This is a genomic window from Halomonas sp. (assembly GCF_029263665.1).
Lineage (GTDB): Bacteria > Pseudomonadota > Gammaproteobacteria > Pseudomonadales > Halomonadaceae > Halomonas.
The window spans coordinates 1-57671 of the sequence record NZ_JAJUFQ010000003.1 but is presented as its reverse complement, the minus strand read 5'-3'; the positions used below and the strand labels follow the sequence as shown (position 1 = coordinate 57671).

The 57671-nt window shown below is 58.9% G+C and carries 53 protein-coding genes and 1 tRNA gene (1 of these 54 running past the window's edge); 25 read left to right on the top strand and 29 right to left on the bottom strand.

The genetic code is table 11. The features are described from left to right. On the bottom strand, positions 1-933 hold the 5' portion of the coding sequence (locus Q1K07_RS03615; protein ID WP_300307984.1) for a DMT family transporter. It extends 9 nt beyond the left edge of the window; only the first 933 of its 942 coding nucleotides appear in the window; it begins with the start codon at positions 931-933; its stop codon lies beyond the left edge, outside the window. Positions 934-1110: 177 nt separating this feature from the next. On the opposite strand from Q1K07_RS03615, the gene Q1K07_RS03610 reads away from it, so the two are divergent. Then, on the top strand, positions 1111-2070 hold the full coding sequence (locus Q1K07_RS03610) for a LysR family transcriptional regulator (RefSeq protein ID WP_300307981.1): 960 nt from the start codon (positions 1111-1113) through the stop codon (positions 2068-2070). On the opposite strand, the gene Q1K07_RS03605 is transcribed toward Q1K07_RS03610, so the two are convergent. After that, positions 2067-3788, bottom strand: coding sequence for a bifunctional protein-serine/threonine kinase/phosphatase (locus tag Q1K07_RS03605; protein ID WP_300307978.1), 1722 nt, complete (start codon positions 3786-3788; stop codon positions 2067-2069). The two genes, Q1K07_RS03610 and Q1K07_RS03605, sit on opposite strands and share 4 nt — an antisense overlap. Before the next feature lie 449 nt (positions 3789-4237). Here Q1K07_RS03605 and ppa point away from each other — a divergent pair, with 449 nt between their 5' ends. Next, positions 4238-4765, top strand: a complete 528-nt coding sequence (ppa, locus tag Q1K07_RS03600) for an inorganic diphosphatase (RefSeq protein ID WP_149284492.1) — start codon at positions 4238-4240, stop codon at positions 4763-4765. A 101-nt stretch (positions 4766-4866) separates the two neighbouring features. Here ppa and Q1K07_RS03595 read toward each other — a convergent pair whose 3' ends face one another. Continuing rightward, entirely contained in the window at positions 4867-6207 is a 1341-nt protein-coding gene (locus Q1K07_RS03595) for a DUF2333 family protein (RefSeq protein ID WP_300307973.1), read from the bottom strand. 315 nt (positions 6208-6522) lie between these two features. Between Q1K07_RS03595 and dsbD the strand changes: the two genes are divergently transcribed. From dsbD to purH, 7 genes are all read left to right on the top strand, one after another. Beyond that, a complete protein-coding gene (dsbD, locus tag Q1K07_RS03590) occupies positions 6523-8508 on the top strand; it encodes a protein-disulfide reductase DsbD (RefSeq protein WP_300307970.1) in 1986 nt (661 codons plus the stop codon). A gap of 216 nt (positions 8509-8724) precedes the next feature. Continuing rightward, positions 8725-9192: an acetyl-CoA carboxylase biotin carboxyl carrier protein gene (accB, locus tag Q1K07_RS03585; protein WP_300307968.1), complete on the top strand. Its 468-nt coding sequence runs from the start codon at positions 8725-8727 to the stop codon at positions 9190-9192. A gap of 62 nt (positions 9193-9254) precedes the next feature. Then, entirely contained in the window at positions 9255-10595 is a 1341-nt protein-coding gene (gene accC / locus Q1K07_RS03580) for an acetyl-CoA carboxylase biotin carboxylase subunit (protein WP_300307965.1), read from the top strand. Between the two features lie 101 nt (positions 10596-10696). Then, positions 10697-11608 (top strand): 50S ribosomal protein L11 methyltransferase, encoded by a 912-nt coding sequence (prmA, locus tag Q1K07_RS03575; protein ID WP_300307962.1) that lies wholly within the window; start codon positions 10697-10699, stop codon positions 11606-11608. A gap of 104 nt (positions 11609-11712) precedes the next feature. Then, positions 11713-12771 (top strand): tRNA dihydrouridine synthase DusB, encoded by a 1059-nt coding sequence (dusB, locus tag Q1K07_RS03570; protein WP_300307959.1) that lies wholly within the window; start codon positions 11713-11715, stop codon positions 12769-12771. Then, a complete protein-coding gene (gene fis / locus Q1K07_RS03565; protein ID WP_300307957.1) occupies positions 12768-13100 on the top strand; it encodes a DNA-binding transcriptional regulator Fis in 333 nt (110 codons plus the stop codon). The genes dusB and fis overlap by 4 nt, the downstream gene beginning before the upstream one ends. A gap of 97 nt (positions 13101-13197) precedes the next feature. Beyond that, positions 13198-14778, top strand: coding sequence for a bifunctional phosphoribosylaminoimidazolecarboxamide formyltransferase/IMP cyclohydrolase (purH, locus tag Q1K07_RS03560; RefSeq protein WP_300307954.1), 1581 nt, complete (start codon positions 13198-13200; stop codon positions 14776-14778). Between the two features lie 161 nt (positions 14779-14939). Here the strand turns inward: purH and Q1K07_RS03555 are convergent, their stop codons facing one another. From Q1K07_RS03555 to Q1K07_RS03535, 5 genes are all read right to left on the bottom strand, one after another. Next, complete coding sequence (locus Q1K07_RS03555) at positions 14940-16400, bottom strand: NAD-dependent succinate-semialdehyde dehydrogenase (protein ID WP_300307951.1); 1461 nt, start codon at positions 16398-16400, stop codon at positions 14940-14942. 92 nt (positions 16401-16492) lie between these two features. Beyond that, positions 16493-16909, bottom strand: coding sequence for a dihydroneopterin triphosphate 2'-epimerase (gene folX, locus Q1K07_RS03550; protein WP_149284482.1), 417 nt, complete (start codon positions 16907-16909; stop codon positions 16493-16495). Positions 16910-17058: 149 nt separating this feature from the next. Beyond that, a complete protein-coding gene (gene folE, locus Q1K07_RS03545) occupies positions 17059-17616 on the bottom strand; it encodes a GTP cyclohydrolase I FolE (protein WP_300307944.1) in 558 nt (185 codons plus the stop codon). Positions 17617-17678: 62 nt separating this feature from the next. After that, positions 17679-18689 (bottom strand): serine/threonine protein kinase, encoded by a 1011-nt coding sequence (locus Q1K07_RS03540; protein ID WP_300307941.1) that lies wholly within the window; start codon positions 18687-18689, stop codon positions 17679-17681. Positions 18690-18723: 34 nt separating this feature from the next. Next, the gene (locus Q1K07_RS03535; protein WP_300307938.1) at positions 18724-19254 is read right to left on the bottom strand and encodes a ComF family protein; all 531 of its coding nucleotides are present in this window, start codon (positions 19252-19254) and stop codon (positions 18724-18726) included. A gap of 322 nt (positions 19255-19576) precedes the next feature. Here Q1K07_RS03535 and bioB point away from each other — a divergent pair, with 322 nt between their 5' ends. The 6 genes from bioB (at position 19577) to Q1K07_RS03505 (ending at position 25227) form a co-directional block, all read left to right on the top strand. After that, the gene (gene bioB, locus Q1K07_RS03530) at positions 19577-20728 is read left to right on the top strand and encodes a biotin synthase BioB (RefSeq protein WP_300307936.1); all 1152 of its coding nucleotides are present in this window, start codon (positions 19577-19579) and stop codon (positions 20726-20728) included. Continuing rightward, positions 20725-21870, top strand: coding sequence for an 8-amino-7-oxononanoate synthase (gene bioF, locus Q1K07_RS03525; protein ID WP_300307934.1), 1146 nt, complete (start codon positions 20725-20727; stop codon positions 21868-21870). Before bioB ends, bioF begins: the two co-directional genes overlap by 4 nt. Continuing rightward, positions 21867-22646 carry an alpha/beta fold hydrolase gene (locus tag Q1K07_RS03520; RefSeq protein WP_300307932.1) on the top strand — a complete coding sequence of 260 codons (780 nt, stop codon included), beginning with the start codon at positions 21867-21869 and terminating at the stop codon, positions 22644-22646. Before bioF ends, Q1K07_RS03520 begins: the two co-directional genes overlap by 4 nt. Next, positions 22643-23518: a malonyl-ACP O-methyltransferase BioC gene (gene bioC, locus Q1K07_RS03515; RefSeq protein ID WP_300307930.1), complete on the top strand. Its 876-nt coding sequence runs from the start codon at positions 22643-22645 to the stop codon at positions 23516-23518. Before Q1K07_RS03520 ends, bioC begins: the two co-directional genes overlap by 4 nt. Before the next feature lie 29 nt (positions 23519-23547). Beyond that, positions 23548-24243, top strand: coding sequence for a dethiobiotin synthase (gene bioD / locus Q1K07_RS03510; protein ID WP_300307928.1), 696 nt, complete (start codon positions 23548-23550; stop codon positions 24241-24243). 372 nt (positions 24244-24615) lie between these two features. Continuing rightward, complete coding sequence (locus tag Q1K07_RS03505; RefSeq protein ID WP_300307926.1) at positions 24616-25227, top strand: hypothetical protein; 612 nt, start codon at positions 24616-24618, stop codon at positions 25225-25227. Between the two features lie 97 nt (positions 25228-25324). Here Q1K07_RS03505 and Q1K07_RS03500 read toward each other — a convergent pair whose 3' ends face one another. Both Q1K07_RS03500 and Q1K07_RS03495 read right to left on the bottom strand, forming a co-directional pair. Next, positions 25325-25546 carry a hypothetical protein gene (locus tag Q1K07_RS03500; RefSeq protein WP_300307923.1) on the bottom strand — a complete coding sequence of 74 codons (222 nt, stop codon included), beginning with the start codon at positions 25544-25546 and terminating at the stop codon, positions 25325-25327. 611 nt (positions 25547-26157) lie between these two features. Further along, a tRNA-Leu gene (locus Q1K07_RS03495) sits at positions 26158-26242 on the bottom strand. A gap of 358 nt (positions 26243-26600) precedes the next feature. Here Q1K07_RS03495 and Q1K07_RS03490 point away from each other — a divergent pair. The 4 genes from Q1K07_RS03490 (at position 26601) to Q1K07_RS03475 (ending at position 30549) form a co-directional block, all read left to right on the top strand. Then, on the top strand, positions 26601-26963 hold the full coding sequence (locus Q1K07_RS03490) for a DUF3302 domain-containing protein (RefSeq protein ID WP_300307920.1): 363 nt from the start codon (positions 26601-26603) through the stop codon (positions 26961-26963). A gap of 6 nt (positions 26964-26969) precedes the next feature. After that, positions 26970-28097 (top strand): HlyD family secretion protein, encoded by a 1128-nt coding sequence (locus Q1K07_RS03485; protein WP_300307917.1) that lies wholly within the window; start codon positions 26970-26972, stop codon positions 28095-28097. 145 nt (positions 28098-28242) lie between these two features. Then, complete coding sequence (locus Q1K07_RS03480) at positions 28243-28713, top strand: secondary thiamine-phosphate synthase enzyme YjbQ (RefSeq protein ID WP_300307914.1); 471 nt, start codon at positions 28243-28245, stop codon at positions 28711-28713. Positions 28714-29250: 537 nt separating this feature from the next. Next, complete coding sequence (locus Q1K07_RS03475) at positions 29251-30549, top strand: sodium:proton antiporter (protein WP_300307911.1); 1299 nt, start codon at positions 29251-29253, stop codon at positions 30547-30549. Between the two features lie 72 nt (positions 30550-30621). Here the strand turns inward: Q1K07_RS03475 and Q1K07_RS03470 are convergent, their stop codons facing one another. Genes Q1K07_RS03470 through Q1K07_RS03460 form a run of 3 tightly spaced genes read right to left on the bottom strand, consistent with a single transcriptional unit; the run spans position 30622 to position 32995 of the window. Next, the gene (locus tag Q1K07_RS03470) at positions 30622-31872 is read right to left on the bottom strand and encodes a methyltransferase (protein WP_300307908.1); all 1251 of its coding nucleotides are present in this window, start codon (positions 31870-31872) and stop codon (positions 30622-30624) included. Positions 31873-31895: 23 nt separating this feature from the next. Further along, complete coding sequence (locus Q1K07_RS03465; RefSeq protein ID WP_300307905.1) at positions 31896-32417, bottom strand: DUF523 domain-containing protein; 522 nt, start codon at positions 32415-32417, stop codon at positions 31896-31898. Continuing rightward, positions 32417-32995 (bottom strand): HdeD family acid-resistance protein, encoded by a 579-nt coding sequence (locus tag Q1K07_RS03460; RefSeq protein WP_300307902.1) that lies wholly within the window; start codon positions 32993-32995, stop codon positions 32417-32419. The genes Q1K07_RS03465 and Q1K07_RS03460 overlap by 1 nt, the downstream gene beginning before the upstream one ends. A 233-nt stretch (positions 32996-33228) precedes the next feature. On the opposite strand from Q1K07_RS03460, the gene Q1K07_RS03455 reads away from it, so the two are divergent. The 5 genes from Q1K07_RS03455 to Q1K07_RS03435 all read left to right on the top strand — a co-directional run bounded on the left by Q1K07_RS03455 (position 33229) and on the right by Q1K07_RS03435 (position 37215). Then, entirely contained in the window at positions 33229-33507 is a 279-nt protein-coding gene (locus Q1K07_RS03455) for a peptidylprolyl isomerase (RefSeq protein WP_300307899.1), read from the top strand. Positions 33508-33758: 251 nt separating this feature from the next. Continuing rightward, the gene (locus Q1K07_RS03450) at positions 33759-34304 is read left to right on the top strand and encodes a cytochrome b (protein WP_300307896.1); all 546 of its coding nucleotides are present in this window, start codon (positions 33759-33761) and stop codon (positions 34302-34304) included. A 37-nt stretch (positions 34305-34341) separates the two neighbouring features. Continuing rightward, on the top strand, positions 34342-35385 hold the full coding sequence (locus Q1K07_RS03445; protein ID WP_300307893.1) for an ABC transporter ATP-binding protein: 1044 nt from the start codon (positions 34342-34344) through the stop codon (positions 35383-35385). Beyond that, complete coding sequence (locus tag Q1K07_RS03440; protein WP_300307890.1) at positions 35382-36143, top strand: ABC transporter permease; 762 nt, start codon at positions 35382-35384, stop codon at positions 36141-36143. Before Q1K07_RS03445 ends, Q1K07_RS03440 begins: the two co-directional genes overlap by 4 nt. Positions 36144-36216: 73 nt before the next feature. Further along, positions 36217-37215 carry a nucleoid-associated protein gene (locus Q1K07_RS03435; protein ID WP_300307887.1) on the top strand — a complete coding sequence of 333 codons (999 nt, stop codon included), beginning with the start codon at positions 36217-36219 and terminating at the stop codon, positions 37213-37215. A 53-nt stretch (positions 37216-37268) separates the two neighbouring features. On the opposite strand, the gene Q1K07_RS03430 is transcribed toward Q1K07_RS03435, so the two are convergent. From Q1K07_RS03430 to cbiE, 7 genes are all read right to left on the bottom strand, one after another. After that, entirely contained in the window at positions 37269-39662 is a 2394-nt protein-coding gene (locus Q1K07_RS03430) for a DNA polymerase II (RefSeq protein ID WP_300307884.1), read from the bottom strand. Continuing rightward, entirely contained in the window at positions 39659-40444 is a 786-nt protein-coding gene (locus tag Q1K07_RS03425; protein WP_300307881.1) for a metallophosphoesterase, read from the bottom strand. Before Q1K07_RS03425 ends, Q1K07_RS03430 begins: the two co-directional genes overlap by 4 nt. Positions 40445-40689: 245 nt before the next feature. Beyond that, on the bottom strand, positions 40690-41334 hold the full coding sequence (locus Q1K07_RS03420) for a LysE family translocator (RefSeq protein WP_300307876.1): 645 nt from the start codon (positions 41332-41334) through the stop codon (positions 40690-40692). A gap of 114 nt (positions 41335-41448) precedes the next feature. Then, on the bottom strand, positions 41449-42204 hold the full coding sequence (gene cobF, locus Q1K07_RS03415; RefSeq protein ID WP_300307873.1) for a precorrin-6A synthase (deacetylating): 756 nt from the start codon (positions 42202-42204) through the stop codon (positions 41449-41451). Further along, the gene (gene cobM, locus Q1K07_RS03410; RefSeq protein ID WP_300307870.1) at positions 42201-43067 is read right to left on the bottom strand and encodes a precorrin-4 C(11)-methyltransferase; all 867 of its coding nucleotides are present in this window, start codon (positions 43065-43067) and stop codon (positions 42201-42203) included. The genes cobF and cobM overlap by 4 nt, the downstream gene beginning before the upstream one ends. Next, positions 43064-43441 (bottom strand): cobalamin biosynthesis protein, encoded by a 378-nt coding sequence (locus Q1K07_RS03405; protein WP_300307866.1) that lies wholly within the window; start codon positions 43439-43441, stop codon positions 43064-43066. Before Q1K07_RS03405 ends, cobM begins: the two co-directional genes overlap by 4 nt. A 25-nt stretch (positions 43442-43466) precedes the next feature. Further along, a complete protein-coding gene (gene cbiE, locus Q1K07_RS03400; RefSeq protein WP_300308616.1) occupies positions 43467-44696 on the bottom strand; it encodes a precorrin-6y C5,15-methyltransferase (decarboxylating) subunit CbiE in 1230 nt (409 codons plus the stop codon). A 1-nt stretch (position 44697) separates the two neighbouring features. On the opposite strand from cbiE, the gene Q1K07_RS03395 reads away from it, so the two are divergent. Further along, complete coding sequence (locus Q1K07_RS03395; RefSeq protein ID WP_300307863.1) at positions 44698-45459, top strand: cobalt-precorrin-6A reductase; 762 nt, start codon at positions 44698-44700, stop codon at positions 45457-45459. Here the strand turns inward: Q1K07_RS03395 and cobJ are convergent. The 9 genes from cobJ to Q1K07_RS03350 all read right to left on the bottom strand — a co-directional run. Continuing rightward, entirely contained in the window at positions 45420-46208 is a 789-nt protein-coding gene (cobJ, locus tag Q1K07_RS03390; RefSeq protein WP_300307860.1) for a precorrin-3B C(17)-methyltransferase, read from the bottom strand. The genes Q1K07_RS03395 and cobJ overlap by 40 nt on opposite strands. Further along, on the bottom strand, positions 46205-46930 hold the full coding sequence (gene cobI / locus Q1K07_RS03385; RefSeq protein ID WP_300307857.1) for a precorrin-2 C(20)-methyltransferase: 726 nt from the start codon (positions 46928-46930) through the stop codon (positions 46205-46207). The genes cobJ and cobI overlap by 4 nt, the downstream gene beginning before the upstream one ends. Next, positions 46927-47559, bottom strand: coding sequence for a precorrin-8X methylmutase (locus Q1K07_RS03380; RefSeq protein WP_300307854.1), 633 nt, complete (start codon positions 47557-47559; stop codon positions 46927-46929). The genes cobI and Q1K07_RS03380 overlap by 4 nt, the downstream gene beginning before the upstream one ends. Positions 47560-47580: 21 nt before the next feature. Next, positions 47581-48759, bottom strand: a complete 1179-nt coding sequence (locus Q1K07_RS03375; protein ID WP_300307851.1) for a cobalamin biosynthesis protein CobG — start codon at positions 48757-48759, stop codon at positions 47581-47583. Further along, positions 48749-52651 carry a cobaltochelatase subunit CobN gene (gene cobN, locus Q1K07_RS03370; RefSeq protein WP_300307848.1) on the bottom strand — a complete coding sequence of 1301 codons (3903 nt, stop codon included), beginning with the start codon at positions 52649-52651 and terminating at the stop codon, positions 48749-48751. The genes Q1K07_RS03375 and cobN overlap by 11 nt, the downstream gene beginning before the upstream one ends. Beyond that, on the bottom strand, positions 52651-53748 hold the full coding sequence (gene cobW / locus Q1K07_RS03365) for a cobalamin biosynthesis protein CobW (RefSeq protein ID WP_300307845.1): 1098 nt from the start codon (positions 53746-53748) through the stop codon (positions 52651-52653). Before cobW ends, cobN begins: the two co-directional genes overlap by 1 nt. After that, complete coding sequence (locus tag Q1K07_RS03360) at positions 53739-55142, bottom strand: cobyrinate a,c-diamide synthase (protein WP_300307842.1); 1404 nt, start codon at positions 55140-55142, stop codon at positions 53739-53741. The genes cobW and Q1K07_RS03360 overlap by 10 nt, the downstream gene beginning before the upstream one ends. Further along, entirely contained in the window at positions 55139-56980 is a 1842-nt protein-coding gene (locus Q1K07_RS03355; protein WP_300307840.1) for an AAA family ATPase, read from the bottom strand. Before Q1K07_RS03355 ends, Q1K07_RS03360 begins: the two co-directional genes overlap by 4 nt. Then, on the bottom strand, positions 56973-57671 hold a 699-nt coding region (locus Q1K07_RS03350; RefSeq protein WP_300307837.1), incomplete at its 5' end, for a CbtA family protein. The genes Q1K07_RS03355 and Q1K07_RS03350, both read right to left, overlap by 8 nt.

The window sequence follows — 57671 nt, the reverse complement described above, 5'->3', positions numbered from 1 at the left end:
ACGTGTCACCAGCATCACACCTCCCAGCAGAATGACACCACCGATCAGGAAGCTTGTCGTCAGCGGCTCCTCAAGCAACATAGCGCCGAACATCACCCCGAAGATCGGTGCCAGAAACGACAGCACACCCAACTGTGATGCCAGATAGCGGCGTAGCAAGGCAAACCATAGCAGCAATACACCAAAGGAAATCACAAAGGTCTGGAAAGCCAGACTGGTCACTGCTGACGTCGTGACAGCCATGTTTCCAAGATCCCCCCGCAGTGCCGCAACAGGTAGCAGCAGCATTGCTGCCGTGACCAGTTGATAGAACAGCGTCTGTAATGGCGGCGCTTCAGACAAGGACGAGCGGCGCAAGACCAGCGTGGTCATCGCCCAGGAAGCACCGGCCAGCAGGCCCAGCATATCCCCTAGTAACGTGGCGCCATTGACGGACACGCCCCCTATCGGCGCCATTGCCACCACCAGCCCACCGAATGCGATCATCATTCCTAGCCACTGGCGCTTTACCAGTTGCTCACCTGGTACGAGAAAATGCAGCCCCAGGGCGGCAAAGATGGGCGCCGTATAGAGAAAGACAGACATATGCGACGCCAGTGTGTAATTCAGCCCTACTGCCACGAACACGAATTCAAAGGTAAACCCCAACCCGACCAGCAGCCCCGGCCCCAGCCCTGCTCGCAGTTCGGCAAAGCGGATACCACGCCAAACCATCAACCCTCCAACCAGCAGCGCTGCCAGCAACGAGCGAATGGCAATCTGCGTCAGTGGCGGCACTTCCGCGGCAATCGCCTTGATAGCAACCTGTTGCAGACCAAGGGCCAGACAGAAAGCCAGCATGGCCACGCCAGCCATCATGTCCACAGGACGGCGAGAGTGATGAAGTGCCGATACCTGAACGCCGCCGACAGCAACACATCGTGATTCCGCCATTTTCCTTCCCCCTTGGTGATAGGCGTTTCGATCAGAGATAACCGGGCAGAGACAGCCGAACCGGGATAGCTGAGCTGGGTTAGTCGAGCAGAGATATCAAGTAGCGCTAGTTCAACATTTGCCCGTCTCGTGTCCAAACGATTAATGTGGGCACTTAGGCTCAGGAAAACTCAACCCATGAAGATAGAGCGACTACCACTCAATGCTCTCAGGGCATTTGCGGAGGCGACTCGAGAGGGCAGCTTCAAGGCAGCAGCCACTCGACTCAACGTCACACCTGGTGCGGTGAGCCGGCAAGTCAAGCAGCTTGAGGAATACCTGGACACGGTGCTGTTCGAGCGTCAGCCCAATGGCGTCCGCCCTACGGCAAAGGGACAACTGCTGGCTCAGGATATTGATGCCGGCCTGCAACGTATCGCCGATGCAGTCGCAGCGCTCCATACACAATCCCAGGCCGCTTTTTCCCTGCTGATCAGTGCACCACCGTCCTTCTCCCAATTGTGGCTACTGCCACGCCTGGAAGATTTTGAAACCCGCGGGGAACAGGTGACCATTTCGGTGGATGCAAGCCAGTCATTCAGCGAGCCGTCGTGGCATGAGGAAGGAGCGCGCCTGGCACTACGCTACGGCCGAGCTCCTTGGAGTGGTGTGAAAGGCGTTCAACTGTTCGAAGACGTTCTGATACCAGTCTGCTCCCCTCACCTTCTCGAGCGCAGCCCTATCCGTCAGCCTTCCGACCTGCTCGACCATACATTATTCGAAGTCAGCTGGCGCACTCAGCAACGTGGAGGCTTCCCGGGCTGGCGCGACTGGTTTGCAGCCGCCGGCCTGACAGACACTTCTCTCTCCGGGCTGCGCCATTACTCCTTGTACGGGCTTGCTCTGGATCAGACCATCGCGGCACGCGGCGTCATGCTGGCCAGCTATCCGCTGGTTGCCGACCGTCTCGAAAGCGGTGTCCTCGCATGCCCCTTTGGCGATGCCCATGCGCTTGCCTCACCGTTCACCTATGAACTCGTCATGCCCCGCCATGGCACGCCCCCAACTGGCGTCAACAGCTTCATCGACTGGCTGCTGGCAACCGCCACGTATTTCCGGCAGCACAATTGGCTACCCCATCACCCAGCGTCGCTCTAGCGTAGCCACCAGGAAAGCACCAACAGCAGCATCAGCAAAGCTGCAATACACTGCCAGAGCTTGGTCGGCTCTTTCCCCTCCCTTGGAATCGAGGGGTCTTCACGAGTGTGCCTGACAGGCTTGAGATGATAGAGAAATTCCGACAAGCGACGGAAACGCAACGGCCGCTGAGGGTCCAGCGCCCGACGTAGAGCCTCATCGAGTTCACTACTGACTTCTGGATTCAGGCTACGGGCACTGCGGTAGCTGAGCTGTTCAAGATCGGTATGGCTACGGAGACGGCTGGTCGGTACTGCATAGGGCAAATCTCCCGTCAGCAACCAATAGATGGTGGAAGCCAGCGCATATTGATCACTACGCCTTCCTACCTCGTCATCCAGCGCGTATTCGGGAGCACTATGTTCATTCAGCCCGACTTGCTGAACTAGGCGACGAGAGCGGCGATGGCCATCCACATCACGTAAATGGCATGCACTGAAGTCTGCCAGGATGACCTGTCCATGAGGGTCAACCAGTACATTGTCCGGATGCACCTGCTGGTGAATCAGGTCTCTGCGATGCAATGCCTGCAGCGCCTTGCCAAGCTGCGATGCCAGATCTAGACGTTGCGCCAGGCTGGACAAGGGATGAAGGCGCACCCACTCCGTCAGAGTCACGCCTTCGACATGACGCATCAGATAATAGAGATAACGGCGCGGACGCGAAGGTTCTACGACCCGGACAACGAAAGGCGAATGCACTCTTTCCACCACCCACTGTTGCAGCAGAAAATGCTCCAGGTAAGCGTTGCGATTGGATAGTTCGGGACTGGGCGCCTTGAGCACCGATGTCCGGCCACTCTTGATATCGTGCACTCGATAGACACGGGAATGCGCCGTACGCGAGAGCACTTCATCTACTTCAAAGCCATCAAGACGATCCCCCTTGTTGAGCTCCGGGGGAATAGGCAGGTCTCCATAGACGCGACTGGGGCGATCGGGAGTAGCATCCGGCAGCTCATCGACCCGCACCAGTTGGAAACAGAAGGAGTCACTGCCATAACCCCGCTCACCGGCCCGCTCTTTGGCAGCCTGGGCGAGGCGCTCGCATGCCGCATCCAGGTCACTGGCATCCTGGCGAATCAGACCAACATAATCTGAAGGCATCAAGGTGCCGCGCACGCTCTGGGTCGTGAACAGGAAAATATCTCCCTGCTTCAGTGGTATCTCCGCATAGTCGACATCGACCCTGGCATCCATGCCCAGTGCCCGAGCCGGGTAGCGGTACCCGCCAAGGTCAGTGACATGATCCCGTGTCAGTTGCTCGAACTCCGCCCCACGCAGGCGGAACACCAACGTATCACCAACATGAAACAGGTGGGCATCTCGACCAAGGAAGATCAGCGTCGACAGCGAAGACACATAGCTACCGTCCTGAACCTGACGGGTTTGTCCATGGCACCACGCGTTGAGAGAGTGCAACACTCGGTGAACAGAGGTCTTTATCTCCCAGTGTTCAGGGGTGGAGTAATAATCCGCCAGAAAGCCACGCACACTGAGATCACTGGCCTGCTTGGCCAGAACGTTACGGGATGCCGAATCGCTGACCAGCGCCGCAGCCCCTTTGGACTGCATCTGGCGTTCATCGGGCACACTTACCGACATGGAGCTGCGATGATGGCGCCGGTCCGGCGCAACAAAAGCTTGCCCATAACTCAGTGATAAACGCGGGGTGGCCAAGAAACCCTCCTGATCATCGACTTCAGGCCCCAGGAGCTGGGGATCGCCTCGCCCCTGGCATGTATAAGGTTGCCATCATACACGCCAGGAATGGTAATCGGTGCTCGGGATTCGTATAATTCGCCCGCTTTTTTACTGTTCCGAACATCCGCCAAGGAACCGCTGAATAAAGCAGACATGCGTGGCGGCACGCGAGCATTTACCCAGCGGTTCTCAGGAGACACGCGACAAGTCGACGAGCATATTCAAGCACAAGGCGCCCGGAGCACAGGAGTCCGAGCATATGGTCATATGTGAGAACAACGAGCACCGCGCACCAATTCGCCAGGAGCGAATTGGAACACCCTTCGGGTGGCCCGAAGGGTAGTCGCCATGGATGGCGACTATAGCCTTGTGACTGGATCGCGCAGACACTTATGCCGTGTTTCCCTCTAACCAAGGAAGCGACGATGAACTTCGACAACATCCCTGCCGGCAAGGAACTCCCCAACGACATCTATGTCGCTATCGAGATTCCCGCCAACCACGCGCCGATCAAGTACGAGATCGACAAGGACATGGGCGCCCTGCTGGTCGACCGCTTCATGGCCACCCCGATGTTCTATCCAGCCAACTACGGTTTCATCCCTCACACCCTGGCTGACGATGGTGATCCTCTCGACGCCTTGGTCGTGACCCCCTACCCGGTCGCTCCAGGCAGCATCATCCGCGCACGTCCGGTAGGCGTACTGAACATGTCGGACGAAGCCGGCGAAGACGCCAAGCTGGTATGCGTACCGCATCCCAAGCTGTCCACTCTGTACGACGATATTCAAGACGTTAACGACCTGCCTGAGCTGCTGTTGCAGCAGATTGCTCACTTCTTCGAGAACTACAAGGACCTCGAGAAAGGCAAGTGGGTCAAGGTGGAGTCCTGGGAAGGTGCTGATGCCGCCCGCGCTGCCATCGAAAAATCCGCGGCTGCCTACAAGGGCTGATCCAGGCTACGGCACTGTCGTCAAAGTGCCCGCCTCCCTTCAGCCAGAAGAAAATAAGCCGCTCATTCGAGCGGCTTATTTTCATTGCAACAGGTTCAGACCTACTCCTCCATAGAGGAGTCTTCACCCTGCTCGGATGTGCCGGACTGCGGCTGAGGCTCAGTCTGGGGAACAGCCTCTCCAGTCTCGGGTTTGTCCGCTCTGCCTTTCTCGGAATCAGCATCCTGCTCTGGCTCGGCACCCACTGCCTTGTCCTGCCCGGAATCAGCATCCTGTTCTGGCTCGGCACCCGCTGCCTTGTCCTGTTCAGAATCGGTATCCTGATCCTGACCAGCATTTGTCGCCTTGTCCTGCTTGGAGCCCTGATCCTGCTTCTGCTCAGTGACCACCTCATCGATGAACGAGCGAGTCGTCTTCTGTCCGGCTGGTTTGCCTTGGTGAGTCTCTTCAGGCAGCTCTGACATGTCGTCAATCAACATTTCCAGAGTTATACCCGCTCGACTCAGCTGATGCGCCATGGTCAAAGGGTAATTGGCAAAGATGCCAAAGCCTGAACCTCGCAACACGACAGGACTCCAGAGTTGTCGCTGGGTCCGCTCAAGCTCGGCCAACAGACGCTGCCAATTATTGTCGAGACCGGCAGCGGCAATGACTCCCTGTTCATCACGGTACACCGCTTCAAGCAACAGGGTCAGGGCCCAGGCTTGACCACGGGCCTGGTGAAAATCATTGTCCACGTGATACCAGGGCACATCAGCATCCTGGGGCACATCACCCGCCACCGATATCCCCATTTCCTTCAGGCTATCGATATCCTCCACTGAGGCTGACAAGCGCAAGGTGATACGCTGCAGTTCATCACGCACACTTTCCAGCCAGGGCTTAAGCCCTGCACTATCGAAAGAGGATCCTCCTTGAGCGGAGAACTGAGTCAGGTAGGTATCAAGTTGAGTGCTGGCATCTGCCAGACGTTTTCCCGTCGAAGTCCCAAACCACTGACTATCGTCTCCTTGCAGCAACTCATTCACTTGCGCCACGGATTCCCCTGCCTGCGCATCCAGCCTGGGTAGCGCCGCACTCAACAGACGCGCCTGGCTCAGCACCCCGGCTTCCCAGGATGGCATATTGTCCATCAGCAGCCCCGGCGGGAGGATGTCGTCGCGCAAGTAGCCGCCCGGCTTGTCCAACAACGTATCCACCACCTCGGCCAGAGTGGCCACTGTCATGGCCCCCTTCGCATCAGCCGAAGCTGCCTCTCTACGCTCGAGCGTTGCGGCATTCACATCAAACCGTGATGGTGCCAGGCTCCACCAGACCGCCAGGCCGGCCATCACCACAATGACCAGGATGGCCAGGACCGCCAAGGGCTTCCATATCCATCCATACTGGGGCGTTTCAAGTTGCTCTCGACGGCGCTCGTCACGCAATCGGCGGCTTATCATAGGTGGCGCTCCTTTGGAGATGCAGTAGGATGATGTTGTACACAAGATCGGCCCATACCCCTTGGCGGCTTGCACAAGGCTGACAAGATGTTCGGGACCTTCCCTTGCATCTGATCATAACGTGTCTCATACGGGAACCCTGCACATCACCAGGATGTCTGATTGCGGGGCATAGGCTTGTTCGAATGAGTCATTCAGAAAAAGCACAACAAATCGATAAACATGACTCAAACGCAATGTCGATAGCACAGACATCCAAGCATGTGCTTCCCTAATGCCACAGCTGATTGCAACTGTTTCTACTAAGGATACATCGTGCCGTTTGTCATACGTCTGTTTGCCCTGTGCTCCTTGATACTCCTGCCCTTTACGGCCCAGGCACAGTTCTTTTCTTCCTCATCGAACTCCTCCGAATTCCTGCCGGTGGATCAGGCCTTCTTCCCTAATGCCTGGCATGATGGAGAACATCTTTACATCGGCTTCGAGAATGCTGATGGCTACTATCTCTACCGTCATCGCTTCTCCGTCACAGCCCCTGATGCACCGGACCTGCTGGGAGAGCCTCAACTCCCCCCCGGGGAGGCCAAGACAGACGAATTCTTCGGAGATGTCTTCGTCTTCTACGACAAGATGGTCTTTGCCGTACCTTTTACTACGCCTCAGCAAGGCCCAGTGAATATCGACCTGACGTTTCAGGGCTGTGCCGATGCAGGCTTGTGCTACCCACCGGAAACCGTGCACCTGGAAGCCCCGCAAGCGTCAGCGCCCTCTCAATTTGCGGCAGATGCCGAAGCCCTGATGGCTGGCAATGCTAACGACACCGTGAGCAGTGCCAAGGACAAGGACGCCCAGGGGGGCACACAGGCCAGCAACGACACCACTCCCAGCAGTGATTCCGCAACCGCCAACAACCCTGGAGCCAACAGCACTACAACCAACAGCACTACGGCCAATAGCATGAATGCTACTGAGATTGCCGTACCGCTCAGCGAAGACAGCCATTTCAGCACACTGATGCGTGATACCAGCGTACCGTTGATGCTCGGCCTGTTCTTCCTCGCTGGCCTGGGACTGACGTTCACGCCCTGCGTACTGCCGATGCTGCCTATCCTGTCTTCAATCATCGTGGGACAGAACCCTACTCGTGGCCGCGCTCTAGCCCTGTCGGGCAGCTATGTGGCCGGCATGGCGCTGACCTATGCCCTGGTCGGTGTCCTCATGGGATTGTTTGGCGCCGGGCTCAACCTCCAGGCCCGACTGCAGTCAGCACCGGTGCTGATTCTTTTTGCCATCCTGTTCACCTTCTTCGCACTTGCCATGTTCGGAGTATTCAATCTGAGCCTGTCATCACGCTTGGGCAGCCGCATCGATGCCTGGCAGACCAGGGCCCAGCAGAGTGGCCCCGTAGGCCTGGCGGTGGCTGGAGCCTTGTCTGTACTGGTCGTTTCCCCTTGCGTTTCGGCACCTCTGGCCGGTGCTCTGGTGTTCATTTCCACTACGGGAGATGCATTGATCGGTGGCGCCGCCTTGCTGGCCCTGGCCCTGGGCATGGGCGTGCCCCTACTGCTGGTCGGTGGCTTCGGCACGACCCTGCTTCCCCGTTCAGGTGCCTGGATGAATGGCGTCAAGACAGCCTTTGGCATTCTTCTCCTCGGGGTCGCGATCTGGCTGATCGAGCGCCTGCTACCCAGCCAAGTCGCCCTGCTTCTGTGGGCAGGACTGGCCATCGGCACAGCCCTGACCCTGGGCGCCTTGAACCTGTCCGCATCCGCTGGCTGGCCACGTGTGCGCCAGGGAGCAGGCATCATGCTACTGGTATGGGGTATCGCACTGGTCATCGGAGCCGCACGCGGGGCCAGCGACCCGCTGCGACCACTGGCCATGACATCAGCTATCGCTGGAGCGACGCAGGCAAGCACGCCAGTTGCCCCTGTCACCGTTGTCCACAGCCTGGACGAATTACATGCAGCACTGGCCAAGGACTCATCCCCAGCCTTCGTCAATGTCACCGCCGAATGGTGCATTTCGTGCAAGGTGATGGAACGGGACGTCTTTCCCTCGCCGGACGTACAGCAGGCCCTGGTCAACTATCGCTGGATCGAGGCCGATGTCACCAGCAGTAACGCCACCAGTCGGGAACTGCTGCAGGAACTCCGTCTGTTCGGTCCTCCCAGCCTGCTATTCTTCGACGGAAGCGACGAGATCAGCGCCGCCCGCATCCAAGGCGAAGTCACCGCAGATCAGTTGACACGTCATGTCAATCAGGTCAGCCAATGGCTAGCGGAAAACTCCCAGGAATAACGGAAAAGGCGTTAGCCGAATAGGTGCGAAACAGACTCCCACGAACAGCGTTCGTCATGCGCTGGACAACCTTTGGGAATTTCGGCAAACTTTCGCACTACTCCGAATTCTTACACGATAGAGACGGCAAGAGCCGATATCTTGCACCGATCTATATAAACTTCGTCCGGGTTTACAGCGCCCGGCCTTCTCTGCTTAAAGGGTCGAGACAACATCATGGATATTCGTAAGGTCAAGAAGCTGATTGAGCTGCTGGAAGAGTCCAACATCAGCGAAATCGAAATCCAGGAAGGTGAAGAGTCGGTCCGCATCAGCCGCCATCCCCAGGGTGGCTCCTGGCAACCGGCTGCCGTTGCTCAGCCTTGGCCTACGGCGCCTGTTGCCGCTCCCGCACCGACGGCAGCACCGACAGAAGCAGCCCCCGCTGCAGCCGCCGCTCCTGCCTTCCAGGGCCAGGAAATCCTGTCACCCATGGTGGGAACCTTCTATCGCTCTCCCGCTCCGGGTGCCAAGCCCTTCGTTGAAGTGGGCAGCACGGTACGCAAGGGCGAGACCGTGTGCATCGTTGAGGCCATGAAGATGATGAACCAGATCGAAGCCGACCGTGATGGCGTCGTCGAGGCGATTCTGGTCGAGGATGGTGAGCCGGTCGAATTCGACCAGCCGCTGCTCGTCATCGCCTGAGCCTTGTGCCGGGTATTGCCCGGCACTCTCAGCGTTTATCCATCCAATCGGCGGATATCACCATGTTGGACAAAGTTCTTATCGCCAACCGCGGCGAGATTGCCCTGCGAATTCTGCGTGCCTGCAAGGAGCTCGGCATCAAGACCGTTGCAGTGCACTCCAAGGCCGACCGTGAACTGATGCATGTACGCCTGGCCGACGAAGCCGTATGCATTGGCCCGGCAGCTTCAGCCCAGTCGTACCTCAACATTCCGGCCCTGATCAGCGCTGCTGAAGTCACCGACTCCAGCGCCATTCATCCCGGCTACGGATTCCTTGCCGAGAATGCTGACTTCGCCGAACAGGTCGAGCGTTCCGGCTTCACCTTCATTGGACCGCGCGCCGACACCATTCGCCTGATGGGCGACAAGGTCAGTGCCATCAAGGCCATGAAAGAGGCTGGCGTCCCTACAGTGCCGGGGTCCGATGGTCCGCTGTCCGATGACGAAGGCGAACTGCTGGCCACCGCCGAGCGCATTGGCTATCCGGTCATCATCAAGGCTGCTGCCGGTGGTGGTGGACGCGGCATGCGCGTGGTCCATACCGAGGGCCACCTGATCTCCGCCGTCAATGTGACGCGTACCGAAGCCCATTCAGCCTTCGGTGATGGCACGGTCTACATGGAAAAGTTCCTGGAAAAGCCGCGCCACGTGGAAGTCCAGGTACTGGCCGATGGTCAGGGTAATGCGATCCACCTGTACGACCGCGATTGCTCCCTGCAACGCCGCCACCAGAAAGTGCTGGAAGAGGCTCCCGCTCCTGGGCTGGATCCGAAGGCCCGGGCAGAAGTTCTGGAAGCCTGCCGCCAGGCCTGCATCGAGATCGGCTATCGCGGCGCAGGTACCTTCGAATTCCTCTACGAAGATGGGCGTTTCTTCTTCATCGAGATGAACACCCGCGTCCAGGTGGAACACCCTGTCACTGAAATGGTGACCGGTGTCGATATCGTGCGCGAACAGCTGCGTATCGCTGCAGGCCTGCCCCTGTCCATTTCGCAGGACCAGGTTGAAGTCAGCGGACATGCCTTCGAGTGCCGTATCAATGCCGAGGACCCACGCACCTTCATGCCTTCTCCTGGCAAGGTCACCCTCTACCACCCGCCAGGCGGACTGGGCGTGCGCATGGACTCCCATGTCTATACTGGCTATAACGTGCCCCCCCACTATGATTCCCTGATCGGCAAGCTGATCACTTGGGGTGTGGATCGAGAGACAGCGCTGACACGTATGCGCAATGCCCTCGATGAACTGCTGGTGGAAGGCATCAAGACCAATACTGACCTGCACAAGGATCTGGTCCGCGATGGCTATTTCCAGCAAGGTGGGGTCAATATCCACTATCTGGAAAAGAAACTGGGACTCTGACCCAGCGCCTGGTTTCGAGGGGCGGCTCGCAGCCGCCCCTTTTGATTTCTCGAGTACCGTGGCAACGACAATAGCGCAAGACTTTCAGGAGCCTTCCATCCATGCCCTGGTTACAACTCAAGGCCCAAATTCCACCAGAACATGCCGAACTGCTCGAAGAGCTGCTGCTTGAAGAAGGCGCTACCGCCATCACCCTTCAGGATGCCCACGACGACCCGGTCTTCGAGCCAGACCGTGGCACGACACCGCTGTGGGACCAGACCATTCTGACAGGGCTATACGATGACCTCGAGGGCATCCACGCCATGCTTGAGCGCCTGGCAGCGGCCTGGGCCGAGCATGTCTCCGATGAGCCCTGCCCGCAGATCGAGTACGAGTTGCTCGATGACCGTGACTGGGAGCGGGAGTGGATGGATGACTTCAAGCCACTGAGAATGGGGCAGCGACTCTGGATCGTGCCCAGCTGGCACGAACCACCGGACCCGGAGGCCGTCAACCTGCACCTGGATCCAGGACTGGCCTTTGGCACAGGCACTCATCCCACTACCGCATTATGCCTGGAATGGCTGGACGCACTGTCGGTAGACGGAACACTCGAAGGCATTGAACTGCTCGATGTCGGCTGCGGATCCGGAATTCTGGCCATTGCAGCGCTCAAGCTCGGCGCCGAAAAGGCCATAGGCACGGATATCGATCCACAGGCACTCACTGCCAGCCGTGAAAATGCCGAGCGCAATGATATTGAAGAGCAGCGCCTGACCTTGCGTTACCCTGAGCAGATGAGCGGTGAGCAATTTCCTCTGGTGATCGCCAATATTCTCGCAGGCCCTCTTGTCGAGCTGGCTCCTGTCATCGCCGCCCATGTGGCAGATGGTGGACGCCTGGCCCTGTCCGGCATTCTCTCCGACCAGGCAGATGAGGTCATGGATGCCTACCACGCTCAAGGGCTGATCATGGAGGAGCCGGAATATCGCGAAGGCTGGGTACGTTTGAGCGGACAGCGCCCTGCTTAAGGGAATTTTCCGACCGAAAGATAAACCTTTTATAGCGCGACTTTCCGCCTTCACGAAGGCCTTTTCGACGCGTATGATATGCAGCCCCGAACGAGCCATTGCCCATGTCCGATTCTCGTCCATTACCCAGCATCGGTCCGTACCGGCTGGCCAATCGCGTGATTCTCGCGCCGATGGCCGGTGTCACCGACCGCCCATTTCGCTCGCTGTGCCGACAGTTGGGAGCGGGTCTGGTAGTGGGTGAAATGGTCACCAGCGACCCGAATCTGTGGCATACAAGGAAGTCTCGCTTGCGCATGGATCACCGCGGTGAGCCCGGGCCACGCTCGGTACAGATCGCTGGTGGCGATGCTGACATGCTGGCGCTGGCAGCGAAGCTGAATGCCGACCAGGGTGCCGAGATCATCGATATCAACATGGGGTGTCCCGCAAAGAAGGTGTGCAACAAGGCAGCAGGTTCCGCATTGTTGCGCGATGAACCTCTGGTGGGAGAAATCCTCGACGCAGTGGTCGCTGCCGTGGATATACCGGTTACACTGAAGATTCGTACCGGCTGGTGTGCCGACAGCAACAACGCCGTGCGTATTGCACGCATGGCAGAAGATGCCGGCATCCAGGCCCTGGCCATACATGGCCGTCATCGCCAGCAGAAATACCAGGGCGAGGCCGAGTACGACACCATCGCTGCTGTCGTCTCCGAAGTGAATATCCCGGTCTTTGCCAATGGCGATATCACAACTCCGGAGAAAGCACAGTCAGTACTCGACTATACTGGTGCAGATGCCGTCATGATTGGTCGAGGCGCTCAGGGCAATCCCTGGATCTTTCGGGAGATTGAGCACTTCTTGCGCCAAGGCAGTCGTTTGCCCGCCCCTGACGCCAAGGAGCGTCAGGAGGTGCTGGGCGGACACCTTGATGCCCTGCATGCCTTTTATGGCGAACATATGGGAGTGCGCATCGCGCGCAAGCACCTGGGCTGGTATCTAGACGGTGACTCACGTTTCGATGACCAGACACGCCGTACCCTTCGAGCCATCTTCAACGGCCTGGAGGATACCCAGGGGCAACGAGACTTTATCGACGAACTTTTTCGTCACGACCCTGCCACAGCTTCGGTGCATGTGGCGAAGGCCGTGGCACAGCATGGAACCCGTGCCGCATGACCAGCCGACAAGCCATTGACCAGACGTCCTCAATCACTACCCTGGACGCCGCCAGCAACGAGCTTAACGGCCTTGCTCCGTCCACCGCCACCGGCCAGGATGACCGACCGTTGCGAGAAGCCGTTTTCAGCGCCATGCAACGCTACTTCGATCATCTCGATGGTGGTACCGTCACCGATCTGCATGCCATGGTCATGGCTGAGGTCGAAGCGCCACTGTTGTCATCGGTGCTCGAATACACCCATGGCAACCAGACACGCGCCGCCGAAATGCTTGGCTTGAATCGTGGCACTCTGCGCAAGAAGCTTAAGCATTACAATCTGATATAACACCGCGAAGGGAGCCCACGGCTCCCTTCTATGCGCTGGCCAACCAGGAGCCAGCGCCCGAACTTTCGCTTTTTCTGTCCGTTATAGAGACCGACCCATGGCCCATACTCCCTCTCCTGCCATCCGCCGCGCCCTGATCAGCGTGTCGGACAAGACTGGCATTGTCGACTTCGCCCGCGCACTCAGCGAACTGGGTGTCGAACTGCTGTCCACCGGTGGTACTTTCCGCCTGTTGTCCGAACAGGGCATCGCTGTCACCGAGGTGTCCGAGCACACGGGTTTCCCTGAGATCATGGATGGCCGCGTCAAGACCCTGCACCCGACCATTCATGGCGGCATTCTCGGTCGTCGCGGCCAGGATGATGAGGTCATGGCCAAGCACGGCATCGATCCTATCGACATGGTGGTGGTCAACCTCTATCCCTTTGCCGCCACCGTAGCCAAGCCAGACTGCACCCTGGAAGATGCCATCGAGAACATCGATATCGGCGGCCCGACCATGGTACGTGCCTGCGCCAAGAACCACGCCCATACTTCTATCGTGGTCAATGCTTCCGATTACACCAGCGTGATCGATGAAATGCGTGGCAACAGCGGAACCCTGAGCCAGGCCACCCGCTTTGATCTGGCGGTCAAGGCCTTCGAGCACACCGCCGGCTATGATGGCGCCATTGCCAATTATCTGGGACGTCTGGTGGAAGGTAGCGATGACGGCTTCTCGCGCACCTACAACCTGCAACTGACCAAGAAGCAGTCTATGCGCTATGGTGAAAATCCTCACCAGCAGGCTGCTTTCTATGTCGAGGAAGGTACCACCGAACCCAGCGTCTCCACAGCCGTTACCCTGCAAGGCAAGCCGCTGTCCTTCAATAACGTGGCCGACACCGATGCTGCCTTCGAGTGCGTCAAGAGCTTCGAAGAAACGGCCTGCGTCATCGTCAAGCACGCCAACCCCTGTGGCGTAGCCGTGGCAGACACTCCTCTGGCTGCCTACGACATGGCCTTTGCTACCGATCCGACCAGTGCCTTCGGCGGCATCATTGCCTTCAACAAGCCTCTCGATGCAGAAACGGCCCGCGCCATCATCGATCGTCAGTTCGTCGAAGTGATCATCGCACCTGGCGTCAGCGATGAAGCCAAGGCCATCGTCGCCGAAAAGCAGAACGTGCGCCTGCTCGACGTCAGTGCCAACTGGCCGGGCAAGCGTGAAGCCAGCCATGACTTCAAGCGCGTCACTGGCGGCCTGCTGGTCCAGGATCGCGACCTGGGCATGGTATCTGTCGACGACCTGACCGTGGTGTCCGAGCGCGCCCCTTCCGAGCAGGAACTACGTGACCTGGCCTTTGCCTGGAAAGTGGCCAAGTTCGTCAAGTCCAATGCCATTGTCTACGCCAAGGACGGTCAGACCATCGGCGTCGGCGCCGGCCAGATGAGCCGCGTCTATTCTGCCAAGATTGCCGGCATCAAGGCTGAGGATGAAGGTCTTTCTGTGCCAGGATCCGTCATGGCTAGCGACGCCTTCTTCCCCTTCCGTGATGGCATTGATGCTGCGGCTGCCGCTGGCATTACCGCTGTCATTCAACCGGGCGGCTCCATGCGCGACCAGGAAGTCATCGATGCAGCCAATGAAGCCGGCATCGCCATGGTCTTCACCGGCATGCGCCACTTCCGTCACTGAGCTTCGCCTCTCGAGCTGCAAGCTACGAGGTGCCGCCTCGGGGCATGGATAAAAGCCGGGTTCAGCTTCTAGCGCTCATAAATAAGCCGCAAGGTCCTGTTTCAGGATTCACCTTGCGGCTTATTGCTTACTTACGGCTTACAGCTCGTAGCTCGTAGCCATCATTCCCCTAGATCGATGCACAGATACTTGGTCTCGAGGAATTCCTCCAGTCCCTGATGACCACCTTCACGGCCAAGCCCTGACGCCTTGACACCGCCAAACGGTGCGCTGGCATTGGAAATCAGGCCGGTGTTGATCCCCACCATGCCGTACTCCAGGGCATCGGCAACCCGCCACACACGGCCAAGATCCCGGGAGAAGAAATAGGCCGCCAGGCCATATTCGGTATCATTGGCCATGGCAATGGCATCGGCTTCATCGTCGAAGGAGAACACCGCAGCCAGGGGGCCGAAGGTCTCTTCGCTGGCCACCTTCATCTGGTCCGTTGCATCACTGATCAGCGTCGGGGTGAAGAAGTTGCCTCCCAGCGGATGAGCATGACCGCCTATCCACAGCTCGGCACCTCCATCGACAGCATCCTGCACATGCTCATTGACCTTGGCCACCGCCTTGTCATCGATCAGCGGACCAATATTGATGCCATCCTGCATGCCATCGCCTACGGTCAACTCACTGTTCATGGCCACTGCAAGCTTCTCGCAGAAAGCGTTGACCACACTGGACTGGACCAGGAAACGGTTGGTACACACGCAGGTCTGTCCCGCATTGCGGAACTTCGCCGCCATGGCACCAGTGACCGCAGCATCCAGATCAGCATCTTCGAAGACAATGAAAGGAGCGTTACCGCCCAGTTCCAGAGAAATTTTCTGGATATGCTGAGCTGCCTGGGCCATCAAGGTACGACCAACTTCCGTGGACCCCGTGAAGGTGATCTTGCGCACCGCAGGAGATTCTGTCAGCGCTTTCGCAATCTCGCCGGCGGCACCTGGCACCACATTGAACACACCGCGAGGCACACCAGCGCGCTCAGCAAGCAGCGCCAGAGCAGTCGCCGACAATGGGGTCTGGCTGGCTGGCTTGACCACGATGGTACAACCGGCAGCCAGTGCGGCACCGGCCTTACGGGTAATCATGGCAGCTGGGAAATTCCACGGTGTGATGGCACCCACCACGCCCACTGGCTGCTTGGTGACGACAATCCGCTGATTGGCACTGGCCGCGGGAATGGTCTCGCCATAGACACGCCGTCCTTCCTCGGCGAACCAGCGCAGGAAACTTGCTGCATAGGCAATTTCCCCTGCCGCCTCCTTGAGCGGCTTACCCTGTTCCAGCGTCATGATGGAGGCCAGCTCTTCCTGATGCTCGAGCATCAGGTCATACCACTTCATCAAGACATCGGCGCGTTCCTGAGCGGTCAAGGCACGCCATGCAGGAAGGGCTGATTCAGCAGCATCAATGGCCCGTTCGGTTTCCGCGCGCCCAAGCCGCGGCACTCTGGCAATGAGTTCGCCGCTGGCTGGGTTGAGGATATCAATCTGCTCACCACTGTCAGCGGCAACCCAGCTGCCATCGATATAGGCGAAGGGGCGGTACAGCGGCATATCCTGTAGGACGTTCATGAAGAGCTCCTGATCATGGGCAGACTTTCATGCTAAGCGTTGCGCTTGCGGCATACAAATTATGCAAACGTCTGCCTACGCAGCAGAAACGTTCATGCCTCGTTGATTCGCCGTGGCAAGCGGGAGTCCGACAAGGTGATCGATACCGAATCAGCAAAGCGCAAGGCATGGGGTTTATCGATTTCCACCTGGGTGGTCAGCACCTGTTCATGGCTCATGACCAGATCCAGCACCTCACGCGTCATGCGCTCCAGCAACAGAAAACGATTTCCCTCCACATGAGCAATGATCTCCTTGGTGATGGTGCGGTAATTGAGCGCCTGCTCGATATGGTTGAATGCCACAGCCTTGTCCGCGCGATAACGGATCAACACATTGATCACCACATCCTGGCGATTCTGGATCTCTTCTTCTTTGATACCAATGTAGGTTCGCAACCGCAGATTCTTGATGCGGATGGTCGCCAGATCATGATCAAAGTGCTGATCATCCAATATGTGAAGCGCCATGGCTTCGCCTCCATTGTTGTTTTTTCTCGACGCACCTTGTCCCTGCTGAAAACAAGTCCCTGTCGAAAAAAGTCTTCAGAAAATTCTATATGAACACCTATACGCTAGCCCGGAGCTTCATCCTGACAGGCAGATCCATCCAAGGCCTTTCAGCGCCCATTGATCAAGGTAAGGAATTCCTGACGAGTGGACGCCTTGTCGCGGAAGGAGCCGAGCATCACCGAAGACGTCATGCTGGAGTTCTGTTTCTCGACGCCTCGCATCATCATGCACAGGTGGCGGGCTTCAATGACAACCGCAACGCCCCGAGCACCAGTGACACTCTGCACGGCATCGGCTATCTGCTTGGTCAAATTTTCCTGGATCTGCATGCGACGGGCATACATGTCGACGATACGCGCGAACTTCGACAATCCCAGCACCTTGCCATTGGGCAAGTAAGCAATATGGCACTTGCCAATGAAAGGCAATAGATGGTGCTCGCACATGGAATACAGTTCGATATCCTTGACCAGCACCATCTCATCGGTCTCGGAACTGAACACCGCTCCATTGACGATTTCTTCCAGCGACTGGGTATAACCGCGATTGAGAAACTGCATGGCCTTGGCCGCACGACGCGGCGTATCCACGAGCCCTTCACGATCTGGGTCTTCACCCAGTTCCTTGATTATATTGCGGTAATGGTTGGCGAGAGAGTCGGTCATTAATCAGGCCCTTTAAGAGAGCAACAACTGGTTATCGTACAATGCCTTGTCGGCAAAGCCGGTTAGTCTACCCCAGCCATCCAGCGCTCACTATCATCCATGGCGATTCGTTGCTGTTCGAGCTGACGAATATGTGTATCCCAGTAACTGGTTTCGACCAACCAGGGAAACGCCAGAGGAAAGGCAGGGTCATTCCAGCGCGACACCAACCAAGCGCTATGGCGAATCAGACGGAAGGTGCGCAAGGCCTCTATCAAGCGTAATTCACCACGATCAAATTCACGTTCCTGTTCATAGCCCTCAAGCACTTCCGAAAGCTGCATCTGACGTTCTTCAGGCGCATCGGCCGTCAGCAACATCCAGAGATCCTGAATCGCAGGCGCCATCAACGCATCGTCGAAATCCACCAGTGCAAAGCTGGCATCCCTTCCAAGAATATTCCCTATGTGGCAATCACCATGGGCACGAATGGCCGCGTCATCCGGCAATACTTTGTCAGCGAGCAATTCCTGCAACTTGGTGGAAGTACGCTCATAGACGCTACGCTGACGACGATCCAGCCAAGGGCTATCCAGTACAATTTCTCTGGCTTCCCCCACCATGGCCAATAGATCCAGGCGTGGTCGATGCTGAAAGCTCCGACGCTCCCCCACCTTATGGGCACGTCCCATCAGCTCGCCCAAGGCAAAGAGATGCTCAGGATTATCAAGTTCCGGGGCCTGCCCCGGCAGGTGAGGGAAAAGCGTCAGTCGGTAGCCATCCACATGGTGCAGACTATGACCTTCTGCATCGCGCCAGGGGGCTGCGACAGGAACCCCCGCCTCAGACAGCTCATCTAGATAATCATGCTCTTCCTGAATCTGTTCGTCGCTCCAGCGTTCGGGGCGATAGAACTTGGCTACCCAACGCCTGCGTTCATCATCATGGATCAGATATACGCGGTTCTCATAGGCATTGAGCGCAAACGGCTCTCCTGGTAGCCACAGGCCCAGGGATTCGATGGCCTCCACCACACGCATAGGCGAGAGATCAGCAAACGGCGGGCGAGGTTCTGCTGCGCGGGAATCAGACATGATGGCTCCAGAAAAAGCGTTTCAGACGGATAGTCTACCGCGGTGTCCTCGCCATCACCCAGGCCTCAATCCGTTTAGCCCCAGCTCTGCGACAGGCCCGCGCCAGACTGTCGAGAGTTGCCCCGGTCGTCATCACATCATCCACCAGGGCAATATGACGTGGTAGCGACCCGGCCACTTCAAAAGCGCCACGTAAATTGCGTTGTCGCCCTGCCCTGGTCAGCTTCCTCTGTGACAGGTCGTCGCGCCTGCGTCGCGCTATCATCAGCGGAATGTCCAATCGATCAGCCAACCTCGTTGCCAACCAATGCGCTTGATTGAAACCACGTTGCCGCGCACGTCCAGAATGCAATGGCACGGCCACCAATGCTTCAGGTAAATGGCTTGCCAGCTCATTGTCATGCCCCATCGCGTCACGAATGGATTCAGCCTGCAGAAATACACTCAACAGCATCTGCCCGGAACGTCGGTCGCCATCGAACTTGAAGCGCTGCATCAATGTGCGCACTTCTCCGCGATACAGCAGAGGCGCCCGTGTAGCCATGAAAGCCGGTGGGCGGGTCATACAGCGCCCGCATAAGCGGGGTGCATGCCCCGGAATCTCATCGGCCCAGGATGCACGGCCCTGAGATGCATACATCACCAGCGGCTCCGCACAACGCACACAGGCAGGCCTGTTGAAGGGCAAGGACACATAGCAACGCTCGCAGATGGGCCCATGACGGCATGCCTGGGCATCCTGAGTCCGCAGAGGGGCCAGGCATAGAGGGCAGCACCCAGGCAGGCAACGCGCCATGCAACTGTCAACTTTGGTTACAAACCTGGTTGACAGCCGTCTTATAGCCCTTATCCTTTCAGTCAACCTAATACCTATATTCGAGTTGACCATGCCTAGTACCTCGTCCTCTCTTGCCGCTAACGCGACTTCTCCAACGCTGTCTCTTGCAGATACCGCCATCCAGGACAGCAATGCAACGCCTGGTAACACTGATAGCGCAATTCGGCACGATTGGAGTCTGGAGGAAATCGAGGCCCTGTTCGCCCTGCCCTTCAATGACCTGCTATTTCGCGCCCAGCAGGTTCATCGCCAACACTTCGACCCAAATGCCGTGCAGGTCTCCACGCTGCTGTCGATCAAGACAGGTGCTTGTCCGGAAGACTGCAAATACTGCCCCCAGTCAGGTCACTACAACACCGGCCTGGACAAGGAAAAACTGCTTGAGATAGAGAAAGTCGTGAACCAGGCCAAGGCCGCCAAGGAAGCTGGTGCAAGCCGCTTCTGCATGGGAGCGGCCTGGCGCAGCCCACGCCAGAAGGACCTGGACGTCGTGCTCGAGATGGTGCGCCAGGTCAAGGATATCGGCCTGGAAACCTGCATGACGCTGGGCATGCTCGATGGAGACCAGGCAAAGCAGCTGGCCGAGGCGGGACTCGACTACTACAACCACAACCTGGACACCTCTCCAGACTACTACGGTGAGATCATCACCACGCGCACCTATGGCGACCGCCTGGAGACCCTGGGAAATGTGCGCGATGCCGGCATGAAGATCTGCTCCGGCGGCATCATCGGCATGGGTGAAACACCCCGGGATCGGGCAGGGTTGCTGCAGCAACTGGCCCAGCTCAATCCTCACCCTGAATCCGTGCCGATCAACATGCTGGTCAAGGTCCCCGGCACCCCTCTGGAAGATGTTGAAGATCTTGATCCCATCGACTTCATTCGCAACATTGCCGTGGCTCGAATCCTGATGCCACAAAGCCATGTGCGACTGTCCGCAGGGCGCTCGCAAATGGACGAATCCACCCAGGCTCTGGCCTTCCTGGCCGGTGCCAACTCCATTTTCTATGGCGATACGCTACTGACGACCGGCAATCCTCAGGTGGAACGCGATCGCCTCCTGTTCGACAAGCTTGGTCTGCATCCCGAGCGTCGCGAGAGCTGCCGCAGCGACACCGATCAGCAGCGCGAACTGGAAGCCGCCATGGAGCGCCAGGCCACCGACCGACTCTTCTACGACGCCTCGGTTCAAGCATGACCGCTTGGGCAAGTTATCTGGAACAGGCCGCGCGCCAGCGGCGTGAAGCTCACCGCTGGCGGACACGCCATATTCATCATGATAACGATGTCATCGACTTTGCCAGCAACGACTACCTTGGCCTGGCCAGCGATCCACGCCTGGCTGAGGCCGAGGCAGAAGGTGCTCGCCGTTATGGAACCGGCAGTCGTGCTTCTCATCTGGTCAATGGCCATCTGGAAATTCATGAAGCCCTGGAAGAAGCGCTAGCCAACTTGACTGGACGCCCCAGGGCACTGCTGTTTTCCACTGGCTACATGGCCAACCTAGGCACGCTCCAAGCGCTTTGTGGATCTGACACATATATCGTCCAGGACCGTCTCAACCATGCCTCGTTGCTGGATGGCGCCAGCTTGTCAGGAGCACGTTCAAGGCGCTTTCATCACCAGGACATCGATGACCTCGACAGATTGCTGCAACGCGCCCCGACGGACACTCGCAAGATGATTGTCAGCGATGGTGTGTTCAGCATGGATGGCGACCAGGCCGATATCGCCGGGCTGACCACGATGGCCAGTCGACATTCGGCCTGGCTGATGATCGATGATGCCCATGGGCTGGGAGTACTGGGCGAGCATGGCAGCGGCTGCACGGGTCAACGCTTTGGCAGCGAACACGTGCAAGTGCTGGTCGGCACGCTGGGCAAGGCCCTGGGCACGGCCGGCGCTTTCGTCGCCGGTGACAGCGACCTGATCGATCACTTGATCCAGTTCGCTCGTCCTTATATTTATACAACGGCCATGCCACCAGGCGTCGCTGCAGCGACCATAGAGGCCGTACGCATCTGCACTCACGAGCCGCAACGGCGCGAACGCCTGCTGCACCTGACCCGCGAATTCCGCCGGCGGGCCAGCGACCTTAGACTCAGCCTTCTTCCCTCATCCACACCGATCCAACCCGTGCTGCTGGGAGACGAAGAGCGGGCCCTGCGCTGGGGCGACTGGTTGGCTCAGGCGGGCATCAAGGTCGGCGTCATTCGTCCGCCGACGGTCCCAAAAGGCGAGTCCCGCCTGCGCATCACCTTGAGCGCCCGACACAGCGACGCACAACTGGATCATCTGTTGAATACCTTGGCAGCTTGTCTGCACAAGGAGGCCGCATGAATTGCCTCCCGGAGCCTGCCTCTGACGCCAACCGCGTCACCAAGCTCGTCCTGCTTTCTGGCTGGGGAATCGATGCACGCATCTGGCAGCCTCTATCGTCTTACTGGCCTGCTGACATATCCGTGACAGCGCCAGACTGGCCCGGCATGGGCCAGCGCCCTGCCTTGGCCCGCCCTGAGTCCCAGGAAGCCTTGGCCAAGGCCATGGTGGACGATATGCCTGCCGATGCCATCTGGGTGTGCTGGTCTCTGGGAGCACTGCAAGCAGCCCTGTTGAGCCCGACGCTATCACCTCCCCAGGGATTGATGCTGCTCGGAATGGGCCACCGTTTCTGCCATCCCCATGGCGTCAGCAAAGCCGAGCTCGCGCAGTTTCACCGCGCTTTCCTGCGTGATCCTGTTGCCGCCAGAGAGTCCTTCCTGCGCTGGCAAGCCAGTGGCGAACCATCACCTCGTGACGCCATGCGCCAACTCCGGACACTACTGGCTGCAGGCTCCCCACCCGATGTTGAAACTCTCGAGGCAGGCCTCAAGCTACTGGCGCATGCCGATATCTCAGCGATTCTCGCGAACTTTCCAGGTTTCGTAGTGACGCTATGCGGAGCGCAGGACCCACTGCTTGCCCCCTCCGTCCGCAATAGCATGGATGTACAACTGCTTTCGGCGGGGCACTGCCCCATGCTCAGTCGGCCTGAAGCTCTGGCGGAGACCATCGTGCAACAAGCCCGTCGGATGAGCCGTGTCAACTCGTCCTGCAGGGAGACTATATCCACATGATTGCCCTCGCCCCGTCCTTGCCGCATGGCCCGCACCCAGAGACCGGTCATTGCCAGGAAGCCCTCTCTTGTCAGGAAAGCCCTTCCACTGACTGGCAACGTCGCGTCGCTCACGCCTTCTCCAGGGCAGCACCACGTTATCGCGAACTGGCCCGAGCTCAGGCCATCATGGCAGACATGCTGCTCCCCCATCTGCCTTCTTCGGCCCAGCAAGTATTGGATGTGGGCTGTGGCCCTGGCGATCTGACCAGAGTCCTGTCTCATCGCTATCCACAAGCTTCACTGACAGGCCTGGATCTTTCCGCCGCGATGCTGGTGGAAGCCCGGCGCTATACGCCTGCTCCCTTCTCCGAGCGCATACAGTGGCTGTGTGGTGATGCCCAGCAACTACCGCTGGAAGCAGGCAGCCAGGATCTGGTGGTATCCAATCTGGCCATACAGTGGTGCCCCGACCTGAAGCAGACTCTGCAGGAAATACGTCGGGTCACAAAGGCTGGCGGCAAGGCAGTGATCAACACTCTGGCACCTGGCACGCTCCAGGAAATCCAGCAGGCATGGTCACCTTCCGCTGCTGATGGTTCAACCGGAGACACTGGCGTCCTGGCGTTTCACCTTCGCCAGACCCATATCGAGGCTGCCTATGCCGCAGGCTGGGCACAGGTCACCGTCAACCAGCAACGGCAGCGTTTCTTCTATCCAGACTTGAAGGACGTCATGGACTCGATCAAGGGAGTGGGTGCACAAGTTCCACGCCAAGGGGCACATTTGACCCGCCGCGACATCGCCACGGCTCGTGCCAGATACGAACGACTGCGCCAGCCTGAAGGGCTCCCTGTCAGTTATGAGCTGCTGACTCTGGTATTGCACGCCTGAAACTACGGGAAGATTGGAGATCCACTGAAATGCCTTGTTACTTTGTCACCGGCACCGACACTGATGCCGGCAAGACCCTCATCTGTTCTGGCCTGCTCGCCCTGGGAAGACGCCAGGGGCTGAGCACACTGGGGTTGAAGCCGGTTGCTTCAGGCTGTGATGACACCCAGGATGGCCTGCGCAATATCGATGCCTTGACCCTGCAGGCGCAGACCAGGCCTGAACTCCCCTATGAGGCCATCAATCCGTTCGCTTTCGCGCCGCCTATTGCCCCACATCTCGCAGCACGCTACGCCGGCAGAACATTGTGTGTAGAAGACCTGGAGAACGCGCTTTCCGCCCCGCTCGCCGAGCAGCGTGACCTGGTTCTGATCGAAGGTGCCGGAGGCTGGCGAGTACCACTCAATGATGAAGAGGACATCGCCACACTGGCAACGCGTCTATCACTGCCCGTGATTCTGGTCGTGGGGCTCAAGCTGGGGTGCCTGAATCATGCCGTACTCAGTGCCGAAGCCATACTTGGCGATGGGCGCCCTCTGGCAGGCTGGGTAGGCAATGTGATCGATCCCGGTTTTGCCGAAGACAAACGCCTTTACGAAGATAATATTCGCCACCTCGAGCAGCGGATCTCCGCTCCCTGCCTGGGCATCGTTCCCCGTTTGCCTGTCAGCGGGCACCAGGCACTTGCTGATGCAGCAGCCAATCACTTATCGCTACCATCCTGAAAATGGATACCTGTACATAACGGTACAGAACGACCACACAAGGGCCAATATCTTCAGTCAGTTCTTACTTCTCTTGTAGGAATTGGCTGAATTTATATAACCGCATATCGAATACCTTCATAAAGACTGAACATCCTTCTATTCAATGAGTATATTTTATGGGAGCAGGCTCAAATCATCTGGCTCCATATCCTTACGCACATACCATGCACCATGATGAAAATCATTCTCTCTTGTCTCGAAAAAACATTTAAATACTGAATTACATAGGCAATAGAAATCAAATAAAATCAAAACATTTAAAAAGTAAAAACATAACAAGCAAAAATCATTCAGTATGCATACTGATCATTTACAATCAAGGATAATGTCATGAGAACTTTGTTGATTGTTTCCTCACTTTTCATGTCAACCACTCTGGCGAGTTGCTCTTCTTTACCTGGAAAATCGAATCCTCCATATTATGATCATCAGCAACGAGCTATCATTGCCAAGGGCTACCCAGTGGAAAGAGTTGCCATGCCCCCTGGTTTTCATCACTTTTTGGCCAGCCGCGATTACATAAGGAAAGAACCCAGCATGGCCAGCAACTCAGGTAATAGCACCGAAAAGTCCTACAGTTTCGTATGGAAGTCTGATCAGGATGGTAGCCGACTGATAGATACCGAGTTCAGTCTTCTGGAATTACAAACTCGCTATAAACTACCAGACACTTCCGGTTATCAATTCCTAGGAGGCAAGAAGGTTCGGCATGTCTTCATGTCGACTTCTGCGGCCAACGCTGATCCAGAGGGCATCCAGGTCCAGCCATTTACCGATGGCTGCGGAATTGGTGTGGAACTGATCAGCCTGTCACCCGACTCCCGATACCTGTTTGCAGGTACCTATCTGGAAGGTCTCACCTGTCAGGCCAGAGCGGCGATGACAGAAGCAGACTGGCAGGCACTTCTTGAACGAACATACCGGATCTATGGCCTGAAGTGACCGTCGCCTGGCACCGTAAAGCCAGCAACAAAACGCCCTGGCTCTATGGCCAGGGCGACGCATTCAATGCGTAAAACGGAATGACTGACTTCATTGATTACGAGATGCCAGGACTACCAAGAAAGCCATCCATGATGGCGCCAAGATCAACAAAAGGGCCAGGTCTTACACAGCCACCGGGAAGAATGCCATTGTTACCGTCGATACCTGGTGAGAGGCCAGAACCCACATCAGGTTCCACCAGCCAAGGCTCAAGAATGCCACCGGTGACGATATCGAGTTCATCATTACTGAGAGTACGAATGGTTGAGCCTTTCATAGTGCCCTCCAGAGCGTCTATGTGGGTCTCTGATTCTAGTCTCTCATCAAGAAAAAAGTGTTACGCCATGCAATAATAATATGCGGATATTTCTTTTCCGGTATTCTTATATTTCAATCATTAAACTCAGACGCATTTCTTCACTATCGACCTCTATCCATTTGCGACGCGCTCTGTGGAAAAAGTCTCTGTGGGAGAAACCCCGTCCTGTGCTAATTTGAGCGTTATCGCACCAGTCAGAGTGCAACGAGGTGGGGTTGACTGCAATGGCCTTTCACACTCCAAACCGGAAGATCCGAGCAATAGAGCGGCGCAACGCGCAGCTGCGTGCTGAACTGTTCGCCAAGCTGTTTCGCTGCATATGGCGTGCCCCGCGCAAGGCTATGATTCGCCTGCAGGCCTTTCGCTTTCGTCGACGAAATTGAAACTATCGAAATATTGAGACTATCGAAATCAAGAAAGATGTTTCGGGGGCGTGGCTGCGCAACCCGTGAGCCGAGCTGATGATAAAAACTGACCAAAAAACTGACCACACCACGGTCAATCCAGGGTATATCATGGTCAATTCGTGAATTTTTGATTCTTTAAGTGCTTGAAAAACAAGGAATTCATGGTGCGGATGGGGAGACTTGAACTCCCACGCCCGAAGGCACTAGAACCTAAATCTAGCGTGTCTACCAATTCCACCACATCCGCATGGGTAGGCGGGGCCGTATTTTACGCAACCAGGTTTGCAAGTCAATCCATTACTGAACACAACGAGCATGGCAGCACGAGGTGTTGTCGTTCCATATGCTCTGCTCCTTGTTTTTATGGACCCACAACGTTGTTATGGATCCGCAACAGACCACATTCTTGACCTACATCAAAAACACCACAGCAAAGCGAGGAGTATTAGCACGAGCCCTATTAGAATACGCCGCCCGTATCAGCACAGCCCCCTCTTTGTGGGCATCGAAGGACTCTTTTGTCGGTATTTTGAGTATCTTGTAAGAAGCACCAGCGTCTTTGCCGGCATAGGCCTAACACGCAACCATGGAGTGGAGATCCGACCATGCTCAACAATATCGCACTGGGAATGATGGTTTTCGTCGTCCTGGTCCTGTTCTACGGCATCATCGCCATTCACGATATTCCCTACGAAATCGCCAAGAAACGAGAACACCCTCATCAGGATGCTATCCACGTTGCCGGCTGGGTTAGCCTCTTCACCCTCCATGTCCTGTGGCCCTTTCTTTGGATATGGGCGACGCTTTACCGGCCGGAACGCGGCTGGGGTTTCAACAGGATTGAGGAAGAGCAACAACGCGAACGCAATGAACTCTCGCGCGTGGAAAACGAGTTGAGCCGCATGCAGCACCGTATCGCGGTCCTCGAAGCACGCCTCGAAGAACGCATGGCACACAAGGGAGAATAAAGCGCGATGGAAACATTGATCATACTGACTTACACCGCGCTATGTGTCGCCATCTTCAAGATCTTCCGTATCCCGAAGAACAAGTGGACGATTCCCACAGCCGCCCTGGGTGGCATCATCATCCTTGCCACTCTGGTCCTGGTGATGAACTACAATCACCCGTTCACTCGCCTGGTACGCCAGACCTATGTGGTGACTCCCATCGTCTCCGAAGTACGTGCTCGGGTGCAGGAAGTCAATGCCACTCCCAATACCCTGGTCAAGGCGGGAGATCCCCTGATCACCCTGGATCCCACACGTTACGAGGAACGCGTCACCCAAGCTAGTGCCGAGCTAAGCGATGCCCTGCGCGGCACCGAAGGCCGTGTGGCCAGCGTGACAGAAGCCGAGGCGGCTCTGGCCGCCGCCGTAGCTCGCCGTGATCAGGCTCAACGCACCTTGAACCGTATGCTGGGTGCCTCATCAGCCTTCAGTCAGCAGCGCATCGACGAGGGACGCGAGAATCTCGATACCGCCAAGGCTCAGGTGGGGCAAGCACAAGCGGCACTGGAACGTGCCCGTTCGGCACAGGAAACCGACGACAGTGGTGTCGACCCTATTGTGCTGGCCAAGCAGGCCGCCCTGGAAGAGGCCGAGCTTAACCTGAGCGATACCGTGTTACGCGCGCCCACTGACGGCTATATGACTCAGCTGGCGGTACGCCCCGGCATGATGGCAGTCCCCTTGCCGTTGCGCCCTCTGGGAGTCTTCCTGCACCAGCAGGAGGGGGTGTTCACCGCGGCTTTCCGCCAGCAGTCTCTCATTCGCATCGAGAAAGGCGCCGATGCTGAACTGATCTTTGATGCCTTGCCCGGCAAGGTCTTCGAAGCAACAGTGATAGAGGTGTTGCCTGCCATTGCTGAATCGCAGATCACCCCTTCCGATCGCCTACGCGGCACTGAAGCCTTCACTCAGATGGGCAACCGTGCACTGGTCACCCTGCGCCTCAAGGACGGTCAGGAACTGCCCCCGCTACCACTGGGCGTATCAGCCCAGGCCGCGGTGTACAGCCACCACTTCCACCACCTGTCCATCCTGCGCAAGATCCTGCTGCGCATGCTCAGTTGGCAGCACTATCTTTACGTGGATCACTGATCTCTACATGGACCACTGACTACATCACCCAACAACGGAGCTTTTCCTTGTAGCGCTTTTCTCACAGCCCTTTCCCCAGCCGGGGAAGGGCTTTATTTTTATAGGGGCAAAGTTCCATTCCTTCACCACGAGACATATTCCCTACATGTGGTTCCAGACTTCCCTTCGCCTTTCCTCTCGCCCGCGCGGTTTTCACTTGATCACGGAAGATGTCATCGCTGCGCTACCCATGTTGAGCGACATGCGCCATGGCCTGCTGCATGTGTTCATTCAACATACCTCCGCCTCGCTGACCATCAACGAGAATGCCGACCCCACGGTGCGCGAGGACTTCGAAAGCCACTTCAACCAGATGGTGCCGGAGAATGCGCCCTACTATCGCCACACCTATGAAGGCAGTGACGATATGCCGGCTCACCTGAAAGCCAGCCTGCTGGGACCAAGCCTGACCATTCCTGTCAGCGAAGGCCGTCTGGCGCTGGGGACCTGGCAAGGCATCTATCTGTGTGAACACCGCGATCATGGCGGTGCACGTCAATTGATGCTGACACTGAATGGGGAACGGCAACGCTGGCGACCGGAGCAGCAGACGCTTGATCCTTATCGGCGCCGCTGAGGCTCAGGCAATTCCGGCAGTCATCAGTGGCTTCAGGCTGTCGTTGAAGGGAGAATGCCCCACATCTGCCTTCTACCTTGGTCGAATGGCTCGCATTCAATGTCAAATTAAACAAGAAAAACTTCAAAAATTGCGACCTGCCGGCTGCACCTGGACAACGAGAGGCGTATACTTCGCTGCACCGCGACAATGGCCGCAGGCTCTGAACCTTGAGCCTCCCCAATTCAGCTGGATCAACCATCTAGATCAGCAACAAGGATTGGGTCACTGCCCTGCCGCGTATCGTCCCTTCCCCCATCAGGGCTCAACCGCAGAGCCCCGGGTAGACGTCACGTTCAGGACTGTTTAAGGCGATGGATACGTCAATATCGCTCATCACACTCTCGCAGACCGACTCGGTTCGGCCATGTGCGCTTGTGTTTTCGCCATCCGCCCTCCTCCCGAACTGCTCTACCCCTTCCTTCCCAGACATTTCTGCTCGGACGCATTGCGCCCGAGCACACCCGCTTCATTCATTGACTCCTGAGGCCAACCTAAATGTCGGTGTACGCCACCCTATGTCTACTCGCTGCCATGGCGATGGCAATCTCCTTGATCAACGAAAAGTTCATCAAGTTTCAGACCACCATCGCTATTACTGCAGGTGCTCTGATTCTTTCGCTGATCATCGTGATTGCCGGTCACGCCAATTGGATCACCATTGATGATCAAGCTGCAGACGCCATCAATCAGTTGAATTTCGAGGATTTCCTGCTGAAGGGAATGCTCGGATTTTTGCTGTTTGCCGGTGCCCTGGGAACCAAGCTTCCTCATCTGCGCGACCAGAAATGGGAGATCTCCGTGCTGGCCATGGGCAGTACCTTGATCTCAACCTTTTTCATCGGCTTCGCCCTGTGGGGAGTTGTGCAGGTTATCGGCATCAATTTCGACCTGATCTACTGCCTGCTGTTCGGCGCCCTGATATCGCCCACCGACCCCATTGCGGTGCTGGCCATCGTCAAGAAGATGGACGCCCCACGCCGCATATCTACACAGGTTGAAGGTGAGTCACTCTTCAATGATGGTTTCGGCCTGGTGGTTTTCGTCACCATCTATGCTGTCGCCTTCGGTGGCACACAGCCTACTGTTCTCGGCGTCACGCACCTGTTCCTGCAGGAAGCCGTCGGCGGCATTCTCTATGGCTTCCTGCTGGGCCAGCTGTTTCACTATCTGATCCGAAATACAAAAGAGCACTCCATCGAGTTGATGCTGACCCTTCTGGTACCAACATCCGGCTATGTATTCGCTGAAGTGCTGCATGTCTCTGGACCACTGGCCATGGTTGTGGCCGGCCTCATCATCGGCAACCGCACCCGCCGCAAGGGCTTTTCCGAAGAGAGCCAACAGCACCTGGACCACTTCTGGGAACTGGTCGATGAATTCCTCAATGCGGTGCTGTTCCTGCTGATCGGCATGACGATGATCGCATTCACCTTCCACCCCGAAGACTGGGTACTGATGCTGACCGCCATTCCTCTCGTCCTGCTGGGCCGCTATGTCAGCGTGCGTGCCGCTTACGTGGGTTTCAACCGTTTCCGCAGCTACAACCCCTGGTCGGTACGCATCCTCACCTGGGGGGGATTGCGTGGTGGCCTGGCCCTGGCCATGGCCATGTCAATTCCTGCCGGCATCATGGTCATCCCGGAAAAGCACATCGATGTGCGTGAGATCATTCTCGTGATGACCTACTCCGTCGTGGTGTTCTCCATCCTGATCCAAGGCTCCAGCATCACCCCGATGATCGAGCGCGCCAAGGAATGGGAAGTCGAACAATTCCGCCGCGGCAAGCGCAATTGATCGCTTAGCCTGACAGACTTTCCAGACAGCGTGTTCTGGAAAGAAATAGGGCGGCCCACACGGCCGCCCTTTTCAGTGGTCCTGTGATGGGTTCGCTATAGGGCGCGCCTTGATCAGTAGATTTCTGGGAGTCAGGTGACGTTCGCAGAACTCGCAGAGTTCAACATCAAAACCTGCTTCCTCCAGCCATACCACACGGTCCAGCACCAGCCACATTTCCAGTGGCCGGCGGAACAGATGACGCACCAGCTCCCAGCGGCGTACACGAGACAGCCTTTCCCAGCCTTGCGCCTCGAAGGTTGGCCAATCAATGGATGGCGTCAACACCACGTGCTTTTGTGCTGCAGCCCAATGGCAGAAACCCGCAAAATCCTGGGGCAACCGCCCGTGTGACAGGCTCGGAATCGGCAGATACTCGTCGATGCCTGATATCTCGCGCTGGAGTTCGTCAAAACCCAGCCGCCATGCACTGGCACGTTCACGTTTGCGGCGCTCGCCATGAGACGCTGTCACGGTTTCCTGTACAGACAGAGCCAGATGCTCCCGGCTCAAGCACAACCCTTGACGTGCAGTCTCTTCGCGAGCCCGATTCGACAGAGGGCGATAATCCGTATACCGGGTACGTTGGTAGCAGCATGGTGCCAGCGTGACTGTCGTAGCATGCTGGCGAGCCAGTTCCAATAGCCGCACATGCAGATCACCGCAGGCATGCAAAGCAGCCACTGAACGGCCTTCAAGCCAGGTCACAACGTCGTCCTGCATGACATTCTGGCAGGAAAGCTGCACCGCTACCCCCTGCTTATCCGCCAAGCGCTGACCTTCATCACACAATACTCGTTGCCACTCGAGGCCGGTCACCTCAACGCCATGCAAGCGCGACAGCAGGCGTGCCAGATGTCCCTTTCCTGCGCACCACTCCACCATGGGTTGCAGACCGGGTGGCAACATATGAGCAGCAAACACTGCCATTTGCTGCCACTTTCGCCCACCGACATGATCCGCCCAGCGCGAAGGCGCATCCATGATGGCCGATAGTCGTTCAGATTCCACGCCATTGGGCACTGCGATCAGTTCGGCCAGTTCAGCCATGGGCAACCATTCCGCCAAGGGCGAGTCAGCAAAAGGGGCCTCCTGAAGACGTATGCACGTTTCATCATCCAACTCAGCCAGACACTCGGTCAGATGCTCTAGCCAGCCATATCGGGAAACATGCTGCTGCCAGGGGCTCTGACGATGCATGAAAGGCGCAGGTGCCCACAGCCACTGCCACTCGGACAGCAGCTTCGTCAATCGCTCCAGGCGCTCAGCGTGAGTAGGAAACATGGAAGGGTATGAATGCAAAAGAATTAGAGCCGCTCGAGATGTTGTGTCAGCTCATCCAACTGACCAGGAGAATAGACCGTGATGCCATGGGCCCGAAGCAAGGCGGTCGTCACTCCCTCACCAGGCCTTTTCACGCCTTGAAGGCTTCCATCGTAGATGGTGGAACTGCCACAGGAAGGGCTGCCCTCTGTCAGCAGCGCCAAGCGGCAATGGTGACGCTGGGCAATGGCCAGGGCCAGCTGTGCCCCTTTTCGAAAGGCATCTGTGGGGTCGTCACCGTCCTGCGTTACCAGATGGGCACGCCCAGCCAACACATCAGCGCCGCTACCACAGAGAATCTCGGCGGCTGGCCTTGGTGTCGGTAGACCAGCGGCAACTTCGGGACATACGGGAACCAGACGCCCTTCCTTGCGCCAGCGTACCAGGCGTTCGTCCAGTAATCGCTTGTGGCCAGCATCATAGCGTACCGGATCACCCAGCAGGCAAGCGCTCACAAGAATTCGGGCCCCATGAGCCCCGAACATCAAGTCTCCAGTTACTGACATCAAGCTTCCAACTGACCAAATTTGCGAATGCGCAGAGAGAGTATCACCAACAGGATACCAAACAATACGGCATAGAAAGCGATCAACCACAGTAGCGCGATGGCGCCTGCCCCGGGGATGACAATCAGCAGGACGCCGAAGATCAGCGACGCCAACCCCGACAGGCCCAATAACCATTCACCGCGGACCTCCTTGCGCAGGCGAATGGCGGTGACCAATTGCGTGAGGCCGGTCACGATGGCCCAGGCGGCAATAAACATCAACAGCACAAGTGCCGTCACCCCCGGAGATGCGAAAGTGATCGCGCCAATGACGATGCTCGCCAGCCCCCATAGCAGCAGCCAGATCCACTGCGAATTACGTTTACGACCAACCAGCGCGGTGATCACACCCAGCACGCCATCGACCAGGCAATATGCACCAAACATGATGATCAGCACTTCCACCGTCATGGCGGGATACATCCAGGCCAGCACACCAAAGACAATGGCGGCCAAGCCTCGCAATAACAGTACCCACCACTGGCGGGCCAATAGCACTGTCAGGCGTGACATATCGGGAGTCGGTTGCATTGCCATGATATCTATCCTTGAAGGTGACAATGGAGAATCAGAGAAGGCGCGCCACAAGCACATGGTCGCTCCTGACCGAAGATCCTTTCAGAAATACCCTTTCAGGATAGTGGACAACGTGAGGTAGTGAACAAGGCCTTCTATGCCAATTCACGCAACCCGTCCCATGCCATCCCTTCAGGTCACGTGGTAAGCTTCGCTGCTCCTCCCTTTCCCCTATCAAAATAAGGAGTTTCTCCATGGTACAAGCTACCGCACGTCATATTCTGGTCGACACCGAAGCCGAATGCCTGGCCCTCAAGACTGAAATCGAGAATGGACTCGACTTTGCCGATGCTGCCCGCGAGCACTCCAACTGCCCATCCGGGCGTCAGGGTGGTGATCTCGGCAGCTTCGGCCCGGGACAGATGGTTCGCGAGTTCGATGAAGTGGTGTTTTCTGGCGAACTGAACAAGGTCCACGGCCCGGTCAAGACGCAGTTCGGCTATCATCTGCTGGAAATCACCAGCCGCGGATAAAATGAGGGGGCGCTGGTCTTGTCCCCTCCAAGGTGGAGCCAGCATGGAACTATCCTTGCCATGAGCGCTCCACTGTCTGCACATGCCTGACACTTCGCTCCACGTGTCAGCAGGAAGCGCTGAGGCACCGGGATTCATAGAACAGCCGCAGCGCTTCCTTCATGTTGTTCATGGGCAAGATTCTCCCGCTATGCTGGAGAGGTGCCAGAAGTTGGCACTCGCATCGTCGACCAATGAACAGGAGGTTCTGCATGCCCGTCATCGATACGCCACAACGCTACGGAACGTTCACTCGCTTTCTGCACTGGGTCGTGGCCATTCTGGTCATCTGGCAATTGGTCACGGCTTCCGTTACCGCCCTGGCGGAAGACTCTGCCCTGGATGAGCTGCTCTGGGCGACTCACAAGCCTGCCGGTTTCACCATTCTGCTACTGATGGTACTGCGCCTGATCTGGGCATTGTTCAACCTCTCTCGCCGCCCGGCCAGTATCAGCGCCCTTGCCCGCCTGGGCCATATCACGCTGTATGCCTTGTTGCTGATCATCCCGGGGCTGGCACTGCTGCGCCAGTATGGTTCGGGGCGCGCTTTCGAGCCCTTCGGCCTGCCCCTGATGTCCGGTTTCGAAGGAGGCAAGATCGAATGGATGATGGCTCCTGCCAACCTGTTGCATGGCTGGCTGGGCTGGACACTGTTCGTTATCGCACTGGGCCATGTGCTGATGACTTTGCATCATCGCTTCAGCCGCAAGAGCGAAGATGTAATGCCACGCATGCTGGGTGTCCCACCCCGCCAGTAGATGCCTCATTCCGCTGCCTGTGCAGGTGGTCAATATCATGACATTCAAGGAGTCACCCATGCAGGAGGCACGGCAAGCGCCAGTGATCGAGATCCAGGGACTCACCAAGACCTATGGTGGAGGCTTCACAGCGCTCAAGAGCATTGACCTGGACATTCGCCGTGGTGAAATCTTTGCCCTGCTCGGACCCAATGGGGCAGGAAAGACCACGCTGATCAGCATCATCTGCGGTCTGGTCAACCCATCTTCTGGCCATGTCCGGGTAGCCGGTCATGACATCATCAGCGACTTTCGTGCCGCTCGCTCCTATATCGGTCTTGTCCCGCAGGAACTGACCAATGAGGCCTTTTCCACGGTATGGGATAGCGTCAGCTTCAGTCGCGGCCTGTTCGGAAAACCCCGCAACCCTGCCCACATCGAGCAGGTGCTACGCTCGCTGAGCTTATGGGACAAGCGCAAGAATCGCCTGATCACCTTGTCCGGGGGCATGAAGCGCCGGGTGTTGATCGCCAAGGCACTGGCTCACGAGCCTGACATCCTGTTCCTCGATGAGCCTACCGCCGGTGTTGACGTCGAGCTGCGCCGCGACATGTGGGAAGTGGTACGCGGACTGAGAGATAATGGTGTCACCATCATTCTCACCACACATTACATTGAAGAAGCTGAAGAAATGGCCGACCGCATCGGTGTCATCCGGTCCGGCGAACTGGTGTTGGTGGAAGAAAAGCACGCCTTGATGCGCAGCCTTGGACGCAAGGAACTTACCCTGCAGCTGCGCCAACCGCTCGATGAAGTCCCCGAGTCCCTGACTCGCTTCGGGCTGACCTTGGCCGATGATGGCCACGCCCTGGTATATACCTACGACGATGCCAGCACCGCGAGTGACAGCGAGAACCACGATGGCGATAGCCCCGAGATGGATGGCCATGGTCGTCAAGGACACGACGTTGAAGGACAAAGCGGCATCGCCAAGCTACTGGCCGGGCTCGACAATGCCGGTGTCGGCGTCAAGGACCTCTATACCCGACAGAGTTCTCTGGAAGAGATCTTTGTCAGCCTGGTGCAGGAGCGCAAGGAATGAACGTCACTTCGATCAAGACGATCTATGTCGCTGAAATGGCTCGCAGCCTGCGTACGGTACTGCAGAGCATCGTCTCGCCAGTGGTATCGACATCGCTGTATTTCGTTGTCTTTGGCTCCGCGATCGGCACCCGTATCACTCAGGTGGAAGGCGTACCCTACGGCGCCTTCATCGTTCCCGGCCTGATCATGCTCATGCTGCTGACCCAAAGCGTGAGCAATGCCTCCTTCGGCATTTTCTTTCCCCGCTTCACCGGATCCATCTATGAGATTCTTTCGGCCCCTATTTCACCGCTGGAAATCGTGCTGGGCTTCGTGACTGCCGCCGCGACCAAGTCCATCGTGCTGGGGCTGATCGTACTGGCCACCGCCAGCCTGTTCGTACCATTCAGTATCCAGCACCCAGCCGTCATGCTGCTGTTCCTGGTGCTGACGGCCCTGACGTTCAGCCTGCTTGGCTTCATCATCGGCATCTGGGCCGATGGCTTCGAGAAATTGCAGTTGGTGCCACTGCTGATCATCACTCCGCTGACCTTTCTCGGCGGCACCTTCTACTCCATCGACATGCTGCCCCCGACATGGCAGGTCGTGACGCTGTTCAACCCAGTGGTCTATCTCGTGTCAGGCTTCCGCTGGAGTTTCTACGGCCAGGGTGATGTCAGCATCTGGATCAGCCTGCTGATGATCGTCCTGTTCATGTTGCTGGCCCTGCTGATAATTCAGGCCATCTTCCGCAGTGGTTATCGACTCAAGCCTTGAGTGCTATCATCGGCAGCCGCATCGTATTCGATGACCCCGCCCTTATTGATTGAGTTCAGGATAAGAAGCCCCCATGCCCATTGCCGCCTGTGTCATCCAGCGCCTGGACAAGGCCGATAGCGACAGCTCTGCCCGCCTGGTCAGCGCCTCCGAGCCACATCCGCAAAGCGATGCGCTTGATGGTCTGATCACACGGCTATCGGACGCCTACCACGGCAAATCCAAGCGCTGGGGACGCCTTGTCGAACCGAGCGACAGCGAAAGTCCTTTTCCCGCCGAACTGGCTGCCTATGTAGAAGGCTCGCTGGGCCTGGTGGCGCTGGCCAACCAGCTTGGCCAGCGTCTGACCGGGCTGGTAGACGATCATCTCCCCACGGGAGGCCACCTGATCCTGGCCGACCAGCAACAAGGCGAAACCCGCAGCCTGTTTCTGGTACTGGTTCACCATCGGGATGGCTTCGTCATCGGTAATGACCAACAGGTGGCCATCAGCGGCCAGATCAACCACACCCAGATGTCATTGGCCCTGCGTATCAATCTAAGCCAATGGCAACAGGGAGGACCTTCCAGCCAATATCTTTCTCTGCTCGCCGATCGTGGCGGCCAGAAACTCGCTGATGACATGCAGGCGCTGCTCGGTATCAGCGATGGCGTCGATCCCAAGAGCGAAACACGCACACTGCTCAAAGCATTCAGCGACTTCGTCGAAAAGGAAGATCTGGAAGAACAGGCCTCTCGCGAAAAGACCGATGCACTGATCGACTATGCCAGCGATCAGGCCAGCCGTGGCGAACCCATCACCCTGGAAGAACTGTCAGCCCTGGTCGATGACAAGCAGCCCAAGGCCTTCTATGAGCACATTCGCAATGCCGACTACGGCCTGTCCCCGGAAATTCCACCGGACAAGCGTACTCTCAGCCAGTTCCGGCGCTTCACCGGACGCGCGGAAGGTGTATCGATCAGCTTTGACTCCCATTTGCTCGGTAACAGCATCGAATACGACGAAGAACGTGATCGACTGATCATCAAGAAGCTGCCCAACAAGCTCAAGGAACAGCTCCAGAGCAAGTGATGCAACAGGTCTAACTTCCCCCTAAGGAAACGCTGAATACATCAGCATTTTCCCTATTCAAACAAGGCCAATTGCCGATCGATCAGAGAGCTGAAGTCGTCGCCGACGAAAGGCAGGATGGCATCAGCCACTGGCTGCAACTGACGAGTGAGGTAATGATCGGTATCAATGGGTGACTGACGGGCTTCCAACGGCTCGGGGCCTGCCAGGGTGATCACATAACTGATCCAGCCCCCGCTCTGATAGCGTCTCGGACGTCCGAGACGCTGATTTTCTGCATCGGCCAGCCGTGCTGCGCGAACATGAGGCGGCACATTGCGCTGATACTCCTCCAGCTTGCGGCGCAAGCGCTTGCGATAGACCAGATGTTCTTCGCTGTCTTGCGCCAACGGGCCAGTCAGATGATCGCGCACGTACTGGCGTACATAATCCCGATAGGGCTCACCGACGAAGATGCGCCGATAGAGCTCTCGCTGGAACTCCTGGGCCAGCGGCGTCCAGTCGGTACGCACCGTTTCCATGCCCTTGAACACCACTCGCTCACCCTCGGCAGCCTGGACAAGGCCCGCATAGCGTTTCTTGCTGCCGGACTCTGAGCCACGGATTCTCGGCATCAGAAAACGGCGGTAATGCGTCTCGAACTGCAGTTCCAGCACGCTATCCAGGCCAAATTCCTGTTTCAGGTGCTCACGCCACCACTGGTTGACCCGTGTCACCAGCGCTTGGCCTATGGTTGCCGCCTCCTCTTCTTCATGAGCCTGGCCCAGCCATACGAAGGTGGAGTCGGTATCTCCGTAGATCACCGTATACCCTTCACTTTCGATCAGCGCTCGGGTCTGCTGCATGATTTCATGCCCCCGACAGGTGATGGAAGATGCCAGCCGCGAGTCGAAGAAACGACAGCCCTTGGAGCCGAGTACACCGTAGAAGCTGTTCATGATGATCTTCAATGCCTGGGACAGGGGCCCGTTGCCATCCGCCTTGGCTTGCTCCCGCCCTTGCCAGACACGCTCCACGATAGCCGGGAGCGCATGCCGGGAGCGCGAAAAGCGCGCCCCTCTGAAGCCATCCACCGCAGCCTCTTCATTGCTGTCCGCCAGGCCTTCCACCAGCCCCACAGGATCGATCAGGAAACTGCGTATGATCGAGGGATAAAGACTCTTGAAATCGAGTACCAACACCGAATCGTAGAGCCCAGGACGCGAATCCATGACGAAGCCGCCAGGGCTTTCACCTTCCAGCCCATCGCCAAGATTGGGTGCGACCAGGCCAAGACGATGCATCTGGGGCAGGTAGAGATGGGTGAAAGCAGCGACTGAACCCCCACTACGATCCACTGGCAGCCCGGTGACCGTCGCACGCTCGAGAAGGAAGTCCATCAATTCAGCCTTGCCGAAGATGCGCGTCACCAGCTCGCAGTCATGCAGGTTGTAACGGGCCAGTGCGGGCTTGTCTTCCTCGAACATGCGCTGGATTTCCGCCAGACGCTGGTAGGGGTTGTCGATATTCTTGCCTTCGCCCAGCAATTCCTGTGCCACGCTTTCCAGGCTGAACGAAGGAAAATGCCAGGTTGCCGAACGTAGCGCCTCGATGCCATCGATGATCAAGCGCCCCGCAGCCTCAGCAAAGTAATAGCCTTCACGATTGCCATGAGCACGCCACTCCAGCTCCGCGCCATCACGCCCCAGGCGCAGAGGAATGCCGAGTTGCAAGGCATGTTCGCGCAGAATCCGTAGATCGAACTGCACCAGATTCCAGCCAATGATGGCATCCGGATCATGCTCCCCGAACCAGGCATTGAGCCTTTCGAGCATCATCCCGGGGCTGGAGCAGTATTCCAGCGCAAAGTCGATGTCGTCCCCAGGCGGTGGCTGCTCAGTGGTTGCCAGCATATAGACCTGGCGCTGCCCGACACCTTCCAGGGCGATGGAATACAGCTCGCCCCTGGCGCTGGTCTCGATATCCAGCGATACCGTCGTCAATGCGGGGCGATATTGCGGAGCCGGACGCAAACGCGCGTGATGAAGCCCGCCGTTGCCATCCGCTTCCCCGACCACCCAGACCGGCGCGGTGATGAAGCGCTCCATCAGGTAGCGCTCCGGTGGACGAATATCGGCCTCGTAACAGGTCACGCCCCGTTCATGCAGGCGCCTTTCCAGCTGCATCAACTGGCGATAATGCGCGCAGTACAACCCCACCACCGGACGCTGATGGAAATCCTTGAGCTGCAATTCACCCAGCCGGACATCAGGAAATCCACCGCCATCCGCCAGCAGCGACGCCACCACGGCACGCTTGTCTGCAGGCACAAAGGTTACCGAAGTCTGTGCTGGCAGACGTACCCGAACAGGCCCGTCATCGGTAGCCAGCCACAGCTCGACGCTAGTGCCTTGTGGCGTGTCCTGCCAATGCCGCGTCAATACGAATCCCTGACGTGGAACAGTCACTCGAGGCCTCCCACCTCGACGACCAGATCCGGAATGAACACGGGCGGATCGAACTCGTCGGGATAGCCACCGGGATTCGCCAGCACTCGAGTACCCGCCACCTCGATATCCACCGGGTCGTGCACATGGCCATGCAGCCACAAGGTTGCCGCGCCCATCAGGCGGCCCAAGTCCGAGGCAAAGGCCGGCGACAGCTCATCCCCCTGGTAACGCTCGGGAATACAGGCCGCCAATGGTGCATGGTGACTGATCACCACCCGTGGCCCGTTGAAGGGTTCCGCCAGACGCCCGTTCAGCCAGCTCAATGCCTGCTGATGCAAGCGCACGCTTTCTTCTGGCGAGTACACTTCACCATCCGGCTGTTCGACGATGGCAAAATCCGGCATCAAGCGTAATGCTGCGGAAAGCGTCCCAGCAGGGATCTCATCGCGCTGCTGCTGCGGGCGCTCATCATAGAGCGCAAAATTGGTCCATAGTGTCGTACCGAGAAAACGCACTCCGTCGATATCGACGCTCTCGTTATCAAGCAGATGGATACCCAAGCGTGCCGCATGTTCGCGCATTTCGGCTCGCAGAGACGTCATGCGATGGCGATAGAATTCATGGTTGCCTGGTACATAGATGATCGGCTGTCGCGGAAAGCGCTGCGCAGCCCAGTCCAGGCCCGCCAGACCAACATGAATATCACCCGCCAGCACCACCACATCCGCCTCGACATCAGGCAGCTCCCGATCCCCACCGAAGTGCTCCAGATGCAGATCAGACAGTATTCTTAGGCGCATGGCCATCTCCGCTTTTGCTATCCCTGCTCGTTTCCTTGGATCAGGGATGGGATTACAGCGGCGCTCAGCACTCGTTCATGCTTGAAAATCCGGCCACGTTTGAAACATCTGGCCACGCGTGAAGATCTAGAGGCACTGCCGGCCATCACCTGGCTATACATACAGTGCTCAATTATAGAGTGGCTTCGCTTTCCCTGCTATTACATGGCTCATGCCATTACATGACCGCTCGGACCAAGCTGCCGTCAGACAGCACGGCTACTCATGGCCAGCTTCACGCCCAAGGCGACGAACAAGGCTCCGAGACCTCGTTCACACCACAGCCCCAGGCGCTGGTTACCTTTCAGCGCTCCCACCAGGCGTGCGCCCGCTATCACCAGAGGCGGTTCAATCACCGCAGCCACCGCGATGATCAGGAAGCCATGTAACGCCAGTTGCAAGCTGACAGGGCCAGCCCCGGGCACCACGAACTGAGGCAGGAAGGCCAGAAAGAAGATCGCCACCTTGGGGTTGAGCAACGAGATCAGGATGCCCTGGCGATAGATATTGGCCGGACGCAATACCGGCAATGCCTGTTGCTCCTGCCCCTCGGCAGCAGGGCGCGCTCGCAGCGCCTGAATACCCAGCCATACCAGATATGCAGCCCCCACCCATTTGACAATGGAAAAGGCCGTGGCGGATGTCGCCAGAATCGCCGACAGGCCAAGCGCCGCCATCAACACATGCACCCCGGCACCGCTCCACACACCGAACATGGCGGCGAAACCACCACGTCGCCCATGCTTCGCCGTCTGACCAAGGATAAATGCCATATCCGGCCCGGGTGACAGATTGAGCAAGGTGGCTGCAATCAGAAAGGTGGTCCAGTGCGCCAAGGAGTAGTCGAGCATTGTCGTGCCTGCGGATAGTGAAGAACGAGGAAGGGACAGACGAGGTATTTCAGATTATAGCTGCGGCACAGCAAAATCCAGCTCCGCGGACAAGCCCAGTATTTCCCCCAACAATCAGTATTTCCTCAATAAATAGATATCCATGATCCAGCCATGCTGTTCGCGCAGGGCCGCCCGGCATTCGGTGATCAATGGACCGACATCGGCCAGTTGGCCATCGATCAGACTCTGCTTGCTCATGCCCAAGTAGGCACCCCACCAGATATACAGGCCTTCAGTTGGCAGCGTTTCAAACGCTCCCCCGCTGTCGAGCATGACGGCGACCGTGGCCGCATCGTCAGGCCAGCCTCGCTCGCGCAGGCGACGCCCGGTGGTGATCTGTATCGGCTCGGCGAGTGCATTGAGGGGGATTCGGTGTTCTGCCGTGAGCACTTGCAGGCTGGTGATGCCCGGCACCACCTTTACCTCGACCTCTCGCCCGGCGGCACTCAATCTTCCTGCAATACGCAGGCTGCTGTCATAGAGCGACGGATCGCCCCACACCAGCATGCCGACCTGGCCGCCTTCGGGCAGATACCGATCCATCAGTTCCGCCCAGACATCGGCAATCGCAGCATGCCAGGCATCCACCGCATCCAGGTACTCAGCCTGTGTATTGCGCCTTGGCAGATCGAACTCCACGATCCGGGTGCGCGATGGGTCCGTCACCAGGTTTCGGCATAACAGACGGCGCAGGTCCACCAGGTCCGATTTGGCCTCGCCCTTGCGCGGCAGCAGGACAACATCCGCGGCATTGAGCGCCCGTACTGCAGCCAGGGTGACATGATCAGGGTTGCCGGTACCGATACCGATCAGGGAAAGCTGGATCATGTGGCTCTTTCTCCTTGCCCGAACCCGACATTCCCGAACCCGCTTTTCCCATGCTCACCCTCCCCGATTTCCCCTTCACCGGCAGCGGGCGTGGCAAAGGGGGAATCGGCAGACTGCGGACGGAAGCGGCGGTCATAGCCGATCGCATACAGACAGCTTTCCTGGAAGTCTTCACTTTCCAGCACCGGCCCGACCAGAATCAGCGCTGTTCTCTGCATGGCCTCGTCCACCTGGGATGCCACACTCGCCAGGCGTCCGTGCACGATACGCTGATCAGGCCAACTGGCCCGCCACACGATGGCAACCGGGCAATCCGCGCCATAGAACGGCAAAAGCTCCTCCACCAGCCGGGCAAGGTTGTGGATGGAGAGGTGAATGGCCAAGGTAGTGCCGGTTCTGGCAAAGTTGGCCAGTGTTTCACCGTCGGGCATCGGGCTGGCGCGTCCCGAGGTTCGGGTCAGGACAACGGACTGCGCGACCCCAGGCAACGTCAATTCCTGACCCAGCGCTGCTGCAGCGGCGGCAAACGATGGTACTCCCGGCGTCAGCGTATAGGGGATATCCAGTTCACGCAGCCGACGCAGTTGCTCACCCGTGGCCGACCATACAGACAAGTCGCCGGAATGCAGTCGAGCTACATCCAGGCCGGCGGCATGTGCACGACGCATCTCTGCGATGATCTCGTCCAGGGACAAGGGGGCCGTATTGATGACGCGAGCACCTTGCGGACAATGTTCGAGTATCTGTTCAGGCACCAGCGACCCGGCGTAAAGGCATACCGGGCACGCGGCGATGAGGTCCCGCCCGCGCAATGTCAGCAGGTCCGGAGCACCAGGGCCGGCACCGATGAAATGTACTGTCATGCTACAACTCCTCTGGCCACCGCAGCCGTCGCCATGCGGTCTACCGAAATCAAGCGCGAGCCAAGCAATTGCCCGCCGCACCCCGCTGCCACCAGCGCCACGGCCTCGGCGACACTGCCTGTTCCCCGCGCCTTCAGGCTATGCGTGGAACGCGTGACTGTCGTGATCGTCGGCAGGACGGCATCCGAGACTTTCAACACCTCGATGCCACGTTCATGCCCCAACTGCTGGACCAGCGAGCACATGCTGTGGGCCACTGCCAGGCGATCGACAGCACCGAATTGTGCTTCAAGCCTGTCCAGCACCTCGCCCAGCGATGTCAGCAGCGCCCTCTGGCGAAAGCCAAAACCTGCCACCAGTATCAGGTTGTCCATTATCGTTACCGCCTCCCCCACACTGTCATCGCGTTATCCGCCACTGCACGATGGGAAAGCTGGCTTTCCAGCCTCGGCGTGTGCCAAGCGCCACTGCAGATGCCAGCTCCAGACGCTGGAGTTCACCTCCCACCTGCTGCTGCCAATGAGCCAGCAAGGATTCCGACTCCAGGGTAACCGCATTGGCCACCAGGCGGGTGCCAAGTGGCAATCTCTGCCACAGCGTTTCTAGCAACGCTTGCGATAGCCCTCCTCCGATGAATACCGCATCTGGCAGAGGCTGATCGTCCAGCACTTCCGGGGCGCGCCCTTCGACGACGTCGAGCCAGTCGACGCCCAACATCTCGGCATTGCGCCGCGCCCTGGCAGCACGTTGTTCATCGCACTCGAATGCCACCGCCTGATTATGCGGATGCGCCAGCAACCACTCGATGGCAACCGATCCGGACCCCGTGCCGATATCCCACAGCCGCTCCCCCGGAACCGGAGCCAGCGCAGCCAGTGTCATGGCACGCACCGTGTGCTTGGTGATCTGGCCATCATGTTCGAACAGGGCATCCGGCAGGCCGGGTGTCAGCGGTATGGCCAAACCGTCGCCATCCACACTCAAGCCCACCGCCAGCGGATACGCCATGTCATCCAGCAAGGTGGCGTCTGCCCGCACGCAACGTAGCCGTTCACTGTCTCCACCCAGTGCTTCCAATATGTGCAACTGTGAGGCCCCGAAGCCAAGGCGCACCAGCAAGGCAGCCAGTTCGGCCACCGCCTCGGCATCTCTCAACAGCACCAGCAAACGGCGCCCGCGATGCAGGTATGGCCGAATTCGCGTCAGCGGCCTGGCATGCAGCCCCAGGCATGAGCAGCGTTCCAGCGGCCAGCCCAGCCGGGCTGCCGCCAGGCTGAAAGTGGAAGGTTGTGGTATCGCTTGCCACTCTTCAGCACGCAGATGACGTTGCAGGGTCGAGCCAGCACCAAACCAGAACGGGTCTCCAGACACCAGCATCACGACCTTGTGCTTGTGTTCGCGTTCGGCCAATGCTCGCTCAGCCAATAAAAGCGGAATACCGTCGGCAAAAGGCACCGGCCATTCACGTACCTCGGCATCCAGCGGCGGCAACAGGCGCAGATGGCGACGCGCCCCGTAGATCACATCAGCACTTTCCAGCACATACCGGCTTGCTGGAGTCAGCCCCTCTGTGCCACCCTCGCCCCAACCGAGAAAGGTCAGCCAGGGAGCGTTATCAACGTCAGCCATCATGAAAGTCCTGATTCTGGGGGGAACCACTGAAGCCAGTGCCCTGGCCAACGCCTTGGCCGAGCGCTCCATTCCTGCGCTGTTCAGCTATGCCGGACGCGTGGCAGCACCCAAGGTGCAACCCTTGCCGACCCGCATCGGCGGATTCGGTGGCGTCGATGGCCTGGCGGCTTTTCTGGCGGAGCAGCGCATCACTCACCTGGTCGATGCCACCCATCCCTTCGCCGCTCAGATGAGCCAGCATGCCGTCGCGGCAGCCAGCCTCAGTGGCATTCCCTGCATGGCGTTGACTCGTCCACCCTGGCAGCCGGGGCCCGGCGACCGCTGGCATCATGTTGCCAGCATCGAGGCCGCGGTCGACGCTCTGGCAGGCCCTTCCCGGCGAATACTGCTGGCCATTGGCCGCATGCACCTCGCCAGCTTTGCCTCTCAGCCTCAGCACCACTATCTGCTCAGGCTGGTCGATGAACCCAGTACGCCACCTCCGCTGCCCCATCACCGCGTGATCGTTGACCGCGGCCCTTTCACGCTCGACAACGACCTGCAACTGCTGCGGGAACACCGCATTGAATGCCTGGTGTGCAAGAACTCCGGCGGAGAAGGATCCATGTCCAAGCTCATCGCCGCCCGTCAACTGGGGCTGCCGGTGGTGATGGTCGAACGTCACTCGCCGCCACAGCGGCAGGAAGTCCACGACGTTGACAGCGTCCTGGCCTGGCTTGCTCATGACACTGTCCCTGACGGGTCCGAGCTGGGAGCATAAAAACGCGGCGTATAAACCAGCGAGTCTCCTGCGCGCGGGATACAGCGCGTCAGGCTGGAACCGACAATCACCAACGTGCGCATGTCGGCCATATCCGGCGTGGCCTCACCGAGCGTCGTGACTCGAATGCGCTCCTCGGAGGTGGATACTGCCCGGGCAAACACGATCCATCGCTGTGCACCACAGGCTTCGCGCAATACCTCCAGGGTGCGTCCAAACCCTTCTGGCCGGGCCTTGGAGCGCGGGTTGTAGAATGCCATGGCAAAATCCGCCTCGGCAGCCAGACGCAGCCGCTTTTCGATCAAGGCCCAGGGCTTCAGGTTGTCGGACAGGTTGATGCAGCAGAAGTCGTGTCCCAGCGGCGCCCCTACCCGAGCACTGGCAGCCAGCATGGCGGAAATACCCGGCAGTACCTGAATATCCAGCGCTCGCCATTCTGGAGTTTCTGCCACCAAGCTCTCCAGGGCCTCGAACACTGCCGCCGCCATGGCGAACACCCCCGGATCGCCCGAAGAGACGACCACAACCCGGTGGCCGTCGGCGGCCATCTGCAAGGCATGTTCTGCCCGCCGGATCTCTTCACGATTATCCGAGCCGTGACGCACCAGTCCTGATCGCGCCGGCACCCGCTCGACATACGGCACATAGCCCACGACATCGGTGGCCTGCGCCAGTACGGCAGACACTTCTGGCGTGACCATCGTCTCGGCACCCGGCCCCAACCCGACAATCTTCAGCCAGCCACTCATGGTCTTCTCCCATTGCCATGGATCAGCAGAATGGAGAAATACGGCACGCTGCCGCTGACTTCAGTGAATGGCACCACCCGTTCCTGGGGCATGGCGGCATACTCGATCAACCAGGCTTCATTCTCTCGCCCGGCCCGTGACAATGCCCGCCGGAGCTTGTCCAGTTGGCGCCCGATCTTCATCACCACCAGGGCATCGGTCTGGGCAATGCGCTCAACCAGAGCATCTTCCGGCAATGTGCCCATCGCTACGGTCAGTACATCATCGCCCCAGGTCACCGGTCGGCCGGATGCGGTCCAGGCTGCGGACATGCCGGTGATGCCAGGTACCACCGACAACGCCACCCGCCCCTGCAAGCGCGTGTACAAGTGCATGAATGAGCCATAGAAGAAGGGATCGCCTTCACACAACACCACCACATCACGCCCTGCATCGGCAATCTCGATCAGCTGCGCCACGCTGCGAGCATAGAAAGCCGCCAGCAGCTCGTTATAGCGCGGGTCGTCGAAGGGGATTTCGGTGGTGACCGGATATTCCATCGGTAGTTCGACAGCACCTTCTGCCAGCAGGCCTTCGACAATGCTGCGCGCGTGGCCCGCCCGGCCTTTCTTGCGGAAGTAGGCGACATGAGAGGCCTGGCGAATCAGGCGGTCCGCCCTCACGCTCATCAGGTCCTGGCTGCCGGGTCCAAGGCCAACCCCGTATATGGTTCCCTGTGTCATTCGCTTCGGTCCGCCATGGCATTGATCGCGGCTACCGTCACTGCGCTGCCGCCGAGCCGCCCTTCGACAATGCAACATGCCAGTGATGCGCTCTCCCACAACGCCTGCTTGGATTCAGCCGCGCCGACGAAACCGACCGGACAACCGATAATGGCAGCAGGACGAGGGCACTGCGGGTCTTCCAGCATGTTGAGCAGATGGAACAACGCCGTCGGCGCATTGCCTATCGCCACGACCGCGCCCTCCATATAAGGCCGCCACAGCTCCACGGCAGCCGCAGAGCGCGTGTTGGCCATTTCCTGGGCCAGGCTGGGCACGCGTTCATCGTGCAGCGTGCAGACAATGGCATTGTCCTGCGGCAGGCGCTTGCGCGTGATGCCTTCCGATACCATGCGCGCATCACACAGAATCGGCGCGCCCTGTTCCAGTGCCTGCCGCGCCCTGTTCACCACATCGCCACGAAAGTGAATGTGTGCAGCCAGCTCCACCAGCCCACTGGCATGGATCATGCGTACCGCCACCGGCTCTTCTTCTGCTGCGAAGCGTTCCAGTTCGGACTCACGTCGAATGGTGGCGAAAGACTCTTGGTAGATCGCCGGTCCATCTGTTTCATAGACGTGGGGCATCATCCATCCTCTTCATGTAAGTTCTTAAAATTCGAGTCGATTCTTCAAATAAGCAATAACGTCGGATTCGCTGAGGCCGGTCATGTCAGGTGTACTGTCTGCACGACCATTCAAGACCACGTCGTAACGACCAGAACGCCCGACCAGGCTTACCTCGGCCGCCTGACAACGGGCACACCCCTTGGAACACCCGGACACATGCAGCGAGCCCCGAACCAGGCTGCTGACACCTTCGGCCAGGCCCAGGGTTGCGACACTGGCCTGCTCGCAATATGGAGCCCCCGGACATACATCCATCGACAAGCGAGGATCCCGGTTATCGTGCAGCAAGCCAGCAACAGGAATGGCGGGGGCACCGATGATCAGCAGACGACGCCATGGCGTCACGCGTACGCTGGTAACGGACTCAGGCTCAAGCGCACTGCGTAACACACTGGCTGCGACCCGTCCGAACGGCAGTCCCAGCAACATTCCCTGCGTCTGTTTTTCCACAGCTCGCTTTTCCAGCGTCAGGCTGCCCAGGGCCAAGCTGGCGCGAGCCTTGGCCGGTGCCTGTGTTGCCAACGCCCAGGAGGGTAATGGCACATCATGCCGGCACATGCGCCCAGCATCCCGCCCGCCACTCTCGACGAACCAGTGCGCCAGGCGAATCAGTTGCTCAACCGCGGCGTCGGCCGAGGCCATCGGCGTACCCAAGGCATGCCCATCGGCCCGCACCAGCAACGCTCCCGTTGCGCTCTGTTCAAGCCGAAAATCCGCCGAGACATCGCTCAGCAGCGGGAAACCGCTGGCATCGATGGCAAAGCCTATCTTGCCTGGCAACTCCGGCAACTCATCACGACGCGCGGACAACAGTCGAGCCACTTCATGTGTCGCATCACCGGCCTGCCAATCCGGTGCCAACAGCAAGGGCGGATGACGTTCGCCATGGGGATCCGGATCAATCAGCTCATGCTCGACAAGAAACGCCATCAAACTGCGCCAGACCGCTTCGGATACCCCCCGCAGTTGCAGGTTGGCCCGATTGGTGAGCTCTATCAGCCCACTGCCGAAGCGCTCCGCTGCCTCACACAGCGCCAGCATCTGGGTACGCGTCAATTGGCCGAACGGGGGACGTATGCGCACCAGCAGCCCATCGCCGGTCGGCATCGGCCGCCATGCTCCTGGGCACCAGCCCTTGATGCGCGGCTGCTCAACGCTCATGCGTACCCGCCTCCCTGCTTTCATCCATCTCGAGCAACAGGTCCTGCAGCGCCAGGTCACGTTGCTCGGGGTCTTGCCATAACCCACGCTGGGCAGCTTCCAGCAAGCGTTCAGCCATTTCTTCCATTGCCGCAGCATTGTGTGCACGCAGGAACTGCTGGTTGTCGGGATCCAGCACCAGTGCGTCGGTGACCTGCGCGTACTGGTAGTCCTCGATCAGATTGGTGGTGGCATCGTAGGCAAACAGGTAATCCACCGTGGCCGCCATCTCCGCGGCTCCTTTGTAGCCATGCTCGCGCATGGCATGGATCCACTTGGGATTGAGCACACGGGAACGCATCACCCGGGCAAGCTCCTGCTTGAGCGTGCGGATCTTCGGATGAGCCGGGTTGGCATGATCGGCGTGATAGATGAGCGGCTGACCCGAACCGAGAAAACGGCTGGCATTGGCCATGCCACCCTGAAAGGCGTAATAGTTGTTCGAGTCGAGGATATCGTGTTCGCGGTTGTCCTGATTGTGCAGCACGGCCTCCAGCCCCTTGAGCTGCTGTTCCAGCGCTTCCCGGGCGACGACACCCTCCTCGCCGGACTGACCATAGGCATAGGCCCCGGCCTTGAGGTAGGCCTGCGCCAGGTCATCGGCGTCATCCCAGGCGCGATTGTCGATCAGGCGGTTCAGTCCTGTCCCGTATTCTCCAGGCTTGCTGCCGAATACCCGGTAACTGGCTTCACGTTCGGCGATATCGCGCGCCATGCCCTGGTGCTCAAGTTGCTGGCGACGCGCCAGAACGGCCTGGCGAATGGTATTGGCGTTGCCGGGCTCTTCGTATCGGGCTACCGCCTGTACCGCGGCATCAAACAGGCGAATGACATTGGGAAAGGCATCACGGAAGAACCCGGATACCCGTAAAGTGACATCCACCCGAGGACGCTGCAGCAGCATGGCCGGGATCACCTCGACATCGATGACCCGCCGAGAGCCCATCGACCACACCGGACGCACCCCCATCAGGGCCAATGCCTGGGCAATGTCATCGCCTCCCGTACGCATGGTGGCGGTTCCCCAGATCGACAGCCCCAGCCGGCGCGGATAGTCGCCGTTGTCCTGCAGAAACCGCTCGACGAATGCCTGGGCCGATTTCTCGCCCAGCGACCAGGCCGCCGGCGACGGGATAGAACGATTATCCACGCTGAAGAAATTGCGTCCGGTGGGCAGAACATCCAGGCGCCCGCGGCTGGGGGCACCGCTTGGCCCGGGAGGAACAAAATACCCTTCCAGTCCATCCAGCAGGGATTGAATCTCCATCTTGGCCCCCTGCTGCATGGCCACCCACCATGTTTCTCGGGCATGACGGCATTGCTCAGCAGTGGCGGGATAATCAACCGCCAGCGTATCCAGGCACCCCGGCTCCACCACATAGGCCGCCACCAGCCGATGAGCCAGCAGCTCCAGGCGCTCGCGGGTATCCGCAGCACTGCGCCAGGTAGAAGGACTCAGTTCAGCCAGAACCTGAGGCTTCGGGCCCATCCAGGTCTCGTTGCCTGCCACCAGCGGATCGAACTGCCGACCTCCATCCTCAAGCAAGCCCAGATCGTCAGCCAGATTGTGCAACAGGCCCCTCTCGACAGTCCCTTCTCCACGCGGCAGGCGCAGAATGGCGACCAGGGTACCGGGCAGCTTTTCGCGTGGCGGCAGCGTACCCAATATGTGCAAGCCATGACGAATCTGGGCTTCCTTGATGTCGCACAGATAAGTGTCCAGCTCATTGAGCAGTTGCACGTCGTCCGTGCTATCTACCTTGTGTGCCAGTTCCTGGTCGATACCGGTGTCGCGCAAGTGTTGCAGAATGCGTTCACGCAGCAGGTTCTCGCGCTGCGGATCCATGCCCAGGGCCTGGTAATATTCGTCGCTCAGTGATTCCAGTTCCGCCATGGCTCCATACAGCTCGGCGCGAGCCAGCGGCGGCATCAGGTGATCGATGATGACGGCCTGACTGCGGCGCTTGGCCTGGGCACCCTCGCCCGGGTCGTTGACGATGAAGGGATAGAAATGCGGCACCGGCCCCAGCGCGATATCCGGCCAGCAGGTGGCGCTCAGGGCGGTACTCTTGCCCGGTAGCCATTCCAGGTTGCCGTGCTTGCCGACATGCACGACGGCATCCACTCGATAGTGCTCGCGCAGCCAGACATAGAACGCCAGATAACTGTGCGGCGGTACCAGCTGCGTATCGTGATAGCTCTGTGTCAGGTCATCGATGAAGTCCCGCTCCGGCTGAATGCCAACGAAGGTTTCGCCCAGGCGAACCCCGGCAATCATCAGCCGCCCATGGCGGCACTTGGGGTCATCTTCAGGCGCTCCCCAGCGCTGCCATACGGCTTCCTGAGCGGCGTCCGGCAAGGTCCGGAACCAGGCCAGGTAGTCGTCGAGCGCAAGACTCTGCCAGCAGCCGCGCTGGTCCAGCATGCGATGGTCATTGGTGATGACGCCCTGCAACAGCTCGATCAACGCATCCCCATCCTGGGGAATGTCGCTCACCGGATAGCCTGCCGCATGCAGTGCCCGCAGAATCTGCAGCGTCGATGCTGGTGTGTCGAGGCCCACCCCGTTGCCGATACGACCATCACGATTGGGGTAATTGGCCAGTACCAGCGCCAGGCGCTTGGCCTGGTTCGGCGTCCGTCGCAGCTCACAGAAGCGGCGAGCCAGCCGGGCGACGAAGGCCGCTCGTTCGGGGTGCAGAACATGCCGGATCACCGCCGTCTGGCAGCGCTCGCTATAGTGAGCTTCAGCCTTGAAGCCCACCGCCCGGGTGATGATGCGCCCATCCATCTCCGGCAGCACCACCTGCATGGCGACATCGCGACTGCGCAAACCCGCGGCCATGGACTGCCAGTCATCTTCACTGCTGCTCGACAGGATGGCCTGCAGCACCACTGGCCGTCCGACGAAAAGATCACCTGGTGCCGTATCCCCCGGCACCTCGTCAGCCGAGTTGCGGTTGACCGCAAAACCCGTGGTATTGACGATCAGGGTGGTGCCGGTCTGCTCGAGAAGATGGTTGATGAAGGCCACGCAGGATGCCTCCTTCAGCGAGGCCACCGCGACGGCCAGCGGCTCGATGCCCTGATGCTGCAGCGCTTCGATCAGGCCATCCAGCACAGCGGTATTGGCACCCTGCAGGTGGCTGCGATAGAACACCAGCAGACAGACCGGACGTCCAGGAGTTCTCTGTGCTTGCCACTCCGCCAGGCTCGCTTCGTGTCGACCGCCCCTGTGTCCGGGCCCTGTCGCCTGCGCTGCATGAGGCTCTTGTTGCTGCGCTGCATAAAGCTTGTTCTTCTGCGGTGCATAAAGCACGGCGGCAGGAATGGCCCTTGGCTCATGCCATTCGAGGGCCAGTCCCAGGCACTGTGCACCAATACGGCGGAGCAGCTGCTCGGCATTGTCCACGCCGCCTTCGCGCAGATAACGCCAGACGCCATGGGCCAGTTCGAAAGGCACGCTGGAATCATCCAGCAAGGCATCGTCGGGGGCATCACAGCCAGGCACCAGGATCAACTGACGCCCCTGGTCACGCGCCGCCCAGGCCAGCAAGCGCTCATGGCCGTATCGCCAGTAGCCACTGCCTCCCAGCAGCGAGACGATCACCACACGGGCCTTGTCCAGTACACGATCCTCATACAGATCGTAGGCTGCCGGCTTGACCAGGTTCATCCAATTGGCCAGCCGCACCGCCGGATAGTGATCACCGAGATGATCGACTGCCTGCGCCAGGGCCGACAGGCTGCTGTCGGCGGCTGACAGGATGACGATGTCTGCCGGACTCTGCTGCAGGTCGACGATGCCCTCGTCATCGACAAAGCCGCCCGGCTTGGCGGCAAACAGATGCATCAGTCGGCCGCCGCCATCTCGGCGCGGGACAGGGCTGCCTGCAACGCATCACGGTTCAGTTCCCTGCCGATGATGACAAGCTGAGTGAGCCGCGCTTCATCCTGCCCCCACAGGCGGTCGAAGTATCCCTCCAGACGCTCACCCACGGCCTGGATTACCTGGCGCATGGGCTTTCCTGGAAGGGCGGCAAAGCCCTTGGCACGATAGATCTCATGCCGCTTCAACAACTGCTGCAGTGTGTCTGCCAGGACGGCGCCATCGACTTCGCCCAGCCGGATCACGCAGGAGTCAAAGTGATCATGGGCATGGTCGTGGTGCGCCCCTTCGGCATGATGGCGGTCATGATGGTTGTCGATGCGATCGATGCCCTCTTCGCTCGCCGCACCGATACCCATCAGCGCCTCCAGCTGGGCGGTGTCCGTGGCCAGGGACTGATCCACGAACAGGGTCTTGACCGCTGCGGGGACTCGAGCACGCACCAGGGCCTCGACTCGCTCTTTTTCTTCGGCGCCAAGCAGATCGGTCTTGCTGACCAGCACCAGGTCCGCGGCACTCAACTGATCATCCAGGAGTTCGCGCAGGCTTGGGTCGTGGTCCAGGTTTTCATCAGCCTGCCGCTGAGCCTCGACCTTGTCGACATCGCTCGCATAGCGGCCAGCGGCAACCGCCGGCCCGTCCACCACGGTAATGATCGCATCGACGGTGCAATGCTGGCGGATCTCCGGCCAGTTGAATGCCTGCACCAAGGGCTTGGGCAGCGCCAGTCCACTGGTTTCGATGAGGATGTGGTCAATGTCATCACGGCGGGCCACGAGTTTCTGCATCACGGGCAGAAACTCTTCCTCCACTGTGCAGCAGATACAGCCATTGGCCAGCTCGTAAATACCGCTGTCGGCGCCTTGTTGAACCTGCTCTTCTTCACATCCCTGGGCACAGCTGCGTAGCAGGTTGGAGTCGATATCCTGCTCGCCGAATTCATTGACGATGACGGCAATGCGCTTGCCGCTGACCTGGCGCAGAATGCTGGCCAGCAGTGTGGTCTTGCCACTCCCCAGGAAGCCGGTCACTACCGTGGCAGGGATCTTGTTCAGTCGCATCCGTTGGTCTCCTCAGTCTCGATGTCGTAACGCCTTTCCGTGGCATCGCCCATCAGCAGGCGAGCAACAGCGGCTGGGTTGTCAGGGAAGAACAGGTGCAGATAGGACGCTGTCAAACCACGCAGGCGATAGATGGCTTCCCCGGGAGCAGGGTGACGCTGGCGTCGTCCGTGAGCGATTGGCTCAGGCGTGCCCTCTGCCACCGAACGGTGATGCGCATGCCCTTTGATGTCGCCTTCGGGCAGGACCGCCGTCTGCATGCCCTGGCAACCCCGTCGTCCGCGCATGGCGCCATATCCAGGCAACAGCCCCAGCATGGTGTGGGTCTGGTCGTCATAGTCGGTGAGGGTTTCCAGGCAATAGAGCAGACCACCGCATTCCGCGAGGATGGGCTTGTCCGCAGCGAAAAAGCGGCGGATGTCATCCAGCATGGTGGTATTCGCCGCCAATTGAGCAGCATGCAACTCGGGATAGCCGCCAGGCAGCCATAGCGCATCGCATGACGGCATGTGCGCATCATGCAATGGCGAGAAGAAATCCACCGTCGCCCCCATGCGTTCCAACAGATCCACATTGGCCTGGTAGATGAAGCTGAACGCGGTATCCCGGGCAATCGCGATGCGCTGACCATTCAGTGATGACAACTGCTGTGATGACAACGCCACGACCTGAGACTCAGGCACCGCATCGAAGCTGACGGGAGGCAGTTGCTCCAATGTATCGGCCAGGCCTTCGGCCAGCAGCACCTTGGCGCCCAGCTCGAAGCGCTCTTCAAGGTCGTCGCGAATCTCCTCGGCCTGGACCAGCCCCAGATGCCGCTCAGGCAGGGCCAGGTCCGCATTGCGTTCCACTGCCGCCAGCAGCGGAACAGAGACTGGCAATGCGGCTTCGATCAGCTCCCTGTGACGCGGCGAACCACAGGCATTGGCAATCATCCCGGCAATACGCAGGTCATCACGGAACCCGGCCATTCCGGCCACCAGAGCCGCAGCGGTCTGTGCCATGCCCTTGACGTCCATGACGATGACCATGGGCAGGTCGAACAACACGGCAAGGTCGGCACTCGATGGCTCGCCATCGAACAGCCCCATGGCACCTTCCACTACGATGAGGTCCGCCTCGCATGCGGCCTCATGCAACCGTTGCCGGCAATACGCCTCGCCCGCCATCCACAGATCGAGCTGTTCGACCGGCTGACCGGAGGCCTGGGCAAGTACCAGGGGGTCCAGGTAATCCGGCCCGGTCTTGAACACCCGGACCCGCTTGCCCCGCTGGCGCAGCATGCGTGCCAGTGCTGCCGTTACCGTCGTCTTGCCCTGCCCTGATGCAGGCGCGGAAATGAAGATGGCAGGACAGGCCGCACGCTCATTCGGGGTGAAGGTCGTGTCGCTCATCGTGACTCCATGTCCGTCAATCGCTGCATGGTCGGCAATAATTGGTACTGAGCCCTCAGTTGCTGGGCGATAAGCACACCTCGTCCCAGCTTGACCGGGGACTGCTCAGTATCCACGACGACACAGTCGCCCAGTGACGGCAGCCCCCCCATGGACTGTCGGGTACGACCATCGGTGATCAGGTAGGTACGCACATGCAGACCTGCATCCTGTCGCTGCCATTGGCGAATCAAACGAGCCGCTTGCAGCACGGCCTCGCGCAGCGGTGTGCCGCCACCCCCTCCTGCGCCATCGAGTCGCTGGAGCATGTCCTTGGGAGCACGCCGTCGCGGCAGGATGGGAGTGACACGATCATTGCCGAAGCCGTGCACCACCATCTGCTCCCGGGCCAGGTAGGCCTGCTCGGCCAATTGATCGACCAGCCCCTTGGCTCGCCCCAGCAGGCGGCGCCCCAAGGTGGAGCCCGAAGTATCCAGCAGGATGAAATGCAGCACCTGCTGTCCGCTGCGAGGCTTGCGATAGCGCAACTGTTGCCAGGGCCATTGACCACGATTGGCGACCAGGGTAGCGAACCAGTTCAGGGACTTCGCCTCGCGCTGCATCCTGTTGTGGGAGGAATAGCGTCCTGATGGCTGAGCCTTGTGGTGGATCTCCTGCCGGGACTTGCGCTCCCGGGACGGGGTCGTCAGTAACCGCCTCCTCGGCTTGCCGGTCACGTTACTCGCCAAGGCGACGGGAGGTACACTGACACTCTCGTGCGCCACGGGAGGCATGGCTCCCCATTGACCTTGAGCCTGCTCGCTTCCCGTCGATGCCTCACCATTGCCGCTTGCACACTCTCGACCGACCGTCAATAGAGCGGTTGCTGGACCGAGTAGCGCTGAGTGTGCTGTTCCTGAGCCCGCCGTTCCTGAATCCGACGCTCCTGAACCCCTGGAAGACGATCCGGGGTCAGCAGGTGGCGTGCCTGAATCAGGCGTCGTCACTCGGCGGTGTGCAAGCACCCAAGGCTCGACCGTGTCCAGGTCCTCACGACCTACCACCTCTGCACCTCGCCAGGCGGCATGGGCCTGGGCCGCCTGGTGCCAGGTGACATCCGCCCTCAGGCCTTCGACCCCCGCAGCCTCACAGCGCACAGCGACATGCTCATAGACCCAGGCCTCAGCAGTGATGTCGGCCAGCGCAGCCTGCGCGGTACGAATACGCTGGGTCAGCTCAGACTGAGCAAGCTCATGCTCCACCACATAGGCCCGTGGATCACGTTCATAGGCTTCGCGCTGTTGGACGATGGCAATCCGTTCTCGCACGCTCACTGCCATGTCCTGCTCAAGACACAGACCGAAGCGATCAAGCAGTTGAGGGCGCAGCTCCCCCTCGTCCGGATTCATGGTGCCGATCAGACTGAAACGAGCGGGGTGCGTATGGCTGATGCCATCCCGCTCGACGATATTGATGCCACTTGCGGCCACATCGAGCAGCAGATCCACCAGGCTGTCGGGCAACAGGTTGACTTCATCGACATACAACACACCGCCATCAGCCTTGGCCAGCAGCCCGGCATGGAAAGTCGCCTCACGCTCGGACAGCACCCGCTGCAGGTCCAGGCTACCGGTCAGGCGATCCTCGCTGGCGCCCAGCGGCAAGGTGACAAACGGAGGCCTGCGCCCCTGCTCGTCATCCGGCAGGATCGCGGCCAACGCACGTGCCAGGGTGGACTTGGCACTTCCCCGTGGACCACTGACCAGCACCCCACCCACACGAGGGTTGATAACATTGAGCAACAATGCCGTCTTCAACGCCTCCTGACCGACAACAGCGGTAAAGGGAAACTCAACCATGAACACCCTCATCGACACTTGCCGTGCTGCCTAGGCGCCGCAGGGCAATGACACACAGCAGTCCCGCCAGCAACCAGAACACGAGGTTGGTAAATCCAGACACCCAGATAAATTCCTGCTGCAGTGAACTCAGCGCCACGACGGCCTGGGGATCAGGGTGAGAGAACAGTGGCCCATCATGTGCAGGCACCCAGACATAGGGCAGCAGCAGAATGGGCAGCCCCAGCCAGCGTTTCCTGCCGCGCGCCAGGAACAACCACCCCAGGGCTGCCGCTGCCAGTGCGACCGTGGTGATCCACCATAGCTGGCGTGATTCGAGGGCAGCGGCTGCAGCACCCGGGATTTCCGGAGGCAACCCCAATGCCGGAGCGACAAAGATCGCCAGATAGCATAGTCCGCCTACCAGCAGGCCCCGTCCCGCCGTCAACGACAGCCGGCCACGTTCGCTTAGCTGGTTCATGAGTACCAAAAGAATGGCGGAGAAACCGATTCCGGCGAGAACATTGGAAACCGCGGTATAGAAATAACGCTCGGCACCATCAGCAGGCGTCCAGGCCTCTTCATCATGATGGTGCTCGGCCATGCCGGTCACTTCATGCGAATGGTCTAGATCTACCTCAGCGTGATGGTCACTGCCGATTTCATACTGCTCGGCAGCCAGCAGGATCGGAGTGACGCCCACCACCTGCAT

Bases quoted from the DNA above. Each gene is read 5' to 3' on its own strand.
- Q1K07_RS03610 (WP_300307981.1), top strand. From the start codon at position 1,111: ATGAAGATAGAGCGACTACCACTCAATGCTCTCAGGGCATTTGCGGAG.
- ppa (WP_149284492.1), top strand. From the start codon at position 4,238: ATGAACTTCGACAACATCCCTGCCGGCAAGGAACTCCCCAACGACATC.
- Q1K07_RS03595 (WP_300307973.1), bottom strand. From the start codon at position 6,207: ATGATAAGCCGCCGATTGCGTGACGAGCGCCGTCGAGAGCAACTTGAA.
- accB (WP_300307968.1), top strand. From the start codon at position 8,725: ATGGATATTCGTAAGGTCAAGAAGCTGATTGAGCTGCTGGAAGAGTCC.
- accC (WP_300307965.1), top strand. From the start codon at position 9,255: ATGTTGGACAAAGTTCTTATCGCCAACCGCGGCGAGATTGCCCTGCGA.
- prmA (WP_300307962.1), top strand. From the start codon at position 10,697: ATGCCCTGGTTACAACTCAAGGCCCAAATTCCACCAGAACATGCCGAA.
- dusB (WP_300307959.1), top strand. From the start codon at position 11,713: ATGTCCGATTCTCGTCCATTACCCAGCATCGGTCCGTACCGGCTGGCC.
- fis (WP_300307957.1), top strand. From the start codon at position 12,768: ATGACCAGCCGACAAGCCATTGACCAGACGTCCTCAATCACTACCCTG.
- purH (WP_300307954.1), top strand. From the start codon at position 13,198: ATGGCCCATACTCCCTCTCCTGCCATCCGCCGCGCCCTGATCAGCGTG.
- Q1K07_RS03555 (WP_300307951.1), bottom strand. From the start codon at position 16,400: ATGAACGTCCTACAGGATATGCCGCTGTACCGCCCCTTCGCCTATATC.
- folX (WP_149284482.1), bottom strand. From the start codon at position 16,909: ATGGCGCTTCACATATTGGATGATCAGCACTTTGATCATGATCTGGCG.
- folE (WP_300307944.1), bottom strand. From the start codon at position 17,616: ATGACCGACTCTCTCGCCAACCATTACCGCAATATAATCAAGGAACTG.
- Q1K07_RS03540 (WP_300307941.1), bottom strand. From the start codon at position 18,689: ATGTCTGATTCCCGCGCAGCAGAACCTCGCCCGCCGTTTGCTGATCTC.
- Q1K07_RS03535 (WP_300307938.1), bottom strand. From the start codon at position 19,254: ATGACCCGCCCACCGGCTTTCATGGCTACACGGGCGCCTCTGCTGTAT.
- bioB (WP_300307936.1), top strand. From the start codon at position 19,577: ATGCCTAGTACCTCGTCCTCTCTTGCCGCTAACGCGACTTCTCCAACG.
- bioF (WP_300307934.1), top strand. From the start codon at position 20,725: ATGACCGCTTGGGCAAGTTATCTGGAACAGGCCGCGCGCCAGCGGCGT.
- Q1K07_RS03520 (WP_300307932.1), top strand. From the start codon at position 21,867: ATGAATTGCCTCCCGGAGCCTGCCTCTGACGCCAACCGCGTCACCAAG.
- bioC (WP_300307930.1), top strand. From the start codon at position 22,643: ATGATTGCCCTCGCCCCGTCCTTGCCGCATGGCCCGCACCCAGAGACC.
- bioD (WP_300307928.1), top strand. From the start codon at position 23,548: ATGCCTTGTTACTTTGTCACCGGCACCGACACTGATGCCGGCAAGACC.
- Q1K07_RS03505 (WP_300307926.1), top strand. From the start codon at position 24,616: ATGAGAACTTTGTTGATTGTTTCCTCACTTTTCATGTCAACCACTCTG.
- Q1K07_RS03500 (WP_300307923.1), bottom strand. From the start codon at position 25,546: ATGAAAGGCTCAACCATTCGTACTCTCAGTAATGATGAACTCGATATC.
- Q1K07_RS03490 (WP_300307920.1), top strand. From the start codon at position 26,601: ATGCTCAACAATATCGCACTGGGAATGATGGTTTTCGTCGTCCTGGTC.
- Q1K07_RS03485 (WP_300307917.1), top strand. From the start codon at position 26,970: ATGGAAACATTGATCATACTGACTTACACCGCGCTATGTGTCGCCATC.
- Q1K07_RS03480 (WP_300307914.1), top strand. From the start codon at position 28,243: ATGTGGTTCCAGACTTCCCTTCGCCTTTCCTCTCGCCCGCGCGGTTTT.
- Q1K07_RS03475 (WP_300307911.1), top strand. From the start codon at position 29,251: ATGTCGGTGTACGCCACCCTATGTCTACTCGCTGCCATGGCGATGGCA.
- Q1K07_RS03470 (WP_300307908.1), bottom strand. From the start codon at position 31,872: ATGTTTCCTACTCACGCTGAGCGCCTGGAGCGATTGACGAAGCTGCTG.
- Q1K07_RS03465 (WP_300307905.1), bottom strand. From the start codon at position 32,417: ATGTCAGTAACTGGAGACTTGATGTTCGGGGCTCATGGGGCCCGAATT.
- Q1K07_RS03460 (WP_300307902.1), bottom strand. From the start codon at position 32,995: ATGGCAATGCAACCGACTCCCGATATGTCACGCCTGACAGTGCTATTG.
- Q1K07_RS03455 (WP_300307899.1), top strand. From the start codon at position 33,229: ATGGTACAAGCTACCGCACGTCATATTCTGGTCGACACCGAAGCCGAA.
- Q1K07_RS03450 (WP_300307896.1), top strand. From the start codon at position 33,759: ATGCCCGTCATCGATACGCCACAACGCTACGGAACGTTCACTCGCTTT.
- Q1K07_RS03445 (WP_300307893.1), top strand. From the start codon at position 34,342: ATGACATTCAAGGAGTCACCCATGCAGGAGGCACGGCAAGCGCCAGTG.
- Q1K07_RS03440 (WP_300307890.1), top strand. From the start codon at position 35,382: ATGAACGTCACTTCGATCAAGACGATCTATGTCGCTGAAATGGCTCGC.
- Q1K07_RS03435 (WP_300307887.1), top strand. From the start codon at position 36,217: ATGCCCATTGCCGCCTGTGTCATCCAGCGCCTGGACAAGGCCGATAGC.
- Q1K07_RS03425 (WP_300307881.1), bottom strand. From the start codon at position 40,444: ATGCGCCTAAGAATACTGTCTGATCTGCATCTGGAGCACTTCGGTGGG.
- Q1K07_RS03420 (WP_300307876.1), bottom strand. From the start codon at position 41,334: ATGCTCGACTACTCCTTGGCGCACTGGACCACCTTTCTGATTGCAGCC.
- cobF (WP_300307873.1), bottom strand. From the start codon at position 42,204: ATGATCCAGCTTTCCCTGATCGGTATCGGTACCGGCAACCCTGATCAT.
- cobM (WP_300307870.1), bottom strand. From the start codon at position 43,067: ATGACAGTACATTTCATCGGTGCCGGCCCTGGTGCTCCGGACCTGCTG.
- Q1K07_RS03405 (WP_300307866.1), bottom strand. From the start codon at position 43,441: ATGGACAACCTGATACTGGTGGCAGGTTTTGGCTTTCGCCAGAGGGCG.
- cbiE (WP_300308616.1), bottom strand. From the start codon at position 44,696: ATGGCTGACGTTGATAACGCTCCCTGGCTGACCTTTCTCGGTTGGGGC.
- Q1K07_RS03395 (WP_300307863.1), top strand. From the start codon at position 44,698: ATGAAAGTCCTGATTCTGGGGGGAACCACTGAAGCCAGTGCCCTGGCC.
- cobJ (WP_300307860.1), bottom strand. From the start codon at position 46,208: ATGAGTGGCTGGCTGAAGATTGTCGGGTTGGGGCCGGGTGCCGAGACG.
- cobI (WP_300307857.1), bottom strand. From the start codon at position 46,930: ATGACACAGGGAACCATATACGGGGTTGGCCTTGGACCCGGCAGCCAG.
- Q1K07_RS03380 (WP_300307854.1), bottom strand. From the start codon at position 47,559: ATGATGCCCCACGTCTATGAAACAGATGGACCGGCGATCTACCAAGAG.
- Q1K07_RS03375 (WP_300307851.1), bottom strand. From the start codon at position 48,759: ATGAGCGTTGAGCAGCCGCGCATCAAGGGCTGGTGCCCAGGAGCATGG.
- cobN (WP_300307848.1), bottom strand. From the start codon at position 52,651: ATGCATCTGTTTGCCGCCAAGCCGGGCGGCTTTGTCGATGACGAGGGC.
- cobW (WP_300307845.1), bottom strand. From the start codon at position 53,748: ATGCGACTGAACAAGATCCCTGCCACGGTAGTGACCGGCTTCCTGGGG.
- Q1K07_RS03360 (WP_300307842.1), bottom strand. From the start codon at position 55,142: ATGAGCGACACGACCTTCACCCCGAATGAGCGTGCGGCCTGTCCTGCC.
- Q1K07_RS03355 (WP_300307840.1), bottom strand. From the start codon at position 56,980: ATGGTTGAGTTTCCCTTTACCGCTGTTGTCGGTCAGGAGGCGTTGAAG.